The organism is Pedobacter foliorum, from assembly GCF_013266735.1.
In the GTDB taxonomy this organism is placed as follows: Bacteria; Bacteroidota; Bacteroidia; order Sphingobacteriales; family Sphingobacteriaceae; genus Pedobacter; species Pedobacter foliorum.
On the sequence record NZ_JABSNU010000002.1, the window covers coordinates 634,388 to 692,058 of the forward strand.

45 protein-coding genes and 2 tRNA genes (2 of these 47 running past the window's edge) are annotated in these 57,671 nt (G+C 37.2%); 33 read left to right on the forward strand and 14 right to left on the reverse strand.

Going from position 1 to position 57,671, the window contains the following annotated elements; genetic code table 11:
• On the forward strand, window positions 1–584 hold the 3' end of the coding sequence (locus HQN83_RS06495) for a RagB/SusD family nutrient uptake outer membrane protein (RefSeq protein WP_173089516.1). It extends 799 nt beyond the left edge of the window; only the last 584 of its 1,383 coding nucleotides appear in the window; its start codon lies beyond the left edge, outside the window; the stop codon is at window positions 582–584.
• 61 nt (window positions 585–645) lie between these two features.
• Here the strand turns inward: HQN83_RS06495 and HQN83_RS06500 are convergent, their stop codons facing one another.
• From HQN83_RS06500 to HQN83_RS06525, 6 genes are all read right to left on the reverse strand, one after another.
• The gene (locus HQN83_RS06500) at window positions 646–936 is read right to left on the reverse strand and encodes a hypothetical protein (RefSeq protein ID WP_173089517.1); all 291 of its coding nucleotides are present in this window, start codon (window positions 934–936) and stop codon (window positions 646–648) included.
• Between the two features lie 88 nt (window positions 937–1,024).
• A complete protein-coding gene (locus HQN83_RS06505) occupies window positions 1,025–1,474 on the reverse strand; it encodes a MauE/DoxX family redox-associated membrane protein (RefSeq protein WP_173089518.1) in 450 nt (149 codons plus the stop codon).
• A 335-nt stretch (window positions 1,475–1,809) separates the two neighbouring features.
• Window positions 1,810–1,885: transfer RNA gene (locus tag HQN83_RS06510), tRNA-Lys, on the reverse strand.
• Window positions 1,886–1,925: 40 nt separating this feature from the next.
• A tRNA-Lys gene (locus HQN83_RS06515) sits at window positions 1,926–2,001 on the reverse strand.
• Between the two features lie 148 nt (window positions 2,002–2,149).
• On the reverse strand, window positions 2,150–4,087 hold the full coding sequence (locus tag HQN83_RS06520) for a KUP/HAK/KT family potassium transporter (RefSeq protein WP_173089519.1): 1,938 nt from the start codon (window positions 4,085–4,087) through the stop codon (window positions 2,150–2,152).
• Between the two features lie 131 nt (window positions 4,088–4,218).
• Window positions 4,219–6,066, reverse strand: coding sequence for a glycoside hydrolase family 2 protein (locus tag HQN83_RS06525; protein WP_173089520.1), 1,848 nt, complete (start codon window positions 6,064–6,066; stop codon window positions 4,219–4,221).
• Between the two features lie 197 nt (window positions 6,067–6,263).
• Here HQN83_RS06525 and HQN83_RS06530 point away from each other — a divergent pair, with 197 nt between their 5' ends.
• The 20 genes from HQN83_RS06530 to HQN83_RS06625 all read left to right on the forward strand — a co-directional run bounded on the left by HQN83_RS06530 (window position 6,264) and on the right by HQN83_RS06625 (window position 36,451).
• The gene (locus tag HQN83_RS06530; protein WP_173089521.1) at window positions 6,264–10,265 is read left to right on the forward strand and encodes a hybrid sensor histidine kinase/response regulator transcription factor; all 4,002 of its coding nucleotides are present in this window, start codon (window positions 6,264–6,266) and stop codon (window positions 10,263–10,265) included.
• A gap of 66 nt (window positions 10,266–10,331) precedes the next feature.
• On the forward strand, window positions 10,332–11,495 hold the full coding sequence (pncB, locus tag HQN83_RS06535) for a nicotinate phosphoribosyltransferase (RefSeq protein WP_173089522.1): 1,164 nt from the start codon (window positions 10,332–10,334) through the stop codon (window positions 11,493–11,495).
• An 85-nt stretch (window positions 11,496–11,580) separates the two neighbouring features.
• The gene (locus HQN83_RS06540; protein WP_173089523.1) at window positions 11,581–12,378 is read left to right on the forward strand and encodes an NIPSNAP family protein; all 798 of its coding nucleotides are present in this window, start codon (window positions 11,581–11,583) and stop codon (window positions 12,376–12,378) included.
• A 41-nt stretch (window positions 12,379–12,419) separates the two neighbouring features.
• Window positions 12,420–13,691: a glycoside hydrolase family 71/99-like protein gene (locus HQN83_RS06545; protein ID WP_173089524.1), complete on the forward strand. Its 1,272-nt coding sequence runs from the start codon at window positions 12,420–12,422 to the stop codon at window positions 13,689–13,691.
• Window positions 13,692–13,730: 39 nt separating this feature from the next.
• On the forward strand, window positions 13,731–14,978 hold the full coding sequence (locus HQN83_RS06550) for a DUF2264 domain-containing protein (protein WP_173089525.1): 1,248 nt from the start codon (window positions 13,731–13,733) through the stop codon (window positions 14,976–14,978).
• 89 nt (window positions 14,979–15,067) lie between these two features.
• Complete coding sequence (gene idi / locus HQN83_RS06555) at window positions 15,068–15,592, forward strand: isopentenyl-diphosphate Delta-isomerase (protein WP_173089526.1); 525 nt, start codon at window positions 15,068–15,070, stop codon at window positions 15,590–15,592.
• A 2-nt stretch (window positions 15,593–15,594) separates the two neighbouring features.
• Complete coding sequence (gene fabV / locus HQN83_RS06560) at window positions 15,595–16,788, forward strand: enoyl-ACP reductase FabV (protein ID WP_173089527.1); 1,194 nt, start codon at window positions 15,595–15,597, stop codon at window positions 16,786–16,788.
• A 323-nt stretch (window positions 16,789–17,111) separates the two neighbouring features.
• Window positions 17,112–19,346 (forward strand): beta-N-acetylhexosaminidase, encoded by a 2,235-nt coding sequence (locus HQN83_RS06565; protein WP_173089528.1) that lies wholly within the window; start codon window positions 17,112–17,114, stop codon window positions 19,344–19,346.
• A gap of 9 nt (window positions 19,347–19,355) precedes the next feature.
• Window positions 19,356–20,153, forward strand: a complete 798-nt coding sequence (locus HQN83_RS06570; protein WP_173089529.1) for a HipA family kinase — start codon at window positions 19,356–19,358, stop codon at window positions 20,151–20,153.
• Window positions 20,131–20,517 (forward strand): DUF3037 domain-containing protein, encoded by a 387-nt coding sequence (locus HQN83_RS06575; RefSeq protein WP_173089530.1) that lies wholly within the window; start codon window positions 20,131–20,133, stop codon window positions 20,515–20,517. The genes HQN83_RS06570 and HQN83_RS06575 overlap by 23 nt, the downstream gene beginning before the upstream one ends.
• Complete coding sequence (locus HQN83_RS06580; protein ID WP_173089531.1) at window positions 20,517–22,424, forward strand: AAA domain-containing protein; 1,908 nt, start codon at window positions 20,517–20,519, stop codon at window positions 22,422–22,424. The genes HQN83_RS06575 and HQN83_RS06580 overlap by 1 nt, the downstream gene beginning before the upstream one ends.
• A gap of 75 nt (window positions 22,425–22,499) precedes the next feature.
• The gene (gene epsC / locus HQN83_RS06585; RefSeq protein ID WP_173089532.1) at window positions 22,500–23,309 is read left to right on the forward strand and encodes a serine O-acetyltransferase EpsC; all 810 of its coding nucleotides are present in this window, start codon (window positions 22,500–22,502) and stop codon (window positions 23,307–23,309) included.
• A 50-nt stretch (window positions 23,310–23,359) separates the two neighbouring features.
• Window positions 23,360–24,232 carry a cysteine synthase CysM gene (cysM, locus tag HQN83_RS06590; RefSeq protein ID WP_173089533.1) on the forward strand — a complete coding sequence of 291 codons (873 nt, stop codon included), beginning with the start codon at window positions 23,360–23,362 and terminating at the stop codon, window positions 24,230–24,232.
• A gap of 101 nt (window positions 24,233–24,333) precedes the next feature.
• Window positions 24,334–25,830, forward strand: a complete 1,497-nt coding sequence (locus HQN83_RS06595) for a tagaturonate reductase (RefSeq protein WP_173089534.1) — start codon at window positions 24,334–24,336, stop codon at window positions 25,828–25,830.
• A gap of 33 nt (window positions 25,831–25,863) precedes the next feature.
• Window positions 25,864–27,231, forward strand: coding sequence for an MFS transporter (locus HQN83_RS06600; RefSeq protein WP_173089535.1), 1,368 nt, complete (start codon window positions 25,864–25,866; stop codon window positions 27,229–27,231).
• 33 nt (window positions 27,232–27,264) lie between these two features.
• Window positions 27,265–28,890, forward strand: a complete 1,626-nt coding sequence (locus HQN83_RS06605) for an NADP-dependent glyceraldehyde-3-phosphate dehydrogenase (protein WP_173089536.1) — start codon at window positions 27,265–27,267, stop codon at window positions 28,888–28,890.
• Window positions 28,891–29,086: 196 nt separating this feature from the next.
• Window positions 29,087–30,424, forward strand: coding sequence for an alpha-L-fucosidase (locus HQN83_RS06610; protein ID WP_173089537.1), 1,338 nt, complete (start codon window positions 29,087–29,089; stop codon window positions 30,422–30,424).
• 9 nt (window positions 30,425–30,433) lie between these two features.
• Window positions 30,434–31,633: an SGNH/GDSL hydrolase family protein gene (locus HQN83_RS06615; protein WP_173089538.1), complete on the forward strand. Its 1,200-nt coding sequence runs from the start codon at window positions 30,434–30,436 to the stop codon at window positions 31,631–31,633.
• A 65-nt stretch (window positions 31,634–31,698) separates the two neighbouring features.
• Window positions 31,699–33,753, forward strand: coding sequence for an alpha-amylase family protein (locus HQN83_RS06620; RefSeq protein WP_173089539.1), 2,055 nt, complete (start codon window positions 31,699–31,701; stop codon window positions 33,751–33,753).
• Between the two features lie 52 nt (window positions 33,754–33,805).
• Window positions 33,806–36,451 carry an outer membrane beta-barrel protein gene (locus HQN83_RS06625; RefSeq protein WP_173089540.1) on the forward strand — a complete coding sequence of 882 codons (2,646 nt, stop codon included), beginning with the start codon at window positions 33,806–33,808 and terminating at the stop codon, window positions 36,449–36,451.
• Window positions 36,452–36,468: 17 nt separating this feature from the next.
• Here HQN83_RS06625 and HQN83_RS06630 read toward each other — a convergent pair whose 3' ends face one another.
• Entirely contained in the window at window positions 36,469–37,497 is a 1,029-nt protein-coding gene (locus HQN83_RS06630; RefSeq protein ID WP_173089541.1) for a phosphotransferase enzyme family protein, read from the reverse strand.
• An 80-nt stretch (window positions 37,498–37,577) separates the two neighbouring features.
• Complete coding sequence (locus HQN83_RS06635) at window positions 37,578–38,597, reverse strand: LacI family DNA-binding transcriptional regulator (protein WP_173089542.1); 1,020 nt, start codon at window positions 38,595–38,597, stop codon at window positions 37,578–37,580.
• Between the two features lie 447 nt (window positions 38,598–39,044).
• Between HQN83_RS06635 and HQN83_RS06640 the strand changes: the two genes are divergently transcribed.
• From HQN83_RS06640 to HQN83_RS06650, 3 genes are all read left to right on the forward strand, one after another.
• Window positions 39,045–40,397 carry a Gfo/Idh/MocA family protein gene (locus tag HQN83_RS06640; protein WP_173089543.1) on the forward strand — a complete coding sequence of 451 codons (1,353 nt, stop codon included), beginning with the start codon at window positions 39,045–39,047 and terminating at the stop codon, window positions 40,395–40,397.
• 130 nt (window positions 40,398–40,527) lie between these two features.
• A complete protein-coding gene (locus HQN83_RS06645; protein WP_173089544.1) occupies window positions 40,528–40,737 on the forward strand; it encodes a hypothetical protein in 210 nt (69 codons plus the stop codon).
• A gap of 250 nt (window positions 40,738–40,987) precedes the next feature.
• The gene (locus HQN83_RS06650; protein ID WP_108204154.1) at window positions 40,988–41,317 is read left to right on the forward strand and encodes a helix-turn-helix domain-containing protein; all 330 of its coding nucleotides are present in this window, start codon (window positions 40,988–40,990) and stop codon (window positions 41,315–41,317) included.
• A gap of 42 nt (window positions 41,318–41,359) precedes the next feature.
• Here HQN83_RS06650 and HQN83_RS06655 read toward each other — a convergent pair whose 3' ends face one another.
• From HQN83_RS06655 to HQN83_RS06665, 3 genes are all read right to left on the reverse strand, one after another.
• A complete protein-coding gene (locus HQN83_RS06655; RefSeq protein ID WP_173089545.1) occupies window positions 41,360–42,013 on the reverse strand; it encodes a beta/alpha barrel domain-containing protein in 654 nt (217 codons plus the stop codon).
• Window positions 42,014–42,024: 11 nt separating this feature from the next.
• The gene (locus HQN83_RS06660; RefSeq protein WP_173089546.1) at window positions 42,025–43,020 is read right to left on the reverse strand and encodes a sugar kinase; all 996 of its coding nucleotides are present in this window, start codon (window positions 43,018–43,020) and stop codon (window positions 42,025–42,027) included.
• Between the two features lie 95 nt (window positions 43,021–43,115).
• A complete protein-coding gene (locus HQN83_RS06665; protein WP_173089547.1) occupies window positions 43,116–44,153 on the reverse strand; it encodes a LacI family DNA-binding transcriptional regulator in 1,038 nt (345 codons plus the stop codon).
• Window positions 44,154–44,381: 228 nt separating this feature from the next.
• Between HQN83_RS06665 and HQN83_RS06670 the strand changes: the two genes are divergently transcribed.
• The 4 genes from HQN83_RS06670 (at window position 44,382) to HQN83_RS06685 (ending at window position 51,069) form a co-directional block, all read left to right on the forward strand.
• Entirely contained in the window at window positions 44,382–44,981 is a 600-nt protein-coding gene (locus HQN83_RS06670; RefSeq protein ID WP_173089548.1) for a TetR/AcrR family transcriptional regulator, read from the forward strand.
• A 168-nt stretch (window positions 44,982–45,149) separates the two neighbouring features.
• Window positions 45,150–46,274, forward strand: a complete 1,125-nt coding sequence (locus HQN83_RS06675) for an efflux RND transporter periplasmic adaptor subunit (protein ID WP_173089549.1) — start codon at window positions 45,150–45,152, stop codon at window positions 46,272–46,274.
• A 24-nt stretch (window positions 46,275–46,298) separates the two neighbouring features.
• The gene (locus HQN83_RS06680) at window positions 46,299–49,496 is read left to right on the forward strand and encodes an efflux RND transporter permease subunit (protein ID WP_173089550.1); all 3,198 of its coding nucleotides are present in this window, start codon (window positions 46,299–46,301) and stop codon (window positions 49,494–49,496) included.
• 163 nt (window positions 49,497–49,659) lie between these two features.
• Window positions 49,660–51,069, forward strand: a complete 1,410-nt coding sequence (locus HQN83_RS06685; RefSeq protein ID WP_173089551.1) for a TolC family protein — start codon at window positions 49,660–49,662, stop codon at window positions 51,067–51,069.
• A gap of 83 nt (window positions 51,070–51,152) precedes the next feature.
• Here the strand turns inward: HQN83_RS06685 and HQN83_RS06690 are convergent, their stop codons facing one another.
• On the reverse strand, window positions 51,153–51,953 hold the full coding sequence (locus HQN83_RS06690) for a murein L,D-transpeptidase catalytic domain family protein (protein WP_173089552.1): 801 nt from the start codon (window positions 51,951–51,953) through the stop codon (window positions 51,153–51,155).
• 214 nt (window positions 51,954–52,167) lie between these two features.
• On the opposite strand from HQN83_RS06690, the gene HQN83_RS06695 reads away from it, so the two are divergent.
• Together HQN83_RS06695 and HQN83_RS06700 are read left to right on the forward strand one after the other, a co-directional pair.
• Window positions 52,168–52,758, forward strand: a complete 591-nt coding sequence (locus HQN83_RS06695; protein ID WP_173089553.1) for a GNAT family N-acetyltransferase — start codon at window positions 52,168–52,170, stop codon at window positions 52,756–52,758.
• Window positions 52,755–53,090 carry a cupin domain-containing protein gene (locus tag HQN83_RS06700; RefSeq protein WP_173089554.1) on the forward strand — a complete coding sequence of 112 codons (336 nt, stop codon included), beginning with the start codon at window positions 52,755–52,757 and terminating at the stop codon, window positions 53,088–53,090. Before HQN83_RS06695 ends, HQN83_RS06700 begins: the two co-directional genes overlap by 4 nt.
• A 9-nt stretch (window positions 53,091–53,099) precedes the next feature.
• Here the strand turns inward: HQN83_RS06700 and HQN83_RS06705 are convergent, their stop codons facing one another.
• Window positions 53,100–53,822 (reverse strand): class I SAM-dependent methyltransferase, encoded by a 723-nt coding sequence (locus HQN83_RS06705; protein ID WP_173089555.1) that lies wholly within the window; start codon window positions 53,820–53,822, stop codon window positions 53,100–53,102.
• A gap of 172 nt (window positions 53,823–53,994) precedes the next feature.
• Here HQN83_RS06705 and HQN83_RS06710 point away from each other — a divergent pair, with 172 nt between their 5' ends.
• Window positions 53,995–54,564: a porin family protein gene (locus tag HQN83_RS06710; RefSeq protein WP_173089556.1), complete on the forward strand. Its 570-nt coding sequence runs from the start codon at window positions 53,995–53,997 to the stop codon at window positions 54,562–54,564.
• 141 nt (window positions 54,565–54,705) lie between these two features.
• Here the strand turns inward: HQN83_RS06710 and HQN83_RS06715 are convergent, their stop codons facing one another.
• Window positions 54,706–55,674 carry a phosphatidylinositol-specific phospholipase C gene (locus HQN83_RS06715; protein WP_173089557.1) on the reverse strand — a complete coding sequence of 323 codons (969 nt, stop codon included), beginning with the start codon at window positions 55,672–55,674 and terminating at the stop codon, window positions 54,706–54,708.
• Between the two features lie 149 nt (window positions 55,675–55,823).
• Here HQN83_RS06715 and HQN83_RS06720 point away from each other — a divergent pair, with 149 nt between their 5' ends.
• Together HQN83_RS06720 and HQN83_RS06725 are read left to right on the forward strand one after the other, a co-directional pair.
• A complete protein-coding gene (locus HQN83_RS06720) occupies window positions 55,824–57,185 on the forward strand; it encodes a M16 family metallopeptidase (protein ID WP_173089558.1) in 1,362 nt (453 codons plus the stop codon).
• Window positions 57,186–57,197: 12 nt separating this feature from the next.
• On the forward strand, window positions 57,198–57,671 hold the 5' end (the start) of the coding sequence (locus HQN83_RS06725) for a M16 family metallopeptidase (RefSeq protein WP_173089559.1). Its footprint extends 810 nt past the window's final position; 474 of the gene's 1,284 nt are visible here — the first part of the coding sequence; it begins with the start codon at window positions 57,198–57,200; its stop codon lies beyond the right edge, outside the window.

A 57,671-nucleotide genomic window follows, 5' to 3' on the forward strand; every position in this document is an offset into this window, starting at 1 on the left:
ATGATGAATTGATATGCAACTATAGTCAGGTTCCGACTTATGGGTTTCTCACTGGTAGTCATTCAACATACCCTGTAAGGATATCATCCTCATTAATTAAATTATATTCAGAAAATGACCTTCGTTTAAAAGTATATTATAGTGAGGTGCCAGAAGGTGGATACTACAAAAAGCGCGGATACAATGGAATGGGTTTTTATCCATTTACAGGACTGGCGACTGACGAGCAATATTTAATTAAAGCTGAATGCCTAGCCAGAAGAGGAGAAACAAAATTGGCTATGGACAAATTAAATCTTCTGTTGATCAATCGTTTTGACAAAAGAATAACATTTAAACCTTTAACAGCTCTTTCTTCAGAAGAAGCATTGTCCAAGATTTTATTAGAAAGAAGAAAGGAGTTGGTATGGAGAAATTTAAGATGGCATGATATTAAACGTCTGAACAAAGGGGGGGCTAATATTACATTAACACGGACTCTTAATGGGATCGGCTATACCTTACCACCAAACGACGCCAGATATGTATTCTCTATTCCAAATGATGAAATTGCTTTAAGTGGTATCGAACAAAATAACAGATAAGCCACTTCAACAATTAAGACTGCAAGTTAATGCAGTCTTAATTATAAGCATTTTATAACATCTATGGTATATACAAACCGTTATTCGCAGATTGAGCAATGGGTGTAACAGATGGCATTGCACTTACTGGAAAACTCGTTCCTTGAGAAGTTGAATATGCCACATAACATTTATGATTAGCATTTCCCAAACAATTAGCTGGGTCAATTTCTTCTTCAGTTTCTCGATAGAAGCCAGAACTAGTTAGAACATAATAATAGGTTGCAACACGCCTTTTTGAAGCCAAACTTGTAAACGTACTTGCACCCAATGCAACTCCCGTTGCAAAAAGCCCGATAAATAATCGTTTCATAATAATTAAATAAAAAAATGTTGGTTTATTTTTACTGGATTTCTTTTAACAGGCCACAGTATTTCCCTGTATTTTCATTCTAATTTCTCTATTTCTTATACAGCCTAAGCCCGAAGACGGCCAGTGCTATAAATATCATATTGAAAAAAATATGCTGCGTCCAACTCAAAGAGCTGATTACGCCCCCGCAGAGACAAGGCAGCGTAGATCCTGAATTCACCATGTACACCAGATATACAGTGAATACAATCATTAAAAGGAGAGAGAAGAAAAGTCCTGTTCTTTTGGTTTTATTGATCAGCAGTAACCCACTTAGAATGAGTTCTGTTATAGGAATTAAGTAAGCTAGAAGTATATTGAAATGACCGAGCAGGGGAGACTTCCCCAGCACTTTAGTGAAACGATCAAAAGCCATGGATTTACTTGCTGCTGTATATACAAAAAGCATAATAAAAACAAAAGTGATCACATCAAAAACGAGTTCTTTTTTTTTTGTGGAGAGCGGAAAGGTCGATTTTTTGCTTAAAGTTGTTCCCATATTCTTTAGAGTCATTTCTTAATCAAATTCCATAATTAAACTTCGAAATATATTGTTGATGCAAACTTCTTGAGAAGTTAGCGGAAAAAACTGATCCGGAAGTAATAAAAGAACCGTGACTTATCGATTTTAACTATTTTTAACATAAATACCTGATAACCTTAGGTATATCACCATAAATTCATTTGATCTTACCTTGGTTTAGCCGTTCAGAAGGCTTGATATATTGGTTGAGACCGAGTTAGTTTATAAAAACCCACCAATAGTTACGATGAGAACGTAAAAACCCCATCAATTGATCAATTGATGGGGTTTTTACGTTTTGATATTTAATCTGGTGATCCCGCTGGGATTCGAACCCAGGACCACTACATTAAAAGTGTAATGCTCTACCAGCTGAGCTACGGAATCATTTCTCATCAAACAAAAAACTTTAAACTCCTTTAAAGTTTGGTGATCCCGCTGGGATTCGAACCCAGGACCACTACATTAAAAGTGTAATGCTCTACCAGCTGAGCTACGGAATCATGCTCCTTTTGTTTGATGAGGGTGCAAAGATAGGATTATAAACTTATTTTGCTAAATATATTTCGAAATATTTTCAATTATTTTGATGTTTTTAGCTAACTCTTTAATTCTCATAGCAGTGCGTTTTCACTATTTCTGAAAATAATTTTATTTAATCCTTTTCATTACGATCGGTTCAGGGATATCTACTATTAAAGGCACCTTTTCAACGGTAACAAAACTAGAGTCTAAACCAAAACCTCTCTTTTCAGAAATACTTAACAGCTTTAATATCCTGTGGTACGACATCGTTACACGCTCAATAAACTTCAAACTATTAGAGTTTGATATGATCTTCTCTAAAACAACAAATCTAAAGTCTCCGGGGATCTTTTGCTCTTTTAAAGATTCATATTTACTGGTGATGTCAATCTCGCCACTAAGTACTAATTCTTCAACTACTTTTCTGAACAATGCATTAACCCTTTGTTCAACCCTAAAACCTAGTCTAAAATCGATTCTAATCAATTTTCCCGGTATCATTTGGTCTACTTCATATTCGAGGGTATAAGGCTCGTCAGTAACGTCTACGTGCAGCAACCAGTAAACATCAGCTCTTTTAGGATGCTTTTGTATAATGGAGTAAATAACTGATGATTCAACCTCACTATTAAAGTTGGCACTAGTTAGGTAAACAAGGTTTGATGCGTATTTAGCAATGGACTGATCGGCACTTATATTTTTAATCAGTTGATAAAAATCCTGAATGTCTACAAACTTCATGTATCTGTTTCTGATTCTGCGTCCATTAAACCATGTCCACATTACTGAGAATAATGCGATACCCAGGATTAGAGTAAACCATCCGCCATGAAGAATCTTCGCAGCATTACCAGCTAAAAACGTTAATTCAATAATACCGTAGATCAATAAGAATATCGCTATTAAATACTTTGGTACCTTTTTTCTCATTAGGAATACTGAAACCAGAATAGTAGTCATTAGCATGGCTACTGTGATGGATAAGCCATAAGCGGCCTCCATATTAACTGACTTCTGGAAAATCAATACCACAATAATACAGCCTACCATTAATATCCAGTTCATTGAAGGAACATACAATTGGCCTTTCTGCTCACTTGGATAGTTAATTTTAACTTTTGGCCATAAATTTAACCTAACAGCCTCTGCTATTAGTGTAAATGAGCCTGAAATAAGCGCCTGACTGGCAATGGCTGCCGCTACAGTTGCAATTGCGATACCATAGATCAGGAACCAATCTGGCATTAAATGATAAAATGGATTTACATCACCTAAATGGGTACCTTGTAAATGCCATAGCCAAACACCTTGGCCCATGTAGTTTAATATCAAACATATCTTTACGTAAATCCAGCTAATTCTGATGTTAGAGCGTCCACAGTGACCTAAATCAGAATATAGGGCCTCAGCTCCGGTAGTACATAAAAACACCGCTCCGATGATTAAAAAGGCTTCTGGATTGGTGGTAAGGATATGATAAGCATAATATGGGTTAATCGCCTTTAGTATCTCAGGCAGTTCCATGATTTGAGCAAAACCTAAAACAGCAATCATGGTAAACCAAAGCCACATAATAGGGCCAAAGGCTTTACCCACAAGTGAAGTTCCGAATTGCTGCAAGCCAAAAAGGAAAATGATAATGGCCAGTACAATAGGTACAGTAGGCAAATCTTGATAAATAAGCCCTAAACCCTCAATAGCAGCCGAAACCGTAACTGCAGGGGTCATTATACCATCGGCAAGTAAGGCAGCTCCACCCACCATTGCAGGTATAATCAGCCATTTGGCTTTTCGCTTGACCAAAGAGAAAAGAGAGAAAATCCCGCCTTCACCCTTGTTGTCAGCTTGTAATGTGATAATAACGTATTTAATGGTGGTTTGTAAAGTAAGTGTCCATACGATACAGGATAGACCTCCTAAAATGAGGTCTTGTGTAATCAGTCGATCTCCGATAATAGCTTTAAATACATAAAGGGGAGAGGTACCGATATCCCCGTAAATGATACCTAAACTAATTAGTAAACCTGCTGCACTTAGCTTTTGAATGTGTTTATGATGGCCCATGGCTTTTTAAAAATAACGCGGCAAATGTATGAATAATCTGTAATGAAAAAACCCCGGTAGAAAATTAGCTGTAAAGCCAAGATTCTTACCGGGGTTAGGTGATAAAATCACCTCTCCGTACAACTTACTTTTTATGGATTCATCTTAACAAGAGAAGGGTTATAAAGTTTGTCTGTAATGCCTTTTAATTTGGCTGCAGGCACTTTAATTACTTTTCTGTCATAAGTCATCAATCCGTTAGTTTCTTGCTCAACATCAGTAGTTTGAGTATATACTGCTGCAGAAAGTCCTTTTTTGATCAATCCTTCCATTTCGGTTAAGAATGATGCATATTTATCAAATAGCTCATCAGCAGTTTTAAACGACTGATATCCCCAGTTGTCTTTTTCTTTCCATGTGTGTCCTGGTACAGGTAATCCTAAACCACCATATTCACCTAAAACAATTGCATGAGTTGGGCCAAATAAATCTGGTCTTGGCATTCTAGGGTTAGGGTAGTGGTGTAAATCAACAATGTCACCGGTAACTACGTGGTTACCACCACTAGCACTGTTTACTAAGCGAGAAGGATCTTTTTCTTTAGTCCACTCCGCGATTTCTTTAGTTTTGAACTGACCCCATGCTTCATTAAAGGGAGTCCAAACAATAATACTAGGGAAGTTATGCAAATCATCCATGATCTTGTTCCATTCCTTGCGGTAGATAGCTTCAGATTCAGCAGAACGATCTTTATCAGTGCCGCCCATAGTACCTAAATTAGGCTCCCACTGGTTACCCAAATCTCCACTTGGCATATCTTGCCATACTAAAATACCTTGTTTATCGCACTCATAATACCAACGAGCCGGCTCTACTTTAATGTGCTTACGGATCATGTTGAAGCCCATTTCTTTGGTTTTAATGATGTCGAATATTAAAGCTTCGTCAGTTGGAGCGGTGTATAAGCCATCTGGCCACCATCCTTGATCTAATGGACCGTATTGGAATACAAATTTGTCATTCAATAGCATTCTCTGGATACCATTTGCATCCGGACCCATTGATGATTTACGCATTGCAAAATAGCTTTTTACTTCATCAACAGTTTTTCCATTGCGTACTACTGCAACTTTTAAGTCGTATAGAAACGGACTAGATGGAGACCATAATTTAGGGTTAGCAAGAACCAATGTAGCTTCTTCGGTAGCATCTACTTCTTGTTCAGAAACTTTAGTAGTACCATCAAAAGCAGTAATTTTTAACTTATCGCCAGCTTGTGCAGATTTTACATCAGCAGAGATAGTTAATGATTTGGCATCAACATCAGGTGTTTGTTTAGTTGAAGCGATATAAGTTGGAGCTACGCTTTCTAACCAAACTGTTTGCCAGATACCGGTAACTGGTGTATACCAAATACCTTCTGGTTTTATTTGTTGTTTACCTCTAGGTTGAGGGCCGTTATCAGTAGGATCCCAAACGCTAACGGTTAATTCTTGTTTGCCACCTTTTTTAAGGAAAGGAGTAATGTCAAAAGAAAATGGATCAAATCCACCTTCGTGCGTGCCAACTTTCTTTCCATTCAAATAGATTTCTGATTTCCAGTCTACCGCACCAAAATGCAATAAAATGGTGTTTTTCATATTAGAAGGAATAGTGAAGCTGGTTTGATACCATAATAAACTGTCTTTGCCAACAGTTTTACCTACACCAGATAAAGAAGATTCAACTGCAAAAGGAACTAATATTTTACCTTGGTAAGCTTTTGGCTCGCTTTCATTTTTTGGATTTATACTGTAGTTCCATAAGCCGTTTAAGTTTTTCCAGTTGTTACTACGTACCAATTGTGGTCGTGGATACTCAGGAAGTGGTGCTGCCGGGTTTAGTTTTTCTGCCCATGGAGTGGAGATTTTTCCGGGTACAGGCTTCCAGGTTTGTGACTGTGCTGAGACTATCAGCGACTGGGAAAGGCATAGCCCGATTAGTAAGGAGAATAATTTCATAAATTAATACTTGGTTTAATGATTTGTGCGTTCGCTTCCGGATTTTTGGCCAGAAGGAATATTCAAATAAAGCAATAATGTTTTGACAAATCGGCTCAAAATTTAGTCAAATCGTCGCAATTTGATTTGAAATTAATTAATTTGGCCACTTCAAGAATCTAAGGATAACTGCAGCGTTAAATTTTTACAAACTAAACTTGAAAAAGCTAATCACCACTACTCTTTTTCTATTTATTTTTCTGAACCTACTTAAGGCACAACCTTACTATTTTAGGCATTATCAGGTAGAGCAGGGGTTATCTTATAATTCGGTATTTAGCATTATTCAGGATTCAAAGGGCTTTTTGTGGTTTGGAACAAAGGATGGTTTAAACAGGTTTGATGGTTATAACTTTAAAATATTTCGAGCCAAGCCGGGTGATACCACCAGCCTCCGGAATAGTGTAATCAGAGCAGTTTACGAGGATGCACAAAAACAAATTTGGGTAGGTACCTCTAACGGATTGTATCAATATAATGATACAACACAGCAATTTAAAGTATTACCAATAACTCTAAATAAGGGCGTATGGGATATGAAGAGCTATGGTAATGGCGATGTTTGTTTTATTGTAGATCGCAGGCTTTATAAATTTAGCAGGTCTAAAAATGCTGTTGAAGAGTTTAGTAAGCATCAGGATTTTGAGGTAGCTGTAATCACTATTTCCAAAGATGGTACTTTATGGGCGGCATCACCGGATGGATATTTAAGACGGTATAATAAAGCCAATGATACCTTTACTGCATTCAATGTTTTTAAAGATTCAGCACCTGTCATTTCACATTGGATAGATAGGATTTATGCTACAGAATCCAACTCAATTTTGATTGCAACATCACATCAGGGGATAAAGCTTTTTGATCTTGCTACATTGAGTTATAAGGATATTTTAACTTTTAATAAGGATAAAACGAGCATTTTTGCGAAGAACTTTATTCATTACAGCGGTGATGAATATTGGATAGCTACCGAATCAGGTGTGTTTGTTTACAATCTAAAAACTGGTAAGTACACTAATCTGCGTAAAAACCCAACGGACCCTTATGCAATATCTGATAATGCGGTTTACACTTTTGCTAAGGATAAAGAGGGGGGTATTTGGGTAGGCACTTATTTTGGTGGGGTTAATTATTACCCAAAACCATTTACCTCTTTCAATAAATTCTTCCCTCAGAACAACAAGCGCTCCTTAAGTGGGAATGCCATTCGTGAGATATGTAATGATAAATATGGCAACCTTTGGGTAGGAACAGAGGACGTAGGAGTGAATAAGATATCGCCAAATGGTGATTTCAGCAGTTTTATTCCTGATGGCTCTAAAACCAGTATTGCACATACAAATATTCATGGTTTAAAAGCAATTGGCGACGAATTATGGATTGGGACGTTTGAACAGGGACTAGATATTTTGGACATTAAATCAGGTAAAGTTATCCGGCATTATGATATGGGGCCTGGTCCAACTGCCCTTAAGAGTAATTTTGTTGACTGTATTTACCAAACTCGTTCTGGTGAAATTCTGGTGGGTACTTCTATAGGATTACACCGCTACAATAAAGCTACCGATGATTTTAGTCTGGTTAAAGAGGTGCCAAAGGATTTTCATTACATGTCAATCACAGAAGATGCCAACGGAACCATCTGGACAGGTACCATAAGCAGTGGTCTCTTGTATTTTAACCCTAAAACCAACAAACAGGGTGTTTTTAGAAATGATCCCAGGAATGACAAAAGTCTTAGTGATAATTTTGTGAATAGCGTATTCGTCGCAGCTGATAAAACACTGTGGGTGAGTACTGAGGACGGATTAAATGAATTTAATTCTAAAGATAACACCTTTAAAAGGTATGGTACTAAAGACGGCTTCCCGAGTGATGTATTCTATAAAACAGAGGAAGACAAGGCAGGTAACTTGTGGTTAAGCACTGCTAAAGGATTAGTTTGTTACAATCCAAAAACCAAGAAGCTAAGGGTATACACTACCGCAAATGGCTTATTGAGCGATCAGTTTAACTATAACTCATCCTTTAAAGATGCTACTGGCCAAATGTATTTTGGTAGTGTAAACGGATTGGTCGCTTTTAATCCGGCTAATTTTAAAACAAATACTATTGTTCCTGAGGTTTATATTACAGGATTTCAGGTGTTTAATCAGGAATTGCAGATCAATTCAGAGGGCTCTCCATTAAAAAAATCCATTTCTTATACAGATAAGATCAATCTTAAATATGATCAGTCTACTTTTAGTATAGATTTTGCAGCATTGGCCTATACCGACCACGAAACAGCAGAGTACGCTTATAAACTGGAAGGTGTGGATAAGGAATATACCCACCTTACGAGGAATAGGAGGGTGTTCTATACAAAACTAAGTCCGGGTAAATACACGTTTCTTGTAAAAGGAGCTAACAGTAGTGGTGTATGGAATGAAACACCAAGAGAGCTTGTTATCGAAATATCTCCTCCGTTTTGGTTAAGTGGTTGGGCTTATTTGCTTTATGTAGTGATAGCTATTGCAGCAGTTTATGCCTTGGTTGTTTACACTAGCAATAAAATAAAGCTAAGAAATAAGAGGCGCATTGAGCAGTTGGAGAATCAAAAGGAAAGGGAGCTTTATGAAGCTAAAATAGAGTTCTTTACCCAGATAACCCACGAGATCAGAACACCACTTACCCTAATAAAGGGGCCATTGGAAACAGTGATTAAGAAATATGCGCCAGCACCTGATGTGCTTAATTACTTGCTTACAATGGAAAAGAATGCAGATAGGTTGTTAGATTTAACAAACCAGCTGCTCGATTTCAGGAAAATTGAATCTAAGGAATACAGTCTTAACCTGATGCAAAACAACATCAGTGAAATTTTAAGGGAGCACTATCTGAGGTTTAAAAATGCTGCCGAAGACAAGCAAATCCACTTTCAGCTCAACTTACCACAAACTGATTTTTATAGCAAAGCTGATGCTGAAGCGCTCAATAAAATTTTAAGTAACTTATTAAGTAACGCTATTAAATATGCTGAAAAGCGCGTGGATATTGTGTTGCAGGTGCCTCAAGAGGAGGGTAGCCAGTATGTAATTACTGTGAAAAACGATGGCTATCTGATTCCCGAAGAAATGAGGGAAAGGATTTTTGAATCTTTTGTAAGACTAAAAGAAACCTCAAACCAAATCGGTACAGGAATTGGGTTGGCACTTGCACGCTCGCTATCTCAATTGCATGGCGGTACCTTGGCATTTCTTGCAGATGAGAGTAATATGAACGTGTTTGAGCTGAAACTGCCATATTATCCTTCAAATGAAGCTATAGATGAAAAGCCAATTCAGCAGGAATTCATTGCATCTCCGATTTATGAAGAAGAAACGAGAGAAACTGAAAAGACAGCAGAAGAGGCGAAACCACTGATATTGCTGGTAGATGATAATGCAGACATTCTTCAGTTTATTGCAAAAGAGTTAAGCTCATCATACAATTGTATTACCGCTTCGAATGGTCAGATCGCGCTAGATGTGCTTAAAGAAAATGCAGTACAACTGATTGTTAGTGATGTGATGATGCCGGTTATGGATGGATATGAGCTATGTCGACAAATAAAAACAAATCTGGATTATAGCCATATCCCTTTGATTTTGCTAACTGCAAAAAGTGCTTTTCAATCGAAAATTGAGGGCTTGGAAGTAGGTGCAGATGCCTATATTGAGAAGCCATTTTCGCCACAGCATTTACAGGTTCAAATTCAAAATCTGCTGTTTAACAGGAACCAGTTAAAGGATTACTTTGTACGTTCGCCTTTAATCCATATAAAGAGTATTGCGCATACAAAGCCTGATGAAATCCTTTTAGAAAAACTAAACGATTTTATTCTTAAGAATATTGGGAATCGAGATCTTGATGTCGATAAGTTGGCCGAGACATTGAACATGAGTAGGGCAACTTTCTATCGTAAAATAAAGTCTATTTCCAATCTTTCGCCAAATGAACTGATCAATATTACCAGGTTAAAAAAAGCTGCAGAGCTATTGGTTGAGACAAATTATAAGATACAGCAAATCGCAGATCTTACCGGTTTTACCTCTCAATCACAATTGGGTAGGGCCTTTACAAAGCAATTTGGAATGACTCCATCAGAGTACGCTCAGAACAATCTGAAAAACTCATAAGCGGATGTTAATCATGCTTTCGTCGGGGAAAATTTCTAAATTAGAGAACCTAATTATCCTTTTATTATGCTCAGATCAATACTAGATAACGATTTCTACAAATTTACGATGCAGCAAGGTGTAATTCGTTTGTTCCCTGCCGCAAAAGCTCGATATGCTTTTATAAATCGGGGTAAACATTCATTCCCTGACGGTTTTGCTAAAGCACTGCGTGATGCCGTAAATGAAATGGCACTTCTAAAACTGAGCAAAGAGGAAAAGCACTTTTTACAAGTAAACTGCCCATATATGGATCCGGTTTATCTTGATTTTTTAGAAGGATACCGCTACAATCCGGAGGAAGTACACATTACACAGAGCGGAGATCAACTTGAAGTACATGTGGAGGGATTATGGTACCGGACAATTTTGTGGGAAGTTCCATTAATGTCACTTATCTGTGAGTTATTCTATGTACTTAATGATTCTCAAAGGATATCAAACGACGAGGTGATTAGCCATACTAAAGAAAAGATTGAGAATTATAGGCGTTTAGGAGTTACTGTAGCTGAATTTGGTACTCGTCGCAGGTATTCCTATCAGGTGCATAGGTTGGTGCTACAGTCGTTAAGCCAATATGGAGAAGGCTCATTTATAGGTACAAGTAATGTGCATATGGCTATGATTCATGGAACAAAACCAATAGGTACACATGCCCATGAGTGGTTCATGTTTCATGCTGCACGTTATGGTTTTAAAATGGCCAACGCAATGGGCCTGGAGCACTGGGTAGCAGTTTATCGTGGTGATTTGGGCATTGCCTTATCAGATACTTATACCACAGAAGTGTTTTTTAAACAGTTCGATAAGATGTTTTCAAAACTGTTTGATGGGGTTAGGCATGATAGCAGTGATGCATTGCTTTTTGCCGATAAAGTAATTGCGCACTACAACAGCATGGGGATCGATCCAAAAACCAAAACCATAATTTTTTCGGATGGCTTGAATTATGAAAAGGTGGCGCGTATTGTCGAGTATTGTCGTGATAAAGTTGGGATGTCGTTTGGAATAGGCACAAACCTTACTAATGATGCCGGACCTGCTGCAATGAATATTGTAATTAAAATGACGGAGGCTCAGCCTAAAGATGGGGAGTGGACAGAGGTCGTGAAACTTTCTGACGAGCATGGTAAGTACACAGGTACCGAGCGCATGATTAATCTGGCCAAAACAATTCTTGGAATAGATTAGCATTTATTTTACGCAACGAATTTGTGGTTATTTCTTTAAGTCGCAGGAAATTATCTAATTTTCCTACTTATAACGAACCAACCACATGAAACCAAAAATTTTACTTAGCCGCTATGTAGCGGTTTTTACCTTTGCTATTGCTTTTTGCGGTACAATCAACTCATTTGCTACTCCTCCTGCAAAGCAGATTTATCAGATTCTTGTTTATCACCTAAAAAGTAAGACACAGGAAGAAAGGGTTGATAAATACCTTTCAGAGGCTTATTTACCTGCTGCCCATCGTTCGGGTATTAAAACTGTAGGCGTATTTAAAGATGCTGGTATTGACACAGCAGTGGATAAAAAAATCTATGTATTTCTTGCTTTTCAGTCACTAAAACAATTTAGTGACCTATCGCAATTGCTAGCTAAAGATAAAGAACTGGCAATAAAAGGAGCTGACTATATCAATGCTGCTCATAACGACGCTGCTTTTGTAAGGAAGGAGTCCATTCTATTAGAGGCATTTTCAGGAATGCCTACGTTAAAGAAGCCTGTATTTACTAACGCCAAAAGTGAACGTGTTTACGAATTGCGTAGCTATGAAAGTGCAAGTGAAAAACAGCATGTAAATAAAGTTCAGATGTTTAACAATGAGGAAGTTGAAATATTTGACAGGATAGGAAGTCAGCCTGTATTTTATGGCGAAGTGCTTTCGGGAAGCCGTATGCCCAACCTTATGTACATGACCACTTATAGTGATAAAAAATCTAGGGAAGAACATTGGAAAACCTTTATCGACGATCCGAAATGGAAACGCGTATCGGCTTTGCCTGAATATCAGAATAATGTTTCAAGGAATGATACCCGTTTTCTTGTTCCAACAGAATACTCTGATTTATAAGTTTAATTTATAGCTATTATTTAATACTGGATATAAATTTTATGAATATAAAACGTACGTTTTTACTTGCTTTATTGACGGTTACAAGTAGTGTTTTTGCTCAAAGTAAGCACAGTAAAACATCCCGATTTAAAAGTTATAAAGGCTTGATTATGGCCGGCTATCAGGGTTGGCATAATGCACCCGAAGATGGCGCAGCTCGTGGTTGGTATCATTATCAATCTAAAGGTAAATTTGAACCAGGTAGTACAAATATAGATGTATGGCCGGAAACTGCCGAGCTGAAGAAAGTATACCAAACGCCTTTTGTGCTTGCAGATGGTAGTCCGGCATATTTGCCTAGTGCACATGATGCTTCAACCGTAGAAACTCATTTTAAATGGATGAAAGATTACGGGGTTGATGGAGTTTTTATGCAACGCTTCGTGGCCGAAATACGAGGTAAGTCAGGACGCAATCATTTCAATACAGTATTAGGAAATGCGTTGAAATCTTCTCAGAAGTATGGTAGGGCAATAGCTGTAATGTATGATTTATCTGGCACAAGGGATAGCGTTGATGTACCCGTGCTTATTAATGATTGGAAAAATCTGGTCGACAGCATGAAGATCACCAGTCAGGGAAATAATCAGACTTATTTGTATCACAATGGGAAGCCATTGGTAGTTTTATGGGGTGTTGGCTTTGGTGACAATAGAAAATATACGCTTAAAGACATCGATAAAATGATCGATTTTTTAAAGAACGACCCTGTTTATGGTGGTTGTTCTGTGATGTTAGGCGTGCCAACGTACTGGCGCGAATTTGGAAATGATACCGAAAACAACCCTTTGCTACATACAATTATTAAAAAAGCAGATATTGTTCATCCATGGACAATAGGAAGATACAGTAACGAAGCTTCTTATAACAGGTACTCGGAAGTTCAAAAAGGGGATATAGCTTGGTGTAAACAAAACAAATTGGATTATGTTGGGGTTGTTTTTCCTGGTTTTAGCTGGCACAATATGAATCCTAAATCGCCATCTAATCAAATCCCTAGAAACAGAGGGAAGTTCTTTTGGAAACAGACCTCTTCCGCTATAAAAAATGGTGTAGCAATGCTTTACGTAGCCATGTTTGATGAGGTTGATGAGGGGACAGCGATCTTTAAAGTGTCTAAGAATCCACCGGTTGGCGCAAGTACATTTGTCACTTTTGAGGAAGATATTCCTTCTGATTACTATTTATACCTCTCGGGCTATGCAGGTAAAATGCTAAGGAAACAGGTTGCTTTTACTGAAGATGTTCCATTGCCACCAAAGCAGAAATAATTTTACTAATTTCCCATTGTTAATCAATCAGGTCATTAAATGAGAATTACGTTAAGTAGAATCGGTTTCGCGTTGTTTTTTTTGTTGCTAGCCACAGGTTTGTGTTTTGCTCAGAAAAAGATTAAAAAGCAAGTAGTTTTGAGCGATCGGGAGTTTTGGCTACAACAAATGGACAAGATGGTGAGACCGGTACTGTACGATCTTTCTAAAGACAGCTTGAGGATAAAAATGCCGCAGGTAACCTCTAATACTTCAGATAATAAGGCACAAAGAATTCAAGTGCAGTATCTTGAAGTGTTGGGCCGGGTTTTGAGTGGTATAGCTCCTTGGTTACAGCTCGAAGACGGTAGTGCTGCTGAAAAAGTGCTGCGTCAGGAATATCGCGATATGGTTTTAAAGGGGCTAGCCAATGCTTTGGATTCAAATAAAAAGGATTTTATGCGTTTTGATGTAGCAGGTCAGCAATTAGTAGATGCCTCATTTTTGTCGTTTGCTTTTGTGAGAGCTCCCTGGCTTTGGGAAAATCTTGGCAAACAGGAAAAAGATCGGCTGGTTAATTCTATAAAAACTACAAGGAAATTTAAACCAAGCTTTTCGAACTGGTTGCTTTTTTCGGCAATGAACGAGGCTTTTCTGTGTAAATATGGATTTGAATGGGATCCGATGCGGGTTGATTATGCCATGCAGCAATTAGAACAGTGGTATGTTGGCGATGGACTCTACTCAGATGGACCTGTATTTGCTTTCGATTATTATAATAGTTACGTAATTCATCCTTATCTGGCATCAATAACTGAAATTGTTAATAAAAAGAATAATGTGTATAGCGGGTTAGCCGATAAGATAAAAAGACGTAATGAACGTTATGCGGTGATTCAGGAAAGGATGATTAATAGCGATGGTACCTATCCTGCTGTTGGTCGTTCTATCATCTATAGAGGTGCGGCTTTTCATCACCTCGCAGATATGGCATGGCGTAAAGCATTGCCAAAACAATTGAGTTCGGCGCAGGTACGTGGCGCGCTTACGGCGGTAATTAAAAGAACGCTTGAAAGTCCAACTACCTATAAAAATGGCTGGCTAACACTTGGTTTGTACGGAGATCAGCCTTCAATATGCGATTCTTACAACAATCAGGGAAGTCCCTATTTATGCACCAGCATCTTTTTGCCACTTGGTTTATCTCCTGAAGATTCTTTTTGGGCTGATGCACCTCAAAAATGGAGCTCCCAGAAGATTTGGAGTGGTGAGGATTTTCCGAACGATCACAGTGTTGACATCAGATGATAAAATGATTAAACTTTAGTATGTTTGCCCAAATATTAGGAACCTTCTAATTTTAGATCTATTGGCCTCTTGGTTTTGGTTTAAGGAAAATGACGGAAAGAGTAATACTTGTAGATAAAGACGATAATGAAATTGGAACAATGCCTAAGATGGAAGCTCATCTGTTAGGTAAGTTGCACCGTGCATTTTCGGTTTTTATCTTTAATAATAAAGGCGAGCTGCTGTTACAGCAGCGTGCATTAGAGAAATACCATTCAGGTGGGAAATGGACAAATACCTGTTGCAGTCACCCAAGATACGGCGAAGAAACGCTTGATGCAGCCAACAGACGCCTACAAGAGGAGATGGGGATGGTTTGTAAATTGGACTATGTGTTTAATTTTACCTATCATGCTGAGATGGCGGATGGCTTATCGGAGAATGAATTTGACCATGTTTTTTTTGGTTTAAGTGATGAAGTTCCTATTCCGGATCCTGCTGAAGTTTCTGCTTTCAGGTATGTGGATATGAAAACTTTGGAGCAGGATATTAAAGTAAATCCTGATATTTATACAGAGTGGTTAAAGATTTGCTTTGACCGTATATTAGAATATTATAACAAACGAAAAATATAAATATGATTATAGAGCCTAGAATGCGTGGGTTTATTTGCCTTACGGCACATCCAAAAGGATGCGAGCAAAATGTAATAAACCAAATCAACTATGTAAAATCAAAAGGTGAAATTGAAGGACCAAAAAGGGTTCTTGTAATTGGAGCCTCTACAGGATTTGGATTAGCATCGAGAATAACAAGCGCTTTTGGATCTGGCGCAGCTACGGTTGGCGTTTATTTTGAAAAACCACCGGCACCGGGTAAAACTGCTTCGCCGGGATGGTATAACACTGCAGCATTTGAAGAGCAGGCACATAAAGCCGGTTTATATGCTAAAAGTGTAAATGGTGATGCTTTTTCAACTGAAATTAAGCAAAAAGTGATTGACTTAATCAAAGCTGATTTAGGACAGATTGATCTTGTTGTTTATAGTTTAGCTTCTCCTAAAAGGGTTCATCCGGTTACAGGTGTTACTCATAATTCGGTTTTAAAGCCAATTGGAGAAACCACTTTTACCAATAAAACTGTTGATTTTCATACAGGGGTAGTTTCTGAAGTTTCAATTGCTCCTGCAAATGAGGAAGAAATTGAAAATACTGTTGCCGTTATGGGTGGCGAAGATTGGGGAATGTGGATTGATGAATTAAAGGCTGCAAATTTATTAGCTCCAGAGGCTATTACTGTTGCTTATTCTTACATAGGTCCAGCGGTTACTGAAGCTGTTTATCGTAAAGGTACTATCGGAAGAGCTAAAGATCATTTGGAAGCTACAGCTTTTACGATTAGTGATAAGTTGAAAGATATTAACGGAAAGGCATTTGTTTCAGTAAACAAAGCATTGGTTACGCAGGCAAGTTCTGCTATTCCTGTAATTCCTTTGTATATTTCTTTGCTTTATAAAATAATGAAAGCTGAAGGTACTCATGAAGGATGTATCGAGCAGATGCAACGTTTATTTGCTGATCGTTTATACAATAAAACCGGAATTGCTACTGATGAGCAAGGAAGAATTCGTGTTGACGATTGGGAAATGAATGCGGATGTACAAAGTCAGGTTGCAGCACTTTGGGCTGAGGCAACTGAAGAAACACTTCCTCAAATAGGTGATTTAGCTGGTTATAGAAGAGACTTCTTAAACTTGTTCGGCTTTGATGTTGACGGTATCGACTATACTAAAGATACTGACGAAATGGTTGCCGTACCAGGATTGGTATAAGGTTTAAAGCGCTTCTATAAGCGCTTAATCAAGCCATTCGTCATCATGAATTTATTTCAGGACCTCGCAGATGCTAGTTAAAACCGGCTTAAACGAGATCCTGAATTTATTTCAGGATGACGAATGGCTTTTTTGTTATTTGCTTTTTGCGCAAACGGTTGCAATAACTCATGCAAACGTTTGTTTGCTTTTTCTCCAAAATCCGCATTATTTTCTCTTAAAATAATTGATTAACATTGTGTTAAGGGATCATGTGCTTTCAAATCCAAGATAGTTTCTGGCCCTTAAGAACCTAAACACACAACTAAAACCAAATGTTAACCATGAAAACCAGTTTAAATAAGTGGCTGATGCTCGCTGTATTGTTAATGAGCTCATTATCCATGTATGCCCAATTCAATATTATCCCCCTTCCGGTAAGTATTAAAGAAAACGGAGCCTCATTTACTATTAATGGGCAAACAAAAATTTATTATGATAAAGGATTAAAACAACAGGCAGACTTGCTTTATGCCGCTTTATCACCGGCGACGGGTTATGATTTTGTAGTTTCAGATCAAAAGAAAGCTGCGAAAAATATCATCGTATTAAAAATAAGCAAAGGTGGCACCCCAATAGGTAAAACCGATGCACTAAACAAAGAAAGTTATAAGTTAAGCGTTAAAAATGATGTAATCACCATTGAAGGTAACAGTGCCGTTGGTGTTTTTTACGGGACACAAACGCTTTTGCAGATGCTTCCGGCCGAGATTTACAACAAACAGCTTCAAAGAAAAGGCGTTTGGAAAATTAAAGGTGCTGAGATTGCAGACGCTCCATCTTATGAATGGCGCGGTATGATGCTTGATGTTGCCCGTTATTTCTTCGGAAAGGATTACGTGTTGAAGTTCATAGATATGATGGCTATGTACAAAATGAATGTACTGCATTTTCACCTGGTAGATGATTCTGGATGGCGTTTAGAGATCAAAAAATACCCAAAACTTACTTCTGTAGGTGCCTGGAGAGGCGAAGGTACAGAGCGCACCGGAGGCTATTACACTCAGGAAGATATTAAAGAAATAGTGGCTTATGCTACCGCCAGAGGTGTTGATGTTATTCCGGAAATTGAATTACCGGCTCATGCTTTAGCATCAGTGGTTGCCTATCCTGATTTGTGCTGTACCGGCGAGCAATACACTGTTCCAACTCAACACTCAATTAGCAAAGAGATTTACTGTGTTGGAAAAGAATCGACTTTTGATTTTTTGGCTGATGTGTTTAAAGAAACTTTTGCTTTGTTCCCTTCTAAATACATTCATATAGGTGGTGATGAGGCCCAATATGATCGTTGGAAAACTTGTCCGCATTGCCAAAAAAGAAAGAAAGAGCTTGGTGTTAAAACTGAAAAAGAGATGCAGGTTTATTTTAACCAGCGCATTCAGAAAATGGTAAAAGCTTATAATAAAACCATTGTTGGTTGGGATGAAATCATTGAAGATGGTTTAAAAGAGAAAGCTGTTGGTATGATCTGGGCCGATTCAAAAAAAGCTTTTAAGGCTTCAGAAGCTGGTCATTATTCAGTAATGGCATTAACCGGCCATTGCTATTTTGATGTTGCAGAAAGTAATATTCCAGGTGAGGTTAAAGCAGCAACATGGTTGCAGCCAATCTCTTTGGAGAAAGTTTATCAGTTGAATCCAATGATTGAAGGTTTAGATGCTAAATATCGTCCGCAGATATTAGGCGCAGAGGCTACGTTATGGTCTGACCAGTTTATTCATGGTACTATACTTCAGGAAATTGCTGCGATCAATGAAAATCGTTCAGAGAAATATTTCGAATATTTAACTTTTCCAAGGATGTCGGCTTTGGCTGAAGTTTGCTGGACACCTCGTGAAAAACAAAGCTGGCCTGATTTCGAAAAAAGAATAAGAACTCATTACAAACGTTACGATAATGCAGGTTTTGGATATCGTGTGCCATTGCCTAAATTAATTGGTAGTGAAAAAACTGCAAATGGCTTTACTATAAAACTAGAAAAAGATATTGAAGGTGCGGAAATCAGATATACTACTGATGGATCCCGTGCTACAGTTTATTCTCCCGTTTATATCCAGTCGGTAACTGTACCTAAGTTGTCAGATTTTAGTGCAATTACTGTGGTAAACCGCAATCAATATTCACTTCCACTTTATTTTCCTGAGAAGTATGACAAGTTTAAAAAGTATGGTCAGTTGGTTGCAGAGTGGAAACCATCATCAGTAAAAGGGAAAGATTTTGGAACGTTTGAAATCAATGCTACCGGAAAAATCAATGAAAACGGTGAGTATGCGCTGTCATTCTGGTACACAGAAGGTCATTCGCGTTTAGAGATCAAATCTGTTGAGCTTTATAAAAATGGCGTTAAGATAGCTGAAGATGTTCATGATGGTTATACTGGAACAAGCCAGGAAAATAATGAATATAAATTTAAAGTTGATGCTTACGAAACTGGTGCAGCCTTTACAATGAAAGCTGTGGTAAGGGGAGATGTAGACAATGATTCGAATGGTGCTGTTTTTATTAAAAAACAGTAATTTCGTGGCATGAATAATATCCATCCTCAGTTGAGGACTGTTAATGTAATTCGTTATGTAACGCCATTACGTGAAGGAGGCTCAATGCCTGCTATTGCAGAGGCTGATGACGAATTTCTATATGTATTGAAGTTTAGGGGGGCCGGACAAGGAATAAAGGCCCTCATTGCAGAAATTATTGGAGGCGAAATTGCCAGGGCACTTGGTTTTAAAGTGCCCGAAATAGTTTTTGCAAAATTAGATGAGGCTTTTGGCCGTACTGAGCCTGATGAGGAGATTCAAGATCTGCTTAAAGCGAGTATTGGCTTAAACCTGGCTTTGCATTATCTTTCCGGTGCGATAACATTTGATCCTACGGTTACTACTGTTGATGCAAAATTAGCGTCACAAATTGTGTGGTTGGATTGTTTATTAACTAACATGGATCGGACTGCGCGTAATACAAATATGTTGATCTGGCATAAAGAGTTGTGGTTGATAGATCATGGCGCATCTTTATACTTTCATCATTCAATGCAGAACTGGAAAGAGCAGGCTGTAAGGCCATTTGCACTGGTTAAGGATCATGTTTTACTGCCTCAGGCAAGTGAAATTGAGGCAGTTGATGCTGAGTTTAAAGCTATTCTGACTAATGAGCTGATTGATTCGGTTGTAACATTAATTCCGGAAGAATGGTTGATTGATGAGTCGGGCCAGGAAACCGCAGAAGAACGCAGACGTGTTTATAGTCAATTCCTGATTTCGAGGGTTGCTAATTCAGAGATTTTTGTAAAAGAAGCACAAAATGCAAGAGAGTCACTTATTTGAGTACGCAGTTATTCGTGTGGTTCCAAGGGTTGAACGCGAAGAATTCATTAACGTGGGTGTGGTTCTGTATTGTGCGAAGCAAAAGTTTTTGAAGGCTTTGATCTCTTTAGATGAAAGCCGATTGGCCGTTTTTAAAGCCGATTTGGATTGTGATGTGCTAAAGGCTAATCTGATTGCTTTTGAGCGGATTTGTGCAGGAGAAAAGGATAGTGGCCCTATTGGTCAACTTGATGCTGCCTCGCGCTTTAGGTGGCTTACTGCTACCCGCAGTACTGTTGTGCAAGCATCTAAAGTTCACCCCGGATTTTGCAAAGATCCGATGGAAACACTTAATAAGCTCCATAATCAGCTTGTGCTTTTCTAATGGAGTATTTTAAAAAGTTACTTGATTTACTTAAAATTGAGCGACAGGAAGACCTGGATTCTTACCTGAGACTTACAGCTTCGGCTTCTGTAGCTGATCGTCGTGAAAATGGATTGACATGGTATCCTATTGCTATCCGTGGTTCTGAAACGGGGAGAGGCGATTACCTTACCGTAGAGGTTGAACGGACAACCCATCATGATATTTCGCACCAGCTTAGGTTTGGTGCATCGGCAGTATTGTTTTCTAATCATGATCCTAAACAGGATAGGATTGAAGGTACAATTAGCCATCAGAATGGAAATAAGCTAAAGATTACTTTGCTTACAGAAGAGCTACCTGATTGGGCCAGTGATGGTAAATTGGGTATCGACCTGCTGTTTGATGATAACAGTTATAATGAGATGCAGAATGCGCTTAAACTAGCCCAGAAGCCAAATGATAATGCTGCAGATTCAGTTTTAACTGATGTATTAACAGGACAGAAAGCGCCTACTTTTGATGTTACCTTAACAGATGTTGTAGCTCATCAGTTAAATCCTGTGCAGCAAAAGGCGGTTAACAGGATTTTGCAGGCACAAGAATTGGCCATTGTTCATGGTCCGCCGGGAACGGGAAAAACAACCACACTTGTACAGGCCATTAAAGCTTTGATTGCCAAAGATGGTCAGAAAGTACTTGTTGTTGCGCCTAGTAATACGGCTGTGGATTTGTTAAGTGAAAAGCTTGCTGAAGAAGGATTGAATGTATTGCGTGTGGGAAATCCGGCAAGGGTTTCTGAGCGCTTATCATCCTTAACCATGGATAGTAAAATTGCTGAGCACAATGAGACTAAAAACCTAAAGTCGCTTAGAAAACAGGCCAATGAGTACAAGAATATGGCTCATAAGTATAAGCGGAATTTTGGTCGTGCAGAACAGGAACAGCGTAAAGCGCTCTTTAATGAAGCACACAAGATCATGAAAGAAGTAAACAATGCTGAACAGTATATTATTGATGATGTTGTAGCAAAAACTCAGGTGGTTACCGCGACATTAATTGGGGCAAACCATTATACAGTTAGAGATCTTAAATATAAAACAGTAGTGATTGATGAGGCCGGACAAGCTTTAGAGCCTGCTTGCTGGGTGCCAATATTGAAGGCCGAAAAGGTAATATTAGCTGGAGATCATTGTCAGTTGCCACCAACAATTAAGTCTACGCAAGCTGCAAAAGCAGGCTTAAGCAATACTTTAATGGAAAAGTGTACTGTGATGCATCCTGAAGCAGTTGTTTTGTTAGAGGAGCAGTACAGGATGAATACAACGATAATGGGATACCCATCATCAGTATTCTATAAAGATAAATTAACTGCGCACCCTAGTGTGGCTGATCGCTTGTTGTTTGCTGAAGAGCCTCCATTGGAATTTGTTGATACTGCAGGTTGTGGATTTGATGAAAAACTTGAAGGTACAAGTACAACAAACCCTGAGGAAGCTGTGTTTTTGTTAAAGCATTTAACGCAATTGGTTGCTAAGCTGGGTGATCATTATACAGATTCTAATTTTCCGACTATAGCAATTATTTCTCCCTATAAACAACAAATAAACATTCTGAATGATCTAATAACCGGTTCTGAAGAGTTAATGGTTTATAAGGATAAAATCAGTATTAACACTATTGATAGTTTTCAGGGACAGGAACGAGACATTGTTTACATTGGTTTAACCAGAAGCAATACGGATGGTGCAATCGGCTTTTTAGCTGATACCAGAAGGATGAATGTGGCTATGACGAGGGCCAGAAAGAAACTGGTTGTTGTAGGCGATAGCGCTACACTTTCGAGGTCGGAATTTTACTCTGGTTTTATCAACTATGCTGAAAAGTACAAATCTTATGTAAGCGCATGGGAATTTGTCGGTTTTTAATCATAGAAATAATGAAATTAGCAGGATTGTGATTAATTTCATTCCTTTACAGTATAATCAAACATCACTCTTAAAATGAACGAGGAATTTTATCTTCATATCTATAATAAACAGCTAGAAATTGAGGCTGTACCTTCTAATCAGGAAGTTGCCGAATGGGCAATGAATTTGATGAATTTGTTGTATCCTGAGCGCTTAACCTCTCCAGATTACTCAATTAATGAGATTAAACGTTTGTTTCTAAAACAAGAAAAAGAACTTGTTAGGATATTAAATGGTACTAAAGCTTGTGAGAATTGTAATAATGAAGCTGTAGCAAGAAAGATTTTTGAGAGTATTCCGGAGTTGTACAGAAGGATGAATACCGATATTTCTGCCATCCTTGAGGGTGATCCGGCGGCTAAAAGTGAGTTTGAAATCATCAGAAGCTATCCGGGTTTTCTGGCAATTTCTTTATATAGAATTGCACACGCTTTATTGCAGGCTGAAATTCCGATTGTGCCTAGAATCCTGACAGAATATGCCCATTCTATTACGGGAATTGATATTCACCCAGGTGCTGTAATTGGTGAGTATCTTTATATTGACCATGGAACAGGTTTAGTTATTGGTGAAACTACTGTGATAGGTAATTATGTAAAGCTATATCAGGGTGTAACCCTTGGTGCACTTAGTGTAGAAAAGTATATGGTAAACATTAAAAGGCACCCAACAATTGAAGATCATGTGATCATTTATTCGGGGGCAACTATATTGGGTGGCGATACTGTTATTGGAAGTAATTGTATTATTGGTGGAAATGTTTGGTTAACTAAAAGTGTTCCTCCACATTCAACTGTATATCATCAGTCGGCAGTTAAGGTTATTGAAACCAAACAACCTTAATCGTTGAGTCTTTAATAAAATTGTAAATCAGAGTAAACCGTAGATTAATAATGGGAAATATTATTGAGTTTGTTGGAAACACCCCACTTGTAGAAATTCAGAAATTACATACCAATCCGAATGTTAAGATCTTTGCTAAACTGGAAGGGAATAATCCAGGAGGTAGTGTAAAAGACAGAGCCGCCTTAAATATGATCCGCAGTGCGATAGATCGTGGTGACATTAAAAAGGGTACAAAACTGATTGAAGCTACAAGCGGAAATACAGGGATTGCTTTAGCCATGATTGCAGGTATTTATGACCTGGAAATTGAGCTGGTGATGCCCTCTAATTCAACCCGCGAGCGCACCTTGACTATGGAAGCCTATGGCGCAAAAGTTACCCTGCTTGAGTCTATTGAAGTCTGCAGGGACTACGCTGAAGAGAAAGGTGCTCAACCAGGTTATTTCCTTTTAAACCAATTTTCTAACCCTGATAATTACCTGGCTCATTATAAAACTACAGGTCCTGAGATCTGGAAGGATACCAATCAGCAGATTACACACTTTGTAAGCTCTATGGGTACTACAGGAAGTATTATGGGTAATTCTATGTTCTTAAAAGAAATGAATCCTGAGGTACAGATCGTTGGTTGCCAGCCAACTGAAGAATCCTCAATTCCAGGAATAAGAAGATGGCCTGAGGCTTATCTTCCAAAGATATTTGATCCGACCAGGGTAGATAGGGTAATGGATGTTTCTCAACAGGAAGCAACAGAAATGGCCCGTAAGCTTGCTAAGGTTGAAGGCATATTTGCCGGAATGAGCAGTGGAGGTGCGCTTGCCTGTGCTTTAAAACTTGCTGAAGAACTTGAATCAGGACTTATTGTATTCATTGCCTGCGATAGAGGCGATAGGTATTTAAGCAGTGATCTTTTCGGGTAACAAGCTTGTAACGATAACGATTGCGTAAATAATTTCCTCCTAAAACAATCATTCTTTATATTAATTATGTAGAATTGTTTTAGACAGAGTGAAATTTCAATATGACTATTTCTAAAGATATTCTAACCAGTATAAAAAATGAAAACGTTATCATTCCTGATAACGCATTGCTAAATCTTCCTGAAAAGGTATTGCAGTTTGGAACCGGTGTTTTGCTACGTGGGCTTCCAGACTACTTTATTGATAAAGCTAACCGTAAAGGTGTGTTTAATGGCAGGGTTGCGATTGTTAAATCAACCAGTAAAGGCGATCTGAAAGATTTTAACGCACAAAATGGTTTGTACACTATTTGTGTAAGGGGACTTGAAAACGGACAAACCGTTAAAGAAAATATTATCTCTTCTTCTATCAGCAGGGTTTTGTCGGCGGATAACGATTGGAACGAGATATTGAAAATTGGGCAGAGTCCGGATCTTCAGATAGTTGTTTCTAATACCACTGAGGTTGGGATTGTTTTATTAAAAGAAAACATTGATTTAGCTCCTCCAGTATCCTTTCCTGCAAAGCTATTAGCCGTGCTGTATGCTCGATATAAGGCACTTGGCGAAGCTAAAGAGGCTGATATTGTTATTGTCGCAACCGAATTAATTCCAGATAATGGAAAAAAATTAGCATCTATTGTGTTTGAACTGGCGGCATTTAATGAGCTTGAACTTGAGTTTATAAACTGGTTGAAAGCTCATGCGCATTTCTGTAATTCTTTGGTTGACAGAATTGTGCCGGGAAAACCAGATGATGAAACATTGCAAAAGCTGGAAGAGGAATTGGGGTATCATGATAACCTGTTGATTATGGCTGAACCTTATCGTTTATGGGCTATTGAGGGGGATGAAAAGGTTGCCGAACTGCTTAGTTTTAAAGAAGTTGATAAGGGTGTAATTGTTAAAACTGATATAGAAATATACAGGGAATTAAAGGTAAGGCTGTTAAATGGTTCTCATACTTTAACATCAGGAATAGCTTATTTAGCAGGTATTGATACTGTAGCAAATGCGATGGCAGATCATGCGATAAAAAGCTATACTGCAAAAGTTATGCAATCTGAAATTGCTCCGGCAATACCTTATGAAGTTCCCGGTGATGAAGCAATGGTTTTCTCAGCGGCTGTATTGGATAGGTTTGCAAATCCATATATTAAGCATTTGTGGATCAATATTACTTTTCAGTATACCATGAAGATGAAAATTAGGATCTTACCTGTTTTAAATCAATATTATAAGCTGTTTAATAAGGCTCCTGTAAATATGGCTTTTGGTTTTGCTGCTTTTTTACGCTTTATGAGATCTCATAAAAAGGAAGAAAATCAGTACTTTGGGCAATGTGATGGTAAGGAATACTTAATTACCGATGATCAGGCAGCTTATTTTTATGAGAAAAGTAGGTTAAATGAGGCTGACTATGTTAATGAAGTACTGTCTGACCAGCAGTTATGGGGAACAAACCTCTTGGAATTTGAAGGGTTTATTAAAAGTGTAGAAGAAAATTACAATAACATTATAGCATTTGGCATTAAAGAAGCACTGACCAAAGCAAAATAGAAAACAACCTAACCAAATACTAAACCAAATATAATGAACGAAAAAAAAGTAGGTAACTACAGGTGGAGGATCTGTGCATTATTGTTTTTTGCGACCACTGTGAATTACCTTGACAGACAGGTGTTAAGCTTACTTAAGCCGCATTTGGAAGAAATTTTTGGATGGAGTAACAGTGATTATGCGAATATTGCTTCTGTCTTTCAATTTACTTACGCCATCTCCATGCTTTTTGCCGGAAGAATAATTGATAAACTTGGAACTAAAAAAGGATATGCCTGGGCTATTATTATCTGGTCGATAGGTGCGATAATACATGCTTTTGCTATACCAATTGGTCAAGGTGTTTCTACTGTACTTGGGTTTATGGGAATTGGAGTTGCTTCTGTTTCTATAGTTGGATTTATGGTTTCGAGGGCAGTATTGGGATTTGGAGAGGCTGGGAATTTTCCGGCTGCCATTAAAGCTACTGCGGAGTATTTTCCTAAAAAAGAAAGATCCTTTGCTACAGGGTTTTTTAATGGAGGAACTAATATTGGTGCGGTACTAGCTCCGTTGAGTGTTCCATTTATAGCTGCCAAATGGGGCTGGGAAGCGGCTTTTTTCTTTATTGGTGCAATCGGGTTTATATGGCTTATATTTTGGTATAAATATTATGATAAAGCAGAAGATCAAAAAAGACTTTCTGCTGAAGAGCTGGCTTATATTCGATCAGATGACGAAGTGGATAGCTCCGGTAATGTAATTGAAGACACAGCTAAAGTGTCGTGGTTTAAGCTGCTTACTTACCGACAGACATGGGCATTTGCTATAGGTAAATTTATGACAGATGGAGTTTGGTGGTTCTTTTTATTTTGGTTACCTGCTTATTTAAAAGATCAATATGGGATGATGGATACGCAAATTATGCTTCCCCTGGCTGTATTGTATAGCATGACTATGTTTGGTAGTGTGGGGGGAGGCTGGTTCCCAATGTATTTTATAAAGAAAGGACTTGAACCTTATGACGGTCGTATGAAAGCAATGTTGGTAATTGCGATATTCCCGTTGGTGGTTCTTGCTGCTCAACCATTGGGCCATATATCTTTTTGGTTTCCTGTTTTGTTAATTGGTGTTGGTGCTTCGGCGCATCAGGCATGGTCGGCAAATCTGTTTACTACTGTTTCAGATATGTTTCCCAAAAAAGCTATTGGTTCAGTAGTTGGTATTGGGGGAATGATCGGTGGTTTAGGTGGTGTGTTTATGACAAAGTTAGGTGGTGGCTTGTTCGATCACTACAAAGCGCTTGGACATATTGAAACCGGCTATACAATTATGTTTACCATATGTGCTCTGGCATATTTGGTTGCCTGGGTATTAATGAAAACACTTGTTCCTAAATATAAACTGATTACCGATCTTTAATTTATAATCTATTTAACCTCAAACAATATATTAATGACTTTTAAAGATCATCTCGATTCAATTTTTGTTGAAGAACATGAAATTCCAGAAGAATTCCGACTCACAGAAGAGGTTCACCAACGAGAATATTTAAGTAACGGAAAAATGCATTCCTGGAGTGGAGAAGTACATGAAGTGCTTTCGCCAATCTGTATTAAAACGCCTGCAGGATTAAAGCGAAAGGTAATTGGTACATATCCATTGTGCAATGAAATTGAAGCTGCTGAGGCACTTAAAGCTGCCGTTAATGCATACAATAATGGTAGGGGCGAATGGCCGACGATGAGTGTTTCGGACAGAATCACTTGCGTAGAGAAGTTCACGCACAGAATTATTGAAAAGAAAAATGAAGTGGTTAAACTACTGATGTGGGAGATTGGAAAATCTCATGCAGATTCAATTAAAGAGTTTGACCGTACAGTAGAATATATCTATGCAACTATTGACGCGCTGAAAGATCTTGATCGTCAGTCGTCTAAGTTTAGCATAGAACAAGGAATTGTAGCGCAAATCAGGCGTTCGCCACTCGGTGTGGTTTTATGTATGGGACCATTCAATTATCCATTGAACGAAACCTTTACGACATTGATTCCTGCATTGATAATGGGGAATACATTGTTATTTAAACCACCTAAGCATGGTACTTTATTACATTATCCATTGCTTGAAGCATTCAGGGATTGCTTCCCGAAAGGTGTAGTAAACACGATTTATGGTCGTGGTAATAAGATCATTCCTAACCTGATGAAATCCGGTGAGATCAATGTGCTTACACTGATTGGTTCGAGTAAGGTGGCTAATGAACTAAAAAAACTTCATCCTAAGGTAAATCGTTTACGTGCAATATTAGGATTGGATGCGAAAAATGCTGCAATTATAACAGCGAAGGCTGATGTTAAGCTGGCAGTACAGGAAACAGTGTTGGGAGCTTTATCATTTAATGGACAAAGGTGTACCGCATTAAAAATTGTATTTATTCATCGTAGCCTTGCAGATGTATTTTTGAAGGAGCTTTCTGAAGCTGTTGCTAAACTTAAATTTGGGATGCCTTGGGAAGATGGGGTATCTTTAACTCCATTACCTGAACAACATAAACCTGCTTATATTCAGGACTGTATTGCTGATGCAATTGCAAATGGGGCAGAGGTAATGAACGAAAATGGTGGGGCTACAAATGAATCATTTGTGTTTCCTGCAATAGTTTATCCGGTTAAAAAAGGTATGAAATTATATACCGAGGAACAGTTTGGTCCGGTTATTCCCGTTGTTCCTTTTGACGATTTGGAAGAGACTATTGAGTATCTTATTGAATCTACACATGGGCAGCAAGTCAGTATTTTTAGTAATGACGATGAGGAAATTGCAGAGCTAATAGATCCACTAGTGAATCAGGTAAGTAGAGTAAATGTAAATTGTCAGTGCCAGCGAGGCCCGGATGTTTTTCCTTTTACAGGTAGAAAGGATAGTGCCGAGGGGACGCTTTCTGTGGTAGATGCGCTAAGGTCTTTCTCTATCAGATCTTTGGTTGCTACTAAGCTTAATGAAAATAACAAGCATTTGATTAATGCAATTGTTGATAGTAATAGCTCTAACTTTTTGAGTACGAAATTCTTGTTTTAGGGGATTTTACATCTTTTTTCTCCCGTCATTGATGATTTATTTCATAATGACGGGATTTTGTTTTTCTTCATTTTAAACAACATCAATTTGCAAATTACTTCAGTATAACATGCTAATATTGCTTAATGAATTGACAGTATAATAGAATTATTATTCTGCATTATCCTTTTCTTTGCTATAACCAAATCACAATTGTATGAAAAAGTTAAGTTTGCTTATTGCCGGATTGGTTATGTCATTTTCGGTATTTGCACAAAAGAATTATTTAAAAGAATCTGAAGCTGCTAAAACCCAGCGTATGCAATGGTGGCAGGATGCTACCTTTGGTATGTTTATCCACTGGGGACTGTATGCAGTACCTGCCGGAGAATACAATGGCAAAAGTGGAGGTGCTGAATGGATTATGGAAACACATAATATTCCTACGGCAGAATACGAAAAATACGCCGCTCAATTTGATCCTGAGAAATTTGATGCAAAAAAATGGGTAGAAATTGCTAAATCAGCAGGTGCTAAATATGTTGTAATTACCTCAAAACACCATGATGGTTTTAGTCTTTGGGATAGTAAGGTAACCAAATATGATATTATGGATGCTACTCCATTTAAAAGAGACATCTTAAAGGAACTTTCCGATGCGTGTAAAGCTGCAGGTATTAAGTTTGGATTGTATCATTCTATTATGGACTGGCATCAGCCTAATGCTAACCCTAAGCAAAAACCTGAGGTAGCACCAGACTTTAACAAATACAGAGAAGAATATTTAAAACCTCAATTGGCTGAGCTGATTAAGAAATATGACCCGACCATTTTGTGGTTTGATGGAGAGTGGATTCCTGAATGGACTGAAGAGCAGGGTAAAGATCTTTACAATTATTTACGTAATCTTAAACCGTCTCTAATTATAAATAACCGTGTTGGTAAAGGACGTAGCGGAATGGAGGGAATGAATAAGTATGAGCATGCTGCAGGCGATTTTGGTACTCCTGAACAGGAAATTCTGAAAACAAATTCACAAGAATATTGGGAAAGTTGCATGACCATTAACAACAATTGGGGATTTGCTAAATATGATCATAACTGGAAATCAGCACAAACCCTTATTGATAACTTAGTTGATGTAGCGGCAAAAGGTGGTAATTATTTATTAAATGTTGGACCAACAGCTGAAGGAGAAATTCCTGCACCAAGCGTAGAGCGTTTAGGTGAAATGGGTAAGTGGTTAGCTATAAATAAAGAAGCTATTTATGCTACTAATGGTTTAGAGAACTACAAGCAAGGTGATAACATTAGATTTACTCAAAGTAAGGATAGTAAAAATACCTATGTGGTGTTTAATAAGTTTGATAATAATGAGTTGGTGTTAACTGAGGTTCAACCGAAAGATGGTTCTAAAGTTTACATGCTTGGCGTAAATAAACCATTAGAATGGACTAAAAGTAACGGATCTGTTGTTGTAAAATTACCAACTGATTTACCTTGTAAATATGCCTGGACTTTAAAAATTCAGCGTAATTCTAGTAACTCTAAATAATTATTAAAGATGAAAAAGTTTGTACTGTGTTTTTTAGTGAGTTTAAGCTGTTGCCTTCCCGGCATTGCTCAAATTAAAACCTTACCATTTAGCAGGTACATAAAAGAAAGAAAGGGACTTTCCAATGCCTACCAGGCTATTTCAATTCAAAAAAATGCCACAGTAGCTTTTTTGGGAGGTTCCATAACTTATAATGATGGCTGGAGAAATAAGGTATGTGCTTATTTAAAAGAGCGTTTTCCGGCTACGAAGTTCCACTTTATTGCTGCAGGAATTCCTTCATTGGGGAGTTTGCCGCACACATTCAGGCTTGGCCAGGATGTGCTGGATTCAGGTAAAGTGGATCTTCTTTTTTTAGAAGCAGCGGTTAATGATCAGGTCAATGGAACGGATAGCATTACGCAGGTAAGAGCGCTTGAAGGAATAATAAGACATGCAAGAACCAGTAATCCACTGATGGATATTGTTATGATGTCCTTTGCAGATCCTGATAAGACGAAATTGTACAACGAAGGTATTGTGCCGACCTCAATAGCCAATCATGAACTGCTTGCAAATCACTACCAGTTACCTTCAATTAATTTGGCTAAAGCTGTAAGAGATAAGCTTGAAAATAAAGAATTTAGCTGGGAGAAGGATTTTATAGATTTACACCCTTCGCCTTTTGGACAAGAATTATATTTTGAAGCAATTAAAGATCTGTTGTCTTCTAATTTTGCTTCGTTAAGTAAATCAGGTAATAAGAAACAAAGTGCAATAAAATTGCCTGTTTTATTAAATAAGGGAAGCTTTACTCGAGGAAGGTATTTAAATATAGATAACGCTGGAAACAGAAATGGATGGGAGTTAGTTAAGAATTGGACTCCAAAAGATGGGCTTTCAACCAGACCTGGTTTTGTAAACGTACCAATGTTGGTAAGTACTGTACCCGGTTCGTCCTTTACTTTGAAATTTAAAGGTACCGCAATAGGAATAGCTATTGTTTCAGGTGCTGATGCCGGTATTTTAAGCTATTCAATTGATAATGGTGCTGAAAAACAATTAGATTTGTTTACGCAATGGAGCTCATCCCTGCACCTTCCATGGTACCTTTTATTTGGAAGCGATTTGAACGATACTGACCATGTATTAAAAGTTACCATCAGTTCTGAAAAGAATAAGAATAGTAAAGGTACTGCTTGTAGAATAGTTAATTTTTTAGTTAACTAAGAGACAGTAATTTCCTGTTTAATACTAGCTTTGTTTTCTTTAAAACCAATATTAACCATTCTTTTATGTTCAGACGCCTATTTTTTCTCTCTTTAGCGCTCTCCGTATTACTGGCATTCTCTGTTAAGGGTTTTTCTTTAACCAGAACTACCGATTCTCGTGTTATCAATATTTCTTATGGAGCTTCATCAGACATCGTTTACAATCTGAATTCTGGTACCTATGAAGTATTCAGCAATAAAAAGAAAATAATAGCTAATGCTTATGCGCTAGTTAAAAACAACGAACAATCTATAAGTAGCAAGGACTATGAACAGATTAAATTTGAAGAAGCTACCATTAAAGACAAATTTGGAGTTGGAAAAAAGTACACAATCATTTTAACTAAAAGTGGCTTGCCTCAAATGGAACAAGTGTTTTATGTTTATCCCGGTCATGATTACTTTTTCACAGAAGTCTCATTAAAAGGAAGTGGCGTTAGAAGTAATTACATGGCCCCTTTGGTGTCAAATGGCGCAAACATATATGCTAAAGGCGATGTTAGAACACTTTTTGTACCTTTTGATAATGATACTTTCATTAGGTACAATGCAAAACCTATGGGGGGCAACCCTGTAGAAAATACGAGTTCAGAGGTAAGTGCTATTTATGAAAATCAGACTAGAAAAGGATTAATACTTGGTTCGGTAGAGCATATGGTTTGGAAAACGGGGGTACTTAGTAAAGGAACTGACAATGGTTTAACAGAACTAAGTGTTTGGGGTGGCTATACAGATGAAAAAGTGACTCGAGATAAGACAATTCATGGTTTTATATCTGGCAGTGCAGTTAAATCTCCAAAAGTATTTGTAGGCTATTTTTCTGATTGGAGAATTGGATTAGAGGCTTATGGTAAAGCAAATAGGATTGCTGAACCGCCCTTTGTTTTTAATTGGACAAAGCCAGTTCCTTTTGGATGGAACAGCTGGGGAGTAATACAGGAAAAACTTACCTACGAAAAGGCAGTAAAAAATGTAGACTTTTTTGCTGATGAATTGCCTAAGTTTAGAAATGATAGCACTGCGTATATAGACCTGGATTCGTTTTGGGACAATTTTACCGGTGGTATGCGTGGTGATTATAGTAAACTAAAAGAGTTTGCTGATTATTGTAAGAGCAAAGGTTTACAGCCAGGTGTGTATTGGGCTCCATTTACTGACTGGGGGTTTAAATCGGGTGGAGATAGAGAAGCTGAAGGTAGTAAATATAAATTTGGAGAGATGTGGACGAAGGTGGGGGGTGCTTATCATGATTTTGATGGTGCAAGAGCTCTTGACCCAACCCATCCTGGAACAAAGAAAAGGATAGATTATATTATTAATAAGCTGAAAGCATGTGGTTTTAAAATGATCAAGATAGACTTTTTAGGACATGCTGCTGCTGAATCAGATATTTTTTATGATAAATCTGTTACTACGGGTATGCAGGCTTATAGAGCTGGAATGGAATACCTTATCAATAGAATGGATGGGCAGATGCTTGTATATGCTGCCATTTCACCTAATTTGGCAACAGGAAGATATGCGCACATCAAAAGAATTGCTTGTGATGCTTGGAAAACTATAAAGGATACCGAGTACACATTAAATAGTGTTAATTATGGCTGGTGGCAGACTTTCGTTTATAATTATGTGGATGCTGACCATGTTGTATTTTCTAATGAAAAGGAGGGAGCAAATAGGGTCAGATTGACGTCCGGATTAATTACAGGAACATTAATAATGGGAGATGATTTCTCATCACCTGGCGTTTGGAATGAAACTGCCAAAAAGTTATTGAACAATGAGCAGTTATTGGCAATACCTAAATCCGGAGTAGCTTTTATGCCGGTAAACGGGAATACAGGGGAGCAGTCGAACGAGTTGTTTGTTAGAAAAATAGGTAATAGCTTATATCTGGCGATTTTAAACTTTGGTGGAAAGAATAAATTTTTTACAATTCCTCTGGATAGGTTAGGTATTAAAACGTCGTCTTATAAGGCAAAGGAGCTTTTCTCTGGCAAGAATTTTAGGATTAATAAAACACTTAAGTACGAGCTGAACGGAGCAGATGCTTCAATTATCAAAATTGAATTGCTTTAGATTAATAATTGATCTAAAGCACTATATTTATCCTGAATAATATGTAGGTAATTTGAACGCTCAAAGAATAATTCTTTTACTTGTGTTTATTTGTACGCTCTCCAGTCAAGAATTAACAGCGCAAATAAAACGTACAATTAAAGGCAGTGTTAAAGACAGTATTAATCAGGCCTTACCAGGATCTTACGTTAGGGTAATTACAGGCAAAGACACGTTGACTGTAATTACCGATAAAGAGGGAGATTTTTCTTTATCCAATATCACCACCCAGAGCTCAGGCCTGCTGGTCCGCAGTATTGGCTATAAATCACATACGACAACTGTTACCTTTCTGGAAAAACAAGACCTGGTAGAGCTGGGGAATATTATCTTAAAAACAGAGTTTAATATGCTTGATGAGGTAGTGATTAAAGGAAAAATCACTCCTATAAGGGTAATGAAAGATACCATAGAGTACAATGCAGATGCATTTATGATAAGGGAAGGCGATTATGTAGAGGATCTGTTAAAGCAATTTCCAGGCATGGTAATAAAGGATGATGGAAAGGTTACCTCAATGGGTAAGGAACTTACCAAGCTTAGGGTAAATGGCAAGGATTTTTTTACCAGTAATGTTGCTGAGTTTATTAAAAAGTTACCATCGAGTATATTTTCTCACGTTCAGGTAATTGATGACTATGGTGACGAAGCTAATTTTACAGGGATAAAAGTAGGGCAGCCAAGGAAAGTTCTAAATCTGGTTACTAAGCCTGGGAAAGATAAAGGAACATTTGCAAACGTAAGTGGCAGTGCTGCAACAAGTAATAGTTACGGTTTAAACGGGAATGCTAATGTCTGGAAGGGGCGTAAGCAGATGAGTGGCGGCGGTTCTTTTAATAATACAAGTAATGAGGCTCAAATCAATAACAACACTAATGGGGCAGTGAGCTTTTCTGATAAAATCGGCAAAAAACTCTATTTAAGATCTAGCTATAACACGGGAAATGGTACTTATGAAAATACCAACTTTACTAATATAGAAAGTGTTAATAGTTTGGGAACCATTAATAGTGTTAATGAGAACAAGAGTAATTCTGAAAATGGTAATCATAGTTTAAGTATGGGGCTTACTAGCGAGGAATCAGGTAAGTTTTTTGCTAGTGGTTTAGATGTAAATTTGTCAAAAGATAATACGGAGAATACTTCATCATCTTTGCAGACTGGAGTAATCCGTCAGGATTTATTTACCAGCAGTACCTCAAAACAGAATAGTCCAAATGTAAATATAAATATGAGCTTGGGCCTGGGGGGTAAAGATAAGAGGGGGAGAGCATCACTTAGTTTTTCCGGCAGGGCAGGTGGTAGCAAAGGACATCAGGATATTCTTACTGATATCGATTATTATGATAAGGATACAAATGAAAAGGTTAAGGACTCTTTATTAAACCGGTTGGTTGAAACCAGAAACGGAGAGCGGGCAATAAATGCAGGTTTTAACTATTCAAAAACATTGGGTAATCCGAAGGATACCATACAGAAAAGTATAGAGTTTTCTTATTCATTTAGTGTGAGTTCTAACAATAATGAATTAGAAACACGGGTTAAAGACATAAGTGGTAAAATAAGCTTTATTGATTCCTTAAGTAATGTTTACACCTCAACGTTTATCAATCAGAACATTAGGGGAGGTTATAGGTATAATTCATCTAAGATTAACTATGGAATTGGTTTTACATTGCAACCAAGCATTTTGATGGGTAGTTATGAGGGCAGAACCGATAAGATTAATCAAAAGACATTCAATTCATCTCCATCCGGAAACTTTAGCTATGTTATTTCTAAAACGCAATCGGTAAATATGAATTATAACGGGAGTAGTAATGCGCCAAGGTTTGATCAGCTGCAGCCTGTGCCCGATACCAGGAACTTGCAGAATGTGATTATTGGTAATCCGGAATTGAAAACGTCATTCAACCACAATGCAAATGTTAGTTATAGCTTGTTTGGAATTACCAGCGGAAAGGCATTGCAGGTTGGTGTAAATGCCAGTACCACACTGAATGAGGTGGTAAGCAATATTATCCTGATTAAGGATACTTTAAATAGCTTAAAGCAGGAAACACGGTATGTGAATGTAAATGGCAACTATAATATTAACAGTAATTATACCATCGGTTTACCTTTTGGTAACCGCAAGTATATGGTTTCTATGGGCGGAAATGTAGGACTCAATAACTCAGTAATTTTCACAGATAATGTGAAAAATAACAATAAGGGGCTTAATTTTTTCCAGAATATAGGGCTGAACATGGATTTGAAATCCTTTTCGGGAAGTGCGGGAGCTTCTTATTCCTATAGTGAAAACAATTATACCATTGTCAATTTTAAACCTCAAAATCTGGAAAGCTGGAACTTTAATATGAATTTGGCATTTAAAATCCGCAAATCGTTTAATACCTCGGTTGATGTTTCCAAGAATTTTACCAGTGGTTACAGGTCTGGTGCTAATAATCCCTTATTGATTAATGCAAGCGTTTTTAAGTCATTTTTTAAGAACAATAGGGCGTCAGTAAACATTAGAGCTTATGATCTGCTGAATCAGGGGAATAATTTATTCAGGGCAGTGTCTGGTAATATGATAATTGAGAACCGGAGCAAACAAATAACCAGATATTTTATGGCTACATTCTCTATGAACATAGAGAACTTTGTAAAGTAGCTAATTAAAAAGGAGAGTTATAGCTCTCCTTCCAATTTTATATACTCTTTTAAGAGTTGTATCTGATTAATAGCTCTATTGAAATTATGCCCGTCATATTTAGCACCATAATAAACATCATTTTGCAAATAATCAGCTAAAAAACGGATTGCCTGCATATAAATGATAAACTTACCAGAGTAAGTAAAGTACTGCTTTTCAGTTTCTGTCAATACCTCACTCATTTCTTCCATGTAACCATCATAAATAGCCATATAGAAATCTTTTCTAATACTGATTTTAGATAGATCTGTTTCTTCTTCACTAGCTTCAGCAAGATAGGTTCTCATCATGTCGCCAACATCGCTGATAAAGTAACCTGGCATCACAGTGTCAAGGTCTATAACACATAAGCCATTATTCTTCTCATCAAATAATACATTGTTTATTTTAGTGTCATGATGTATTACCCTTAGAGGTATTTCATTATTGGCAACAATATTTGAATACGTATCTACAATATCTCTGTTTTCAGTAATGAAGGTAATACTATCTTTAGCTTTTTCAAGTCTTTCTGCAGATGCATTTTTGCAGGCTATCTGGAATTGAGTATACCTTAATTTAAGGTTATGAAAATCAGGGATGGTAATGCTTAGTTGTTTGGCGTCAAAACCGTTCAAAATTTTAGAGAATTTACCAAACTGCTTTGCCGCTTCGTATGCCTCTTTTTTATTGGTTAAAGAATTAAGTGAGGTCGAGCCTTCAACAAAAGGAAACAATCGGTAATAGCCGGTATCGGTATCCAAAAGAGATCTTCCACTTAAGTCACTCACAGGAGATACAAACAAGTAATTAGGATATTCTACATCTAAGTATTGTTTGATCAATGAGATATTCCTGTCAATATCTTTAGGCATTTTAAATACCTCGTTATTTACTTTCTGTAAGATATAGTTTTGGGTATCAGTAGTTACTTTCCAAGTATGGTTAATTAACCCGTCGCCAAATAGTTTTACAGTAGCTTTTTTTGAGTTTAATCCATATAATGGTAAAATATTTTCGAACATGCGCTTATATAGTATTTGATTGTTTTACCAAACCTAACTAATTCAGTTTATTAAATTGGTGTGCAAACGGTTGCGCAAAATTACTTAGGATCATTTACGACAAGAACGGATTCAACAACAATGTTAAAGAAGGCTTGATCAGCTCCTGATTCACTTTTCGGTTTGTTAATCAGGTCGATTAGAATATCGGCAGCTTTCTTTCCTTGTTTGTAAGGAAACTGCTCAACAGAAGCTATTGGAGTATAATCCATATAGTTGATAATAGGCAGGTTGGCATAACTCACAAAATCGATTCCGTTTAAGTTAAGCGACCTGGTATATCTGATAGCAAAAAGTGCTACATAATCATTGAAAGTTACAATTGCAGTAGGTTTTCTACGGTGATTGAGCATTGTGTCCATCACTTCAATCGTTCCGGATTCCGTTAAGTCTGAATTAATGATTAATGTAGGGTCAAACTTTAAACGATTTGAAAGCATTGCTTTTATGTAGCCTTCTTTTCTTTCGTGACTGGCAACCAAGGTATTTGGGCCATTAATCATCCCAATAGTACGGTGGCCCTTTTTCAGGAGAAAATTAACTGCTTCGTAGGTTCCTGTTTCCAAATTAGAAGCAACGTAATGTATATCTTTAATAGGAGGGATACGATCGAAGAAAACTACTGGGATATTTAATCTTTTAAAGATTTCAAAATGCTCATAGGTACTTGTGGTTTTAGAAACAGAAACCAGTAAACCATCAACTCTTTGAGTTTTCATTTTTTCAACAAGAAGCTTTTCCCGTTCTGCATCATCATGGGATTGAGCTAATAATACAGTATAGTTTCTTTTGTAGGCAATATCTTCAATACCACTTATGGCAGTAGAAAAGAATGACTCAGATAATTCCGGTAGAATAACACCTATAATGAATGATTTTCCGTGTAAAAACTGGATTGCTTTTTGATTAGGCTCGTAATTAAGCTCTGAAGCAAGTTTTTTAACACGCATTTTTGTGGTCAATCCAATGCTTGAATGATCATTTAATGCTCTTGATACGGTTGATACCGAAATCTTGAGGATTTTAGCAATTTCTTTTATGGTTGTTGGTTTATCAGACATTATGGTCAAATATTATAATAAACTTTGAATAACCTTACAATTTTAATAAAAATCTATTTTATTTATTGATTTAGGTCAATATACACATAAAATCACGCAAACGTTTGCCGGTTAAGTATTTAATATTTGCGTTAATAAGTAACAATTTTAGTGCAAAAAAATGAGGTAAGAAGTATCGGAATTCCGCAGAATCTCCCAAGAATTGACTAGCAATGATATTTTTTTTTTGAAAAGGCATTCCGTTAATTAATCGTTGATAGATAATTTTTTATGGTAGGCTTTAAAAAACCTAAACTGGATAAAATATCAAACGTTTGCGTGTTTTTTTTTGGATTTTGTTTTACTGATTAATGATATAGTCTATACCTTGTGTCATATTCTTCTGACAATTTAAAGAGGAGAAGCTTAATTATACTAACTAAAACGTAGAAAAGAACTAAATAAATTATGAACAGAAGAGAATTTGTTAGAAACTCAGGGATAACTGCAGCAGCCGTTACTATTTTGCCGGAGAATCCATTGTTTGCTAGTTCCAAGGCAGATAAGGTGAAAATAGCAATGATTGGTGTGGGCTTACGTGGTCAAAATCACCTTGATTTACTACTTAAGAGAGATGATGTAGATTTAGTAGCTATTTGCGATGTAGAGCCAAGAATGCTGAACACAGCTAAGGCGATGATTGCAAAGAGTGGAAAACCAATGCCTAAGATTTTTACTGGAGACGACAATGCCTGGAAAAAAATGCTTGAAACTAAAGGTTTACAGTCAGTTTTAATTGCTACTCCTTGGGAATTACATAAAGAAATGATCATCACTTCCATCGAAGCCGGGATTAAATATGTAGCCACTGAGGTTATTTTAGGTATAACATTACAAGACCATTGGGATGTAGTTCACGCAGCTGAAAAGAACAATGCTCATGTTATGATGCTTGAAAACGTATGTTACAGAAGAGATGTACTTGCCGCTTTAAATATGGTGAGACAAGGTTTGTTCGGTGAGATTCTTCATCTTCAAGGTGGTTATCAGCATGACTTACGTGAGGTTAAATTTAATGATGGAGTAAAACCTTACGGTGGTGGTGTTGAATTTAATGAAAAAGGTTTCTCAGAAGCAAAATGGAGAACAAACCACTCTGTACACAGAAATGGAGATTTATATCCAACGCACGGAATTGGCCCAATTGCGAATTATATAGATATAAACCGCGGAAACAGATTTTTGAAATTAAACTCGTTTGCGACAAAGTCGAGAGGTTTACATAATTATATCGTTGAAAAAGGTGGAGCAGATCATCCAAATGCAAAAGTTAATTTCCGTTTAGGTGATATTGTTACTACAACAATTGATTGTGCAAATGGCGAAACTTTAATTTTACAACATGATACTAACCTGCCTAGACCATATTCATTAGGTTTTAGAGTTCAGGGAACAAAAGGTTTGTGGATGGATGTAAACAAAGGTGTTTATGTTGAAGGAGTAAGTAAACCACACCAATGGGATCCTGCAGATCAGTGGTTAGACAAATACGATCACCCACTTTGGAAAAAATACGGTAATGATGCACAAGGTGCTGGTCATGGTGGTATGGATTTCTTTGTAATCCATGCTTTCATCGAATCTATTAAGCGCAATACTGCAACTCCATTAGATGTTTATGATGCAGCAGCATGGAGTGCAATTACTCCTTTAAGCGAGCAATCTATTGAATTGGGAAATGAAACTGTTGATTTCCCAGATTTTACAGGCGGAAAATGGATGCATAGAAAGCCTGTGTTTGCTTTAAATGATGAATATTAGTTAGATTAGTTTAATAATTAGTAAGTGTTGGAAGTCTCTATAAGCAATTATAGGGACTTTTTTAATTTGAAATATTTCGAAATTGAGCTTTGTTAACATTAACTTAACATTGAAAACTCATCTTTGTAATATGTTTTTAAATATTCTGGCTTTAGCCTTCCTGATTTTAGCTTTAATTGCAGCATTTAAAATGGATACCCCCCTAAAAGGTGTATTGTTTATGGTGGCGATAGCGGCAGTTTGTGGTCTTTTATATCTATTTATTTTGTTTCCAGGATTTTCTGGTTTAGCCGTTGCCTTAATATTGGCTGCTTTTATTTTCAGACAAAACAAAAGATAATTCTCTATCTAACTATTTCTCAGTTTGTTTGTCCTTGATTAATGCCTAGAATAGGTGTTTTCGGCATATATAATTTCAACTATTGATTTCAAAAGAGGAAATCTAACTAGATGAAATTATAAAATTTAATAACGTAAAAACTGCTTCAATAAATATTATAAAAATATTATATTAATATCATAATATTTTATTTAATAATTCTTAAATTTATTTCAATCATAACTAGCGGACGTTTTTAAAATTATTGATTATGAAAACATTAGGGGAGAAATTCAGAATTTTACGTCAGAAAAAGGGAGTCAACCAAAAAGCTATGGCTGATTTATTAGAAATATCTATTCCGGCGTATTCAAAGCTTGAAACAAGTATCACAGATCCGAACTTCAGCAGGATTAATCAGATAGCCGAAGTACACAATTTAACTTTAAGAGAATTACTTGATGTTGGTGAGGAAGGGATTAATGAGCAAACGCAGTTGATTAAGCAGTTGAAAGAAAAAGTGAGCGAGCTTGAAAATGCAGTAATTAGGTTACAGAGTAAACTAATTGACCTGTATGACAAGGATGATCAAAAGAAATAAATCAACTAATAATAAACTTAAACTTGTAAACAAAGGACAAAACTATCCTTTGCTTACAAGTTTAAGTAATGAATCGCATTGTTGGGTAAGCCAGCTATAGTCTTTAGCGTCATTTGGGGCCTGGAATAACTTAGAGCCAAACCCAAGTGCGGTAACACCTGCATTTAACCAGCTATCAATATTTTCTTTATTTACATCAACTCCACCTGTCGGCATAAATTTTAAGCCAGGAAACAGCGGTTTAATTGCCTTTAAAAAGCCTGGGCCAAGCGTGTCGCCAGGGAAAAGTTTAACTAACGATGCACCCAGTTCTTCAGCAAAGTTGATTTCAGTAGGGGTCATGCAGCCTGGTACCCAAAGAATGCCATTTGAAAAAGCCAGTTTAGCGATGTCTTCTTTAACAATAGGGCTAACTATAAAATCTGCACCGATACTGAGGTATTGCTCAGCTTGCGCTACTGTTTTTATAGTACCTATGCCTAGTTTTAGATATGGGAAATGTTCATTTCTATACTCTAGCATGGCTTTAAAGTTTTCAGGAGCATTTTGCCCTCTGTTGGTAAATTCAAATACCCTGATGCCACCATCATAGCAGGCTTGTAGGACATTTATACAGGTGTCTTTATCCTCATGGTAATACACAGGGATAACTGGATAATTGCCGATAATTTCTAATGTACTGGTAATTGCATTCATTTTAAAAATTTTTAAAAAGTACCATCGCCAAAATCTCCTTTAACAAAGAGTTTTTGATAACCGGATTTTGTTGCCTTGTTGATGATTTCCTGCCCATCGTTGTTATTAATTAGGGCATATATTAAGCCTGCCATAAAAGCATCTCCACTTCCAATTCTGTCTACAACCTCATTGGTCTCGTAGATTGAAGATAGATAACTGTTTTCTGGCGTATGGTAGGTCCCGTAAAATAGGTTATGTTTTGGATTATCCATAAAACGGAAAGTATTGGCAATGTGCTTACACTGAGGGAATAGTTCGAAAATTTCTTTAGCGGACGTTTCAGCGTGTTTAAAATACTCCTCAGCTGTAGTTTCGCGGCTTAAATGTTCACTAACATTTGTGCCCAACATTTTATTAGCCGCCCAGATATTACCCATTATTACATCACAATATTGAACCAGTTCCGGCATTACCTCAATAGGCTGTTTGCCGTAGTCCCAAAGTCTGTTTCTATAATTTAAATCGACAGAAATCTTTAAGCCTATTTTTCTTGCAGCAGCTAAAACTTCCTTACATACAGCTGCTGTATTCTCATTTAAAGCGGGAGTGAGGGCAGTCCAATGAAACCAGGTATAACCTTCTAAAATTTTTCCCCAATCTATTGTTCCAGGTTTAAGGGAGCTAAAAGAAGAAAACTTTCTGTCATACACAACTTGTCCGCTGGTTAGTCCATTTGCAGATAGCAAAAAGTATAAACCAAGTCTATCTCCTTCTAATATTGTTTTTGAAGTATCAACTCCTAATTCAGAAAGGTATTGCAAAGCATTTGCAGATAAAGCATTATCAGGTACACAGGTTAAATAAGAAACGGGTAACTTCCATTGACCTAGTGATGCTGAAACATTAGCTTCAGAGCCCCCAGGAAATAAGGAAACAGTATGATTTTTAGAAATGAATTGATCCTCGGTAGAACTGAACCTTAAAAGGAGTTCACCAAATACCAATATGTTTTCTTCATTTTGCATAGTTTTAATAATAATCTATATACAATTATACACGTTAAAACTTTTAAATATATCAGGGTGGTTAATATTTAAAAACGCAAACGATTTCGTGATTTTTATTCTTTCCCAAGAGTGGATGCGCGTGCCTTAATATGAGTTTCGAGCATTACCGTTTCATATTCAATATCTTCATTTTTTCTTTCTATAAGAGAGATCAGTTTTTTTGCAGCCAATTGGCCAATTTCAAAAGCAGGTTGATGCACTGTACTTAAAGCGGGGTTTAATGCTTCAGCAAGTTCTGTGTTAGTGAAACCAATTAATGCAATGTCATTAGGAATATGATAACCCAATTTATTAAGCAAGGTAAGGCATCTTGTACTGATCTGATCGGTTGCAGTAAAAATAGCATCAGGTTTATCAGTTAAGTTCATATAGTATTGAATAGCTGCTTCAAGATCTAAATTCAGTTTTTTGGTATCTGAGTAATCACAAGATCTTAGTAATTCAGGTCTGTAAGTTATATGGTTATCAGCTAAAGCTTGTTTGTATCCATTTAGACGTTCTGTGGCGATACTTAAAGTAGTGTTTGTATTAAGATGTGCAATATTCTTGTAGCCGTTTTTTATGAGGTGCATAGTAGCATCATATGCACCCTGAAAATTATCGGCGCCAACTTTATGGGTAACTATCTGGTCACTAAGCCTGTCAAAAAGCACCACAGGCAAACCCGCTTTCTGCAAAGAAACTAAGTAGCTAAAATCAACAGTTTCGCAAGCTGGAGAGATCAGTATGCCGTCAACTCCGCCAGAATAAAGTAATTCAATACATGCAGCCTCTTGCTTTTGAGATTCTTTGCTTTGCATAATAATAATCTGGTACGAATTATCCGTACTCACAGTATCAATCCCATCCAACATTTGTGCAAGCACATTATTATCAAGCGAACATACCACAACACCTATAGACCGACTTTTACCTTCTTTAAGCCCTTTGGCTAAGCGATTAGGTGAATAATGATGCTTTTGAGCATATTCCAATACTTTTTGTTTAGTGTCTATACTAATCTCATAGCTATCGTTTAAGGACTTTGATATTGTAGAAATAGATAAATTGAGCGCTTTAGCAATGTCTTTTAGGGTAACGCTATTGTTCATGCGGATCTCTATTTGGTGCAAAGGCGAATTTGCAATTATTATGGGGAATAAGATAAAGATACTTGCTTTTCTTTTTGAAGGAACATTTAATTGATTGTGATAAGGCCTTTAAAATAGTTTTTGAGAGGGATAATTAGCATTTGACAAATAGATTACACTTAATATGAGAACTGTTTATACATTTGCTTAACGGTGTTAGATTATTTACACACCACAATAAGTAATACCATGGGAAGTAAAGAGCGCATAGCAAGATTAAAAGAGGAGACACGACTCAATATCCTTGATGCTGCCTTAGACATAGTGAAGGAAGAGGGATGGCAATCTCTAAGTATGAGAAAGATTGCAGATAAGATTGAATATACTGCCCCAATTATTTATGAATATTTTGCCAATAAAGAAGGAATACTACTTGAATTAACCCGTAAAGGATACATTATCCTGGCAGGAGAAGTTAGAGCAGCAAGAGACAAGCACGATACGCCTGAAAGTCAGTTAGAGGCAATGTGGGTTGCATATTGGAACTTTGCATTCAAATATAAAGAGCTTTATCAGCTGATGTTTGGTGTAGATATGAATTGTTGTGAACTGAAGAAATCAATGCCGGAGGCAGAGCTTTCTGACGATCTGATATACGATGTTATAGAAAAACTAATCACCGTAGAGAATCCGACTGAAGATTTTGTCTGTAGAAAATACTACACTTTCTGGTCAATTATTCATGGCCTTATTTCAATTAACCTTGTAAATAAAGGTCGTGATGCAGAGATGAACCAACGTATTTTAAAAGATGCCATCAGAGGAATCATAAAATATATAAACGAATAATACCCAATAAACTCAAAGGCTTAAATAAGCCTTAATTTTTTAACAATTACTTAACGCTGTTAAACGGATTATACCCGTTATACTACAACCCTTTTAATCTATCATATTATGAAATTTTACCTCCGCAGTTCACAAGTATTTAACACTGTTAAACAATCTAATCACGTTATGAAATCAATACTTATATTTTCCGCTTTGTTTTTATTGGCTTGTTCCAGTAAAACACCTCAGGCTGCTGCACCTGCTCCGCCTGCATTACCTGTTGCCAGCGTAGTTTCTGGCACAGAAACCACTTTTCAAGAATACCCTGCATCTATAGAAGGCTCTGTTAATGTTGAAGTTAGACCTCAGGTTAGTGGTAGCCTGGAAAAGGTATACGTTGATGAAGGCGCTTTTGTTAAAGCCGGTCAACCTATCTTTAAAATAAACGATCAACCATACAGAGCCTCATTAAACAATGCTCTAGCAGCGCAACATTCAGCAGAAGCAAGCTTAATCAATGCTCAATTGGAAGTTGAACGTTTAACTCCATTAGTACAAAACAAGGTAATCTCTGAATTCCAGTTAAAATCGGCCAAAGCCACTGCTTTAGTTGCAAAAGCAAACATAGAGCAGGCTAAAGCAAATGTTTCTACTGCATCAATAAACCTGGGTTACACCTTAATTAAGGCGCCAGTTAGTGGTTATATTGGCAGATTGGTTAAAAAACAAGGAAGTCTTGTTGCGCCTGCGGATGTTGATGCATTAACCCAATTGTCTGATGTACATGATGTACACGTTTATTTTGCACTTGGAGAAAAGGATTTTGTAAACTTTAAAGACCAATATCCTGGTCAAACCCTAAGTGATAAGCTTAAACAGCTTCCTGCTGTTGCATTAATTCTTGCTGATGATACTGAGTACGATAAAAAAGGAAAAGTTGATGTAATAGATGGTCAGTTTGATAAAAACACAGGAGCCATTACTGTGAGAGCAAAATTCCCTAACCCTCAAGGTTTACTAAGATCAGGAAACACAGGAAGAATTCGCCTGAGTCTGCAACATAATAATACCCTTGTGGTTCCGCAATCGGCTACTATTGAAGTACAGGATAAAGTATTCGTATATGCCCTTGCTGATAGTAACAAAGTAAAAAAACAAGCCATCAGTATTATTGGTAAAGCAGGTACCAATTATCTGGTAAAAGATGGTGTAAAAGCCGGTGATCAGATTGTGTTAAGCGGACTTGATCGCTTACAAGAAGGAGCAGTGATTGCACCACAAAAAGCAACAGATAAAGTTGCTAAAAACTAATTCCCTAATTAAACATTAACTGTCATGTTCAAAATATTTATACAAAGGCCCGTATTAGCTACAGTAATCTCCATACTATTGGTGATTCTGGGGGTGCTAAGTCTTACCAAATTGCCGCTACAGCAGTTTCCAGACATTGCGCCACCATCAGTACTGGTAACTGCTAATTATCCTGGCGCAAATGCCGAAACTGTACTCCGTTCCGTAGCACCTTCGCTAGAAGAATCTATCAATGGAGTTGAAAACATGAGCTATATGAGCTCTACAGCCAGTAATGATGGTACATTGGCAATTACAGTATATTTTAAGCTGGGTACAGACCCGGATCAGGCTGCTGTAAACGTGCAAAATCGTGTAGCTCAGGCTACAAGTCAATTGCCTACAGAAGTAGTGCAGCAAGGTATCATTACTGCTAAACAACAAAATAGTTTCATCATGGCCATCGGTATGTATACCGAAGATGAATCAAAATACGATCAAACATTCATTGCCAACTACGCACAAATCAACATTATACCCGAAATTAAAAGGATTCCAGGTGTTGGTTCTGCAAGTATATTTGGTGGTGTAAAAGATTACTCGATGCGTATTTGGCTTAATCCAACGCAAATGGCCAGCTATGGTCTTACCCCAAATGAGGTAATGTCAGCTATACAAGACAAAAGTTTAGAAGCAGCTCCAGGTCGTTTTGGTGAAAGAAGTAATGAGGTTTTTGAGTATGTTATAAAATACAAAGGCAAGCTTACAAAACCGGAAGAGTATGAGAATATCGCTATACGTGCAAATTCTGACGGTTCTACACTGCGTTTAAAAGATGTAGGTAGGGTAGAATTTGGTGCTTATTCATACAACAGTTTAACCCGCTTAAACGGTAAAAAAGGTGTTGTTTTGGGTATCATACAATTGGCAGGTTCCAATGCTAATGAAATCCAGATTCAGATAAACAAGTTAATGGAAAAGGCTGCTAAAGATTTTCCAAAGGGCGTTAAGCACAATATCTTTTATAGTACAAAAGTTGCATTAGATCAGTCTATTGAGCAGGTACAACACACACTTATTGAAGCTTTTATTTTGGTGTTCATCGTTGTATTTATCTTCCTTCAGGATTTCAGATCAACGTTGATTCCTGCTATTGCCGTTCCCGTAGCCATTTTAGGCACGTTCTTCTTTATGCAGTTGTTTGGGTTCTCAATTAACTTATTAACGTTGTTTGCGCTTGTATTAGCCATCGGTATTGTGGTCGATGATGCGATTGTGGTAGTAGAGGCTGTTCACGCCAAAATGGAACACAAGCGTATCGGTGCAAAACAAGCAACTGCCGAAGCGATGCACGAAATCAGTGGAGCTATTATATCCATTACATTGGTGATGTCGGCAGTGTTCCTTCCAGTAGGTTTCTTAGAAGGTTCAACCGGAGTGTTCTACAGACAATTTGCTTTTACAATGGCTACAGCTATTATTATATCTGCTATTAATGCATTAACATTAAGTCCTGCATTGGCTGCCTTGTTCCTAAAAGACAATCATGCCGGTCATCCAGATGAGCCTAAAAAAGGATTTAAAGAGAAATTCTTTGCCGGGTTTAACAGGAGCTTTAATTCCATGACAGATAGATATGTAGGTGGTTTAAGGTTCCTGATCAAAAATAAAGCGGTTAGTATTGGTGGTTTGGTGATCATCATTTTAGCAACTGTATGGATGGTACAAAGAACTCCTACAGGCTTTATACCTACAGAAGATCAGGGCTTTGTGGCTATCGCTGTGAATACACCATCAGGAACATCATTAGATGGTACTTCGAAAGTAATGAAACAAGCTGAAGCTGAATTAGGTGCTTTAGATGCATCAAGATTTGTAACCTCTATTACAGGTTTCAATTTGCTTACCTCATCAACCAGCCCTTCGTCGGCAGTAGTATTTGTTCTGTTAAAACCTACTAAAGAAAGAGGAAAAGTACAGGATATCAATGAAATTATGAACCTGATAAGAGGCAAATTAGGCGCTATTAGTGGCGGTAGTTTCTTCGTATTCAGTTTCCCTACCGTTCCAGGTTTTAGTAACGTAGAGGCACTTGATCTCGTGTTACAGGATAAAACAGGTGGTAAGCTTGATAAATTTAGTGGTGTAGCCAATAATTTTATTGGTGAGCTAATGAAACGCAAAGAAATAGCGGTTGCATTTACCACTTTTAAAGCAGATTATCCTCAGCTACAACTGGAGGTAAATGATGAGAAAGCAAATCAGCTAGGCGTAAATGTTCGTGATATTCTGCAAACTATGCAAGCTTATTTTGGTAGTGCGCAAGCATCAGATTTTAATCGCTTTGGTAAATACTACAGAGTTTTGGTACAGGCAGATATTGCTGATAGGGCAGATCCTACGGCAATAGACCGTGTATTTGTTAAAAATAAAAGCGGAGAGATGGTGCCAATAAAAACATTGGTAAAATTAACCCGTGTTTATGGATCTGAAACTGCATCGCGTTACAACTTGTTTAACTCGATTCAGGTTAATGCAATCCCTAAACCAGGCTTCAGTTCCGGTGATGCAATCAATGCGATACAGGAAGTAGCAAAAGAGCAATTACCTGCCGGATATGGATTTGAGTTCTCAGGACAAACCAGAGAAGAGATTTCATCAAATGGGCAGTCGACAGTTGTATTTATACTTTGTTTAGTGTTCGTATATTTCTTGTTGGCAGCACAGTATGAAAGTTATATTTTACCATTAGCTGTAATACTTTCTATCCCTACAGGAGTATTGGGCGTGTTTATTGCAATTGGCTTTACTGGTATAGAAAACAACATTTACGTACAGGTAGCGCTGATCATGCTCATCGGTTTGCTGGCCAAAAACGCCATCCTGATTGTTGAATTTGCAGCGCAGCGTAGAAAGGCAGGCTTATCATTAGTAAGTGCGGCAATAGAAGCATCGAAACTAAGATTACGTCCTATCTTAATGACCTCTCTTGCATTCGTTGTCGGTTTATTCCCAATGAGTATTGCAACTGGTCCATCTGCTCAAGGTAACCATTCTATAAGTATTGGTGCTGCTGGAGGGATGGTTTCGGGTGTTGTACTTGGACTATTCTTGATCCCGGTTCTCTTTGTGATTTTTCAGAATTTGCATGAAAAAATATCAAGCAAACCAGCAGTCATTAGCGATGCTCAAGATGCAAATGGTGTTAAAGTAAACCCAGAATCGGAAATCATCTATTCTTAGTTTTTTAATTAAATGAGAGATAAGAGCAGATATGAAAAGTAGTATCGTCATTCTGAATTTATTTCAGAATCTCGCACTTGCTATTTCATCTGGCAGGTGCGAGGTCCCGGCCTTCGCCGGGATGACGAAGAGTTTAATCAAATCATAAACAAAATAGATACTCATGAAAAAGTATATAAATACATTGGTCCCGCTGTTAATTTTAGTGGTGTTGGCCGGATGTAAAGTTTCCAAAGATGTAGCTATACCTAAAGCTGCAATACCTGATACATTCAGGAATGCCAGTACAGCTGATACCAGCAGTATTGGTAAAGTCTCAGTAAAGAATTTCTTTACCGAGGATGGTGTAAAGCGTTTGATAGACACTGCATTATTAAGAAATTATGATATGCAGATTGCTTTGAAAAATATTGAATCAGCAGAGGTGCTGTTTAGACAATCAAAGCTTGGCAATATTCCTGAACTTACATTGCAGGTAACTGCAAATGCCAATCGTCCATCTAATAATAGTTTGAACGGATTAAGTGCGGGTCAATTCTTGAAAACCAATGTTATTCAGGATTATAATGCCAATATTGGTTTGGCCTGGGAGGCCGATATCTGGGGTAAAATAAAGGGACAGAAACAGGCTGCTTTGGCAACTTATTTGCAGACTGCGGAGGCCAGAAAAGCTATTCAGACAAGAATCGTGGCTAATGTAGCACAAGGCTACTACAGATTATTGATGATGGATGCCCAAATGGCTGTGGCTAAAAAGAACCTGTTATTAAACGATAGTACATTACGTATTATACACATGCAGTTTGATGCAGGGCAGGTAACCTCTTTGGCAATACAACAAGCTGAAGCGCAGCAATTGGTAGCAGCGCAGTTGATTCCTGAGTTGGAGCAAAACATCACCATACAGGAAAATGCTTTGCGTATCCTAACCGGACAGCTGCCTGGAGTGGTGGAACGTTTAGCCAGCCTTGAGAATACTGCTATCCCTGCTCAATTATCTGCCGGAATTCCTTCAGAAATGGTTAGCAGAAGACCGGATGTAAAAAGTGCTGAATTGTCTTTAAACATTGCTAATGCTAAAGTTGGTATTGCTAAAGCAAGCATGTATCCTTCGTTAAGTATTACTGCAAGTGGGGGTCTTAACTCGTTTAAAGCAAGTAACTGGTTTAATATTCCTGCATCATTGTTTGGTGTTGTCGGCGGTGGATTAACGCAGCCAATATTTCACCGCAAGCAATTGAAAAGTCAGTATGAACTGGCTAAAATAGACCGTGAAAAAGTGGTGTTGGAATTTAGACAATCAGTGCTTAATGCTGTAGGTGAGGTGTCTGATGAGCTTGTTAAAATTGAAAAATTAAAGCTTCAATATGATATTTCTTCGAAAAGGGTAGGTACTTTACAGCAGGCTGTTAAAAATGCCAACCTACTATTTAAAAACGGAATGGCAACCTATTTAGAAGTAATTACGGCTCAAAGTAATTCTTTACAAAGTGAGCTCGAACTGGCAGCCATAAAAACAGCTCAGTTAAGCGCTTCGGTAGAGTTATACCGTTCTCTTGGAGGCGGATTGTAAACCAGTTGACCTTTCATATCCTATACAAAACCCACATAAAGACATGTTTATGTGGGTTTTGCATAAAGTAACTATTAAGTTTATTAAATGTTTAATGTCGAATCTGGACTGCTCGATGTATCCTGCTGATCGAAGTTACTTGCAAATGATGCTGCCATATGTTCATTCAGATATCTTGATGTATATCTTTGATCAGTAACATTAATAAACAATACTGTTTTACCCTCTATTGCGTCTATTACCGAATTTGAAAGCTCTTTTGGCACTGCAGGGCATCCCTGGCTACGTCCAAGCCTGCCTAATGCATTTATTGTACCTTGGCTAACATAATCAGCACCATGAACTACAATAGATCTGCTACGGGCATTAGAATTGAATCCTTCATCCATACCATCTAAGCGCAGTGAGCGTCCATGCTGACCACGATATACTTCAGCTGTAAGATAAAATCCTATACTGCTTTGAAAAGATTCGTTTGCATTTGAAAAACGTGTAGCCTTATCAGCGCCACTACGTTGTCCATGGGCAACCCAGGTATTTAAAACTAATTTCTTTTTCTCAAGATCAATAATCCAAAGTCTCTTTTCAGTACTGTTTTTATCAAAATCAGCAATGGAAAGGATAGATTTCTCTTCTGAAACCTGACCGGTTTTTTTAAGATTGTAATAACCTGTAAGTGCTTTTTCAAATACTGCGTGACTTAATCCTGTTTGTTCAAGATTTATTTGACTGTAAAGATTGTTTACATGGGTTTCATATAAACTGTCTTCAGTAATTTCGGTAACAATTGCCGGTTTTACTGGCTCCCTGTTTGTCCCGTTAAAAATTGTTAAAGAAAGGCTGAGTGCTAACATCGATACTCCCCCCAAAATGCATTTCGTCATAGATTTTAACTCTCGTGATACTTTTATTTAATGCGTTAATTAGGTAGTGTTTCTTCAAATACAGTTCTTTAAATATTTTCAAACATACTAAAAATATATTCGGATTAATACATTGAAAATGATTCTATTACCTTTTTGTGACTTAATAGTTTCTATAAAAACAGCTGTTAATTCCATACATTAGTTAATATTTATTCCGCATAAAAAGCATAAAATGATTGACTTTGACTTTACCGCTGACCACATTTTAGAAGATGAAATTGCGCTTCTCAGACCTTTAAAGGAAGGTGACATAGCACATCTATTGTCGTTTGCTAACCAGTCGGAAATCTGGAGATTTTCGACACAAAAAGGTGACACAGAAGAAGCATTAAAAAAATATCTTTTATTGGCCATTGAAGCGAGAAATGATAAAAAAGAATACCCATTTGTTATTATCGACAAAAGAACAAATACATACGCAGGATGCACTCGGTTTTATGATATGAAGGTCAATCAGCATAATTTAAGTTTCGGTTATACCTGGTACGGAAAGCAATTTCATGGCACCGGGTTAAACAAACATTGCAAATACCTTTTGTTTGATTTTGCTTTTAACAGTGGATTTGAGCGTGTAGAATTTGCTGCTGATACAACTAATACAAGAAGCATCGCCGCCATGAAAAGCGTTGGATGTACTGAGGAAGGTATTTTAAGAAGTCATGTGGTTCGCTTGGATGGAAGCAGACGGGATACCATTGTTTTAAGTATGTTAAAACAGGAATGGGAACATTCTTTAAGAGAAAAACTAAATAGTAAACTATGATACAAAGCAGCCTATTTCAGATTGATGATGAAACCCCATGGGAGGATTTAGGTAATGGAATACAAAGACAGGTTTTTGGTTATGATGACAGAATTATGCTGGTAAAGGCAAAATTTGAAGTAGGGGCTGTAGGCGATCTTCATGAACATCATCATACTCAGGTAACTTATGTAGATAGCGGAGCTTTTGAAATGACTATCGGAGAGGAAGTACGTGTAATTAGAAAAGGAGATGGGTATTATGTACCTCCACATGTAATTCATGGTTGTGTTTGTCTAGAGGCTGGTACTTTAATAGATGCTTTTACCCCTCATAGAGAAGACTTTCTTTAAAAAGAGGGGTTATTTAACCCCTCCAAATGCTGCAAAGCATAAATTCTTGTGAAGTACTTCGGTGTCTTTAAAACCAACTTTCTGCATTAAGTTTAATTGGAAGTTGATAGATCTAGGTGTGTCTTCATATTCAATATAGTCGAATACTTTTTGGCGATATTCAGGACCGCCTAGTGACTCGAGGTAATTGCCGTATTTCTTTTGAAATAAGGTGTTTAAAGGTTCTGTGTCGTGAGTTATTAAATCAGATATCCACAAACAGCCTCCTGGTTTAAGCGATTTGTAAAATTTAGTAAATACCAGCTCCCAATCTTCATCAGTCCTTAAATGGTGCAACGTAGCAGCGGCAAGTATGATGTCGTATTTTTCAGCGGGCAAATCAAGCTCTTTCATATCTAGCTGAATGGTAGTTACTGTTCCTGAAGTTTGGGTAGAAATTCTTTCTTTGGCTCTCTCCAACATAGGTAAACTCAGATCATTAAGCGTACAATTCAGATTTGGGATTTTGGTGAGCATTTTTAGTGTGTAATTACCGGCACCACAGCCAATATCCAAAAGTTCTTTTGCATTCGGAACAACGTGTTTTGCGGCATCTGTACATAGCTCCATGGTTAATGGCGCATCTAAAGTAGTTTGCTGACCTGTGTTAAGATTTGAAAAACGTTCTACATCGTTATCAAATCTCTCCTTAATTTCTTCATTAGTGGCTTTACTGGAATAATCTGTTTTCATGTTTAGTAATTCTATTATTCCAAAATTAGGATTGTTTGGTTTATTTGGAAGTTTCTATTGGCATCTTAATGTCATTAAAAATATTTTTTAATAGGTCGTGGGGGTAAGAGCTAAACCAGTTGTCATACTATCAAATCACAAAAAAAAAGATAATTATTCTAACACAGAAAGTATGAAAACAAACAAGTTTTATTTAATGATTGCGGTAATCATGGTAAGTATTGGTTCGGTAAAAGCGCAGCAGTCGGGAGTTAATTTTGGTATAAAAGCTGGTATTAACTATGCAACTCTTCCAACAAGTTTTAAAGAGGTAAAAGAAAAAGAAGGCAAAGCAGGTTATAATGTTGGCGTGTTTGCCAGAGTTGGAGATGCGTTATATTTTCAACCAGAGGTAAATTATACTTCATTTAAAAGTGAGTATACCTACAATTCAAAAGTTTATAGCCCTAAATTTAAACAGGTTAATATTCCATTGATGGTTGGTTACAAAATTATCAATACCGAAGCATTGAACTTTAGGATTTCAGCAGGACCAGATCTAAGTTACTCATTAAACAAAGCCGCAGGCCCCGCTCAGTTTGATTATAAGAAATTTACGGCAGGTGGAGTAGTTAATGCGGGTGTGGATATAGGTAGCTTAACTATTGATGCCAGATACAGCCGAGGATTAACTAAGATTAACAAAGGTCTTGATGAGAAAACCGGGATATTTAATCTTTCAGTAGGGTTTAAAATATTTTAAAAGTAGGAGTTAAGATATTTGAAATAATAGGATTTAAGACGTTTTGATCCTTAGCGTTTGAAATGTATAACATTCTGATAAAGCGATCGTCATCCTGAATTTATTTCAGGATGACGATCGCTTTATAATTTAAACTTCCAATTAGAAATTGGTATTCACAATTAACTGACTTCTGGTTGCATCCACAAAATCCATAGGGACAACACCATAATGTCCATGAGTATTATTTGTGAAAAACGTATTTATCTTCGGATTTACAGAATTAGAAACCGTAGTAATACTTGGAATACCAAAAATAAGCGCTTTGTAACCACTAGTGTAATTCAAATATAACCTGTTAGAAGTATCATTATTCGCCTCATTAAAAAGCGTTTCGATGTTCGACCATTTTGTATTTACATTACTCACATTGTAATAGTCCTGAACTTTTAAATTAGCTGCAGAATTATTGATGTTAAAAGTAGTGTTGTCGGCCCAGTTGGTAGCGTCGATACCTTTTGTGGTTCCGGCTCCAAATCTTCTTAATAACTTAATCTTTCCTCTTAATGATCCTAAAGTAGGAACTCCATCTCCCAAATCCCATTTGGTAGGATTTTGACTTACATAAGAATCAAATGTTTGTTCGAAACTACGGGTGTTATTAGTGGCATCATACTCTTCCTTTACACTCATAATAATCGTTTCTGTAGGGTTGCTGTTTAAGAAACCGATACATGCATTTAATACATCTGTAAAATTCAAATTTTGGTAAATTGAACCATGATGAATGGCAAAAGAATCACCAATGTGTCTGCATCTGATATCTAAATATCTTACGCCTGCAGTAAGTTGGTCAGCGATACTTAAATTCTGACATTTAGCAGTACCGGCAACAGGTTCTGTTCTTGCCCCAGAATCATGGGTTCCGGGGATGGAGATTTGCGCAACGTTAGTGGCATCCGGGAGAGAGCCCATCCAATTACTCATGGTGTAAGTTAACACAAGTGCCGACGCAACCGATTTTTCCTGCATCTTTTTAGATTGCAATACTTGTTGCTCTTGCTTTTTGCACGACGTGAGCGCAAGGATTCCCGCAATGATTAACGGGAATTGAAGTTTAAAATTTCTCATACTTGAGGTTTTTAGGGATTTAATTTGGTTTATTTATTATATACAATATAAGGAAAAATCAGATTCACAAAAAGGCATATAATTATTTGATAAATTAAAAGATTTACCCGTATTTGTATAAGTAATTAGGTATTCCAATTTTAAACCATATGCGCTTTAAATTTTTACTTACGGTAGTCCTTGCAATGGGTTGTTATTCTGTGTTTTCGCAACAGAAAATAGCAGATAATATGTACTTTAAAAAGCTGCCAAATGGACTTGAAATAGTGGTTGTCGTAGACAACACCGTTCCTCTGGCTACAATTGAAATGGCCTGTAGAAATGGCTCATTTACAGAGTCTGACGATTATAATGGTTTAAGCCACCTTTACGAGCATTTGTTTTTTAAAGCAAATAAGGATTATCCAAATTTTGAGAGCTTTAACAAAAGGAGTAATGAGTTGGAAATCACCTCTAATGCTACTACCAAGGAAGAGGTAGTAAACTACTTTTTTACACTCCCTACGGCTAACTTAAAGCCGGGTTTAAAGTTTATGAACTCCGCTATTCGCAATCCCATATTTACTAAAGAAGATATGGCGTTGGAAAATGAAATTGTAAATGCCGAATTTACCAGGCACGAGTCTAGTCCGCTTTATGAGCTAATAGATGCTGATAAAAGACACATGTGGGGTGCTAATTATTCCAGAAAAAATGTAATTGGAAACCATGATGTCATTTTATCGGCCACGCCATCTAAAATGGATTCTATAAAAAATAAGTATTATTGGCCAAACAACTCTGTTCTGGTAATTGCAGGTGATGTAAAGGCTAATGAGGCTTTTAGTGCTGCCGAAGATATATTTGGAAGTTGGAAGGCATCACCATTTGATCCTTTTAAAAAGTGGCCGATTCCAGAGGTTAAACCTCTTGCCAAAAATGATTATTACATCATAGAATCTAATAAAATGCCGGTTCCTTATATGCTTTTTAGTTGGCACGGACCAGATACGCGAAACGATATTCCTGGTACTTACGCCGCCGATGTATTTTCGTTTATCGTAAATCAAAATGGTTCGAAACTTATGAAATCATTGATTAATTCCGGGTTAGCACAAATGGCTAGTGTAAACTATTATACGCAGAAATATACAGGGCCAATTAGTTTTATGGTAAGCCCAAATCCTAACAAAATTAAAGAGTGCTATGAAGAAGTATTAAAACAAATTGCTTTATGGGATGACGATGATTATCTATCAGATGTTCAGATAGAACGTGCAAAGCGATTACTTTCAGTATCTCAGGTTGAACGTAGAGAGGTAACTTCCGATTATGCGCATTTACTCTCTTTTTGGTGGGCATCAGCTTCGATTGATTATTACACTCATTACGAGGAAAACCTTAATAAAATAACAAGAGCCGATTTACTTAATTACGTTAGGAAATATATTAAGGGCAAGCCTTTTTGTGCAGGAATGATTATCAATAAAAGCATTGTAAACAATGTAAAACCTCAGGAATTCTTCAAATAAACTTCTAAACTGATGAAATCATATATATTAACCCTCGCCTTTGCTTTGATCCTTGTCTCTGCAAAATCTCAAACTAAGGCAATATCGTTTGATGTGAATGGACTTAAAGTGATTTTAAGACCAACGCAAAAGGAAACAGTCAGTATGAGTATGTTTTTTAGAGGTGGAGTTATGAATTATCAACCAGAGCAGGCAGGGATAGAAAACCTTGCTTTAATGGCAGCAGCAGCATGCGGAACAAAAAACTATAGTGTAGATGATTATAAAGAATTAGCTGATGAATATGGGATAAAAATAGGAGGGTCATCTAAAACTGATTACGGAATTATTAGTATGGAGTGTATTTCCAAATATTTTGATCAGGGATGGAAATTATTTTCAGATGCTGTAGCTAACCCCGCTTTTGATAAAACAGAATTCCAGTCAACCAAAGAAAAAGTTATCTCTGGCATTTATCAAAGTCACGCGTCTCCGGAATCAAGGATT

Bases quoted from the DNA above. Each gene is read 5' to 3' on its own strand.
- HQN83_RS06500 (WP_173089517.1), bottom strand. From the start codon at position 936: ATGAAACGATTATTTATCGGGCTTTTTGCAACGGGAGTTGCATTGGGT.
- HQN83_RS06505 (WP_173089518.1), bottom strand. From the start codon at position 1,474: ATGGGAACAACTTTAAGCAAAAAATCGACCTTTCCGCTCTCCACAAAA.
- HQN83_RS06520 (WP_173089519.1), bottom strand. From the start codon at position 4,087: ATGGGCCATCATAAACACATTCAAAAGCTAAGTGCAGCAGGTTTACTA.
- HQN83_RS06525 (WP_173089520.1), bottom strand. From the start codon at position 6,066: ATGAAATTATTCTCCTTACTAATCGGGCTATGCCTTTCCCAGTCGCTG.
- pncB (WP_173089522.1), top strand. From the start codon at position 10,332: ATGCTCAGATCAATACTAGATAACGATTTCTACAAATTTACGATGCAG.
- HQN83_RS06540 (WP_173089523.1), top strand. From the start codon at position 11,581: ATGAAACCAAAAATTTTACTTAGCCGCTATGTAGCGGTTTTTACCTTT.
- HQN83_RS06545 (WP_173089524.1), top strand. From the start codon at position 12,420: ATGAATATAAAACGTACGTTTTTACTTGCTTTATTGACGGTTACAAGT.
- HQN83_RS06550 (WP_173089525.1), top strand. From the start codon at position 13,731: ATGAGAATTACGTTAAGTAGAATCGGTTTCGCGTTGTTTTTTTTGTTG.
- idi (WP_173089526.1), top strand. From the start codon at position 15,068: ATGACGGAAAGAGTAATACTTGTAGATAAAGACGATAATGAAATTGGA.
- fabV (WP_173089527.1), top strand. From the start codon at position 15,595: ATGATTATAGAGCCTAGAATGCGTGGGTTTATTTGCCTTACGGCACAT.
- HQN83_RS06565 (WP_173089528.1), top strand. From the start codon at position 17,112: ATGAAAACCAGTTTAAATAAGTGGCTGATGCTCGCTGTATTGTTAATG.
- HQN83_RS06570 (WP_173089529.1), top strand. From the start codon at position 19,356: ATGAATAATATCCATCCTCAGTTGAGGACTGTTAATGTAATTCGTTAT.
- HQN83_RS06575 (WP_173089530.1), top strand. From the start codon at position 20,131: ATGCAAGAGAGTCACTTATTTGAGTACGCAGTTATTCGTGTGGTTCCA.
- HQN83_RS06580 (WP_173089531.1), top strand. From the start codon at position 20,517: ATGGAGTATTTTAAAAAGTTACTTGATTTACTTAAAATTGAGCGACAG.
- epsC (WP_173089532.1), top strand. From the start codon at position 22,500: ATGAACGAGGAATTTTATCTTCATATCTATAATAAACAGCTAGAAATT.
- cysM (WP_173089533.1), top strand. From the start codon at position 23,360: ATGGGAAATATTATTGAGTTTGTTGGAAACACCCCACTTGTAGAAATT.
- HQN83_RS06595 (WP_173089534.1), top strand. From the start codon at position 24,334: ATGACTATTTCTAAAGATATTCTAACCAGTATAAAAAATGAAAACGTT.
- HQN83_RS06600 (WP_173089535.1), top strand. From the start codon at position 25,864: ATGAACGAAAAAAAAGTAGGTAACTACAGGTGGAGGATCTGTGCATTA.
- HQN83_RS06605 (WP_173089536.1), top strand. From the start codon at position 27,265: ATGACTTTTAAAGATCATCTCGATTCAATTTTTGTTGAAGAACATGAA.
- HQN83_RS06610 (WP_173089537.1), top strand. From the start codon at position 29,087: ATGAAAAAGTTAAGTTTGCTTATTGCCGGATTGGTTATGTCATTTTCG.
- HQN83_RS06615 (WP_173089538.1), top strand. From the start codon at position 30,434: ATGAAAAAGTTTGTACTGTGTTTTTTAGTGAGTTTAAGCTGTTGCCTT.
- HQN83_RS06620 (WP_173089539.1), top strand. From the start codon at position 31,699: ATGTTCAGACGCCTATTTTTTCTCTCTTTAGCGCTCTCCGTATTACTG.
- HQN83_RS06630 (WP_173089541.1), bottom strand. From the start codon at position 37,497: ATGTTCGAAAATATTTTACCATTATATGGATTAAACTCAAAAAAAGCT.
- HQN83_RS06635 (WP_173089542.1), bottom strand. From the start codon at position 38,597: ATGTCTGATAAACCAACAACCATAAAAGAAATTGCTAAAATCCTCAAG.
- HQN83_RS06640 (WP_173089543.1), top strand. From the start codon at position 39,045: ATGAACAGAAGAGAATTTGTTAGAAACTCAGGGATAACTGCAGCAGCC.
- HQN83_RS06645 (WP_173089544.1), top strand. From the start codon at position 40,528: ATGTTTTTAAATATTCTGGCTTTAGCCTTCCTGATTTTAGCTTTAATT.
- HQN83_RS06650 (WP_108204154.1), top strand. From the start codon at position 40,988: ATGAAAACATTAGGGGAGAAATTCAGAATTTTACGTCAGAAAAAGGGA.
- HQN83_RS06655 (WP_173089545.1), bottom strand. From the start codon at position 42,013: ATGAATGCAATTACCAGTACATTAGAAATTATCGGCAATTATCCAGTT.
- HQN83_RS06660 (WP_173089546.1), bottom strand. From the start codon at position 43,020: ATGCAAAATGAAGAAAACATATTGGTATTTGGTGAACTCCTTTTAAGG.
- HQN83_RS06665 (WP_173089547.1), bottom strand. From the start codon at position 44,153: ATGAACAATAGCGTTACCCTAAAAGACATTGCTAAAGCGCTCAATTTA.
- HQN83_RS06670 (WP_173089548.1), top strand. From the start codon at position 44,382: ATGGGAAGTAAAGAGCGCATAGCAAGATTAAAAGAGGAGACACGACTC.
- HQN83_RS06675 (WP_173089549.1), top strand. From the start codon at position 45,150: ATGAAATCAATACTTATATTTTCCGCTTTGTTTTTATTGGCTTGTTCC.
- HQN83_RS06680 (WP_173089550.1), top strand. From the start codon at position 46,299: ATGTTCAAAATATTTATACAAAGGCCCGTATTAGCTACAGTAATCTCC.
- HQN83_RS06685 (WP_173089551.1), top strand. From the start codon at position 49,660: ATGAAAAAGTATATAAATACATTGGTCCCGCTGTTAATTTTAGTGGTG.
- HQN83_RS06690 (WP_173089552.1), bottom strand. From the start codon at position 51,953: ATGACGAAATGCATTTTGGGGGGAGTATCGATGTTAGCACTCAGCCTT.
- HQN83_RS06695 (WP_173089553.1), top strand. From the start codon at position 52,168: ATGATTGACTTTGACTTTACCGCTGACCACATTTTAGAAGATGAAATT.
- HQN83_RS06700 (WP_173089554.1), top strand. From the start codon at position 52,755: ATGATACAAAGCAGCCTATTTCAGATTGATGATGAAACCCCATGGGAG.
- HQN83_RS06705 (WP_173089555.1), bottom strand. From the start codon at position 53,822: ATGAAAACAGATTATTCCAGTAAAGCCACTAATGAAGAAATTAAGGAG.
- HQN83_RS06710 (WP_173089556.1), top strand. From the start codon at position 53,995: ATGAAAACAAACAAGTTTTATTTAATGATTGCGGTAATCATGGTAAGT.
- HQN83_RS06715 (WP_173089557.1), bottom strand. From the start codon at position 55,674: ATGAGAAATTTTAAACTTCAATTCCCGTTAATCATTGCGGGAATCCTT.
- HQN83_RS06720 (WP_173089558.1), top strand. From the start codon at position 55,824: ATGCGCTTTAAATTTTTACTTACGGTAGTCCTTGCAATGGGTTGTTAT.